Here is a 49748-nt window from a genome sequence, read left to right on the forward strand (position 1 = left end):
GGCGCTCCGAGGAGGCCAGGGAGGTGCTGGACCTGTGCCTGTCGTGCAAGGCCTGCGCCACCGACTGCCCGGCCGGGGTGGACATGGCCACCTACAAGTCGGAGTTCTACGACCACTACTACCGGCGACGCCTGCGTCCGCTCTCGCACTACTCGCTGGGCTGGCTGCCGCGCTGGCTCAAGGTGACCGGCCGCGTGCCGGGCGCGGTCAACGCGGTCCTGTCGAGCCGGCTGGGCAAGGCCGTCGCGGCGGCGGGCGGACTGACCACGAAACGCGAACTGCCCCGATTCGCGGGCGCGGGGGAGTGGCGCCGCGAGATCTCCAACCGGCCTGGCGGTTCGGTGGTGCTGTTCGTGGACACCTTCACCCGCGGTTTCCGGCCGGAGGTCGCCGGTGCGGCGGCGCGCGTCCTGTCCGACGCCGGTGACACCGTCGCGTGCGCCGCCGACGCCTGCTGCGGCCTGACCTGGATCTCCACCGGCCAGCTGCGCGCCGCCAAGCGGACGCTGGCCAAGGCGGCCAGAGCGCTCGACGACGGAACCGACCGGCCGATCGTGGTCGTCGAGCCCAGCTGCGCGGCGGCGTTGCGCAAGGACCTGCCCGAACTCGTCCACACCGAGCAGGCCGAGCGGGTCGCGGCGCGCGTGCGCAGCTTCGCCACCCACGTCGCCGACCGCATCTCCGCGGGCTGGCGGCCCAGCGCCGGCCAGGTGCCGCAGCGGGCAGTGCTGCAGACCCACTGCCACGAGCACTCGGTCTTCGGCCCCAAAGCCCAGCGCGCGGTCCTGGAAGCCGCAGGGGTCGGCGAGGTCGTCGACGCCACCGGATGCTGCGGCGTGGCAGGCAACTTCGGTTTCGAAGCCGACCACTACGAGGTCAGCATGCAGGTCGCCGAGAACGCCCTCGCCCCAGCCCTTCGCGCCACGGACCGCGACACCGCCGTGCTCACCGACGGCTTCTCCTGCGCCAGGCAGACCGCCCAGCTCGATCCCACCCGCCCCGGCCTCCACCTCGCCCAGGTCCTCGACCCGGGACAGGCATAGCCCGGCGGTCGAATCTTGATCGGGACGGGGGTGTACCGGTGTGGGGGACGGGGTAGCCCGGTAGGGAGCGAGGACCCGCGGGTGGGTCCTGTTGTCGTTCGTCCTGCTGTCGAAGGGAGTGCGCGGTGGGCATCCTCAGTTGGATCTTGTTCGGTCTGGTGGCCGGCGCGATCGCGAAGTTCATCATGCCTGGTAAAGATCCCGGCGGCATCATCCTGACGATCGTCATCGGCGTCGTCGGCGGGTTGCTCGGCGGATGGCTCGGGTCGACCTTCGCCGGGTCGGGCGGGGTCACCGGGTTCAACCTCATGAGCTTCGTGTGGGCGGTGATCGGCTCGCTGATCCTGCTCGTCCTCTACCGGCTGATCTTCAACCGGGCGCGGGTGTGAGGAGACCGGCGGCCGCGACGAGCCCGGGGCGGGAACGTCTGCCTCGGGCTCGACGCCTGTGGGCCAGTCGGGTGCGATGACCTTGAAGAACGTGCGGTCGGCGCCGTGGTCCGGATCGGACTGGTAGAGCAGTCGCAGGCCCTCGGCGTCGAACGTCGCGAACCACTCGTCCCAGCTGATGCGTTCCAGCGCCTCCTGTCCACTTCGGCCGGGGAAGTCGAAGCGGAGCAGGTCAGCGGCGTCGTGACCGTTGGGGGAACCGCTGAGCGTGGCGGGATGGCCGCCGCACTGCTCCACCCAGGTGCGAATCTCCTCGTGATTGCTGGTGGTTCGCGTCACGCGGTTCATGAGATCCCTCCGCTCGCGGTCCATCGCTTCCGCTGCATCACTACCCGCGCCGAACGCGGCGAAAACGACCAGGCGCACGCGAGAGCCACTGCTCGCGACGCCGTTGACGGGAGATCTTCGTGGCACAGGGTGCGAACGGCAGGTCGAACCCGTGGTTCCTCGGTCCCGCCGAACGCGGGAACGGGCACACGTCCGTGCCTGCCTGGAACGGCGGCAATCTCGTCCAACCGCTGATCGACGGACGCGAGTACTTCCACCGGGTGGCCTCCTCGCTGGAGGAGCTGCGGGCGGGAGACCAGGTCTACTTCGCGGCGTGGGCGTGCGACCCGCACGAGGGGCTGACCGCCGGAGGCTCGTGGATCGGGGCACTGATGTGCCGGGCCCTCGACGCGGGAGCGTCGGTGCACGGCCTGTTCTGGGGGCCGATGCCGCGCGGAAAACCCGACTACGTCAGGGAGAACGAGCGGTTCGCCGAACTGCTGCGCGAGCGCGGCGGTTCGGCCCTGTTCGACCGCCGCGTGCGGTTGCTCGGCTCGCACCACCAGAAGTTCCTGGTGATCCGCCGCCCGCGCTCGCCCGCCGACGACATCGCGTTCCTCGGCGGGATCGATCCCTGCCCGAGCCGGAGGGACGACGGCAGCCACCGCGGCGATTCCCAGGTGCAGGACACGATCGCCGAGACCTACGGCGACCGGCCGCCGTGGCACGACGTCCAGCTGGCGCTGCGCGGCCCGGCGGTGGCCGACGTCGAGACCTGCTTCCGGGAGCGCTGGAACGACGTGCGGCAGGCGCAGCCCACGGCCTGGCTCCGAGACCCCGGCGCACTGCCCGAGCAGGCGCCGCAACCACCGCAGGCTGGAACGCACTCGGTCCAGCTGCTGCGCACCTACCCGCAGAAGTTCCCGACCTACCGCTTCGCCCCAGACGGGGAGCGCAGCATCGCGCTCGGGTACGCCAAAGCGCTCGCCCGCGCGCGGGAGTTCGTCTACGTCGAGGACCAGTTCCTCTGGTCACCGATGGTCGCCGACACCTTCGCCGACGCGTTGCGACGCGTTCCCGAGCTGCGGTTGGTGGCCGTGCTCCCGCGCCGGCCCGACCAGGACGGTCGGTTGCTGACGGCGGTCAACGACCGCGCTCAGCGACGGGCGATGGAGCTGCTGCGCGCGGCCGGGGGCTCGCGGGTGGACTTCTTCGAGCTGGTCAACGGCGGCGACGTGCCGATCTTCGTGCACTCCAAGCTGTGCGTCGTCGACGACGTGTGGGCCACAGCCGGTTCGGCGAACCTCAACCGGCGAGGCACCGCATCAGCTGAGGTTGTGCATGACGTGCTTGATGCGGGTGTAGTCCTCCAGGCCGTACTTCGACAGGTCCTTGCCGTAGCCGGAGTGCTTGAAGCCGCCGTGCGGCATCTCGGCGACCAGGACCATGTGGGTGTTGACCCAGACGCAGCCGAAGTCCAGCTCCGCCGACAGGCGCTGTGCGCGTCCGTGGTCGGTGGTCCACGCGCTGGAGGCCAGGGCGTAGTCCACGCCGTTGGCCAGGCTCAGCGCTTCCTGCTCGTCGCGGAAGGTCTGCACCGTCAGCACCGGGCCGAAGACCTCCTCCTGCACGACCTCGTCGTCCTGGCGGACCTCGCCGATCACGGTGGGGGCGAAGAAGTACCCCGCCTCGCCGACCTGGTGCCCGCCGGTGAGCACCCGGGCGTGCGGCGGGAGCGCGTTCACGATGCCCTCGACCCGCTGCAGCTGAGCGGCGTTGTTCAGCGGCCCGAACGCGGCGTCCACATCGGACGGCGGTCCGCAGCGGTGGGCCGCGGCCTGCTCGACGAGCTTGGCGGTGAACTCCTCGGCCACCGATTCCTCGACGAGGACCCGGGTGGCCGCCGTGCAGTCCTGACCGGCGTTGAAGAACCCGGCCGCGGCGATGCCCTCGGCCGCCGCGTCGAGCGAGGCGTCGGCGAAGACCAGCGCCGGGGCCTTGCCGCCGAGCTCCAGGTGCACGCGCTTGACGTCCTCGGCGGCGGCCACCGCGACCTGCTGCCCGGCCCTGGTGGAGCCGGTGATCGACACCATCGCCGAGTCCGGGTGCGCCACCACCGCCCGACCGGTGTCGCGGTCACCGCACACCACGTTGAGCACACCCGGCGGCAGCACCTCCGCGGCCAGCTCGCCGAGCATGCAGGCCGTGACCGGCGTCGTGTCGGCGGGTTTGAGGACCACCGCGTTGCCCGCGGCGATGGCGGGCGCGATCTTCCACACGGCCATCATCAGCGGGTAGTTCCACGGCGCCACCTGGCCGATCACCCCGACCGGTTCGCGCCGCACGTAGGAGGTGTGCCCGGCCGCGTACTCGGCCGCCGCGGACCCCTCCAGCAGCCGTGCCGCGCCGGCGAAGAAGCGCAGCTGGTCGACCGAGGCCTCGACCTCCTCGCTGCGGGTGGCCGCCAGCGGTTTTCCGGTGTTGGCGGCCTCGGCGGTCACGAACTCGTCGGCCCGCCGCTCCAGCTCGTCGGCCAGCCGCAGCAGCAGCCGCTGCCGCTCGGCCGGAGTGCTCCGCCGCCACGTCCGGAACGCCTGCTGCGCCGACCGGTACGCGGCGTCCACATCAGACTGCGAGGACAGCGGCGCGGTGCCGAAGACCTCGCCGGTGGACGGGTCGACCAGGTCGGTGGTCCGCCCGTCATCGGCGTCGACGGGCTTGCCGTCGATGACGTTGCGCACGCGCATCAGGCACCTCCGGGCAGGACGCTCAGCAGCTCGTAGGCGACGTGGGCGGCCGCGATCCCGGTGATCTCGGCGTGGTCGTAGGCCGGCGAGACCTCCACCAGGTCGGCGCCGACGAGGTTGAGCCCGTCGAGCCCGCGCAAGATCTCCAGCAGTTCGCGGCTCGACAACCCACCGGCTTCGGGAGTGCCGGTGCCCGGCGCGAAACCGGGGTCGAGCACGTCGATGTCGACCGAGACGTAGACCGGCCGGTCACCCAGCCGGGTCCGGATCCGATCGATGATCGTGTCGATCGGCGTGCGGACGAACTCGCGGCAGTGCACCGCCGCGAACCCCATGCGCTCGCTCTCGTCGAGGTCCAGCCGCGAGTACAGCGGACCCCTGATCCCCACGTGCATCGAGTGGTCGAAGTCGATGAGCCCCTCCTCGGAAGCCCGCCGGAACGGGGTGCCGTGGGTGTAGGGGGCGCCGAAGTAGGTGTCCCAGGTGTCCAGGTGCGCGTCGAAGTGCAGCACCGCGATCGGGCCGTGCCGCTCGTGCTGCACGCGCAGCAGCGGCAGCGCGATCGTGTGGTCGCCGCCGACGGTGACCAGCGTCCGGCGGGTGCCCGACAGGTCGCGCGCGGCGGTCTCGATGGTGCTGATCGCCTCGTCGATGCTGAACGGGTTCACCCCGAGATCACCGGCGTCGGCGACCTGGCGCACCGCGAAGGGCTGTGCGTCCAGGGCGGGGTTGTAGGGCCGCAGCAGCCGGGAGCTCTGCCGCACGTGGTTGGGCCCGAACCGGGCGCCCGGCCGGTAGCTCACCCCGGTGTCGAACGGAACGCCCCACACCAGGGCGTCGGCGTCAGCGACATCGCTGAGCCGGGGCAGCCGGGCGAAGGTCGTGTCGCCGCCGTAGCGGGGGACGCGGGTGGCGTCCACTGGGCCGATCGGGTCGTTCACCGCTGTTCCTCCTCGGACTGCGCGGCCAGGATCTCGGCCGCGGCACGCTTGCCTGATTCGATCGCTCCGTCGATGAACGCGCGCCACCGGCGCGCGGTGTGCGAACCGCCGAAGTGCACCCGGCCCTCCGGCTCTCCGACGGCGACCTCGTACTCCGCGAACTGACCGGCCCGGAACGTCGCCCAGGTCCCCCGGTTGAACTCGTCGTGGACCCAGTCGTGCGACTCCGCTGCGATCACCTCCGCGTCGGGTGCGAACTCGCGCACCGCGCGCTGGACGTCGGCGAGGTCGCCGGCGTCCACCCGGTCGTGCTCGGGGGCGAAGCAGACCAGCACCACGCCGTCGTCGGTGCTGTGCATCGCGCCCACGTAGTCGAAGCTGGTGCCCCAGCCGAAACCGCTGATGTCGTCGTCGACGTTGCGCGCCAGCGCCCACACCTTCTGGCCCTGCCCGGCGTGGTTCTCCTCGCTGATCGCCCGCTTGGAGGAGGACAGCGGCGGGGAGAACTCGATGTCGCCCCACACCCCGACCGGCGTGGTCATCAGGACCCGATCGGCGCGCGCGGTGCCGCCGTCGAAATCGACCACCACGCCGTCGCTTTCGCCGGTGACCTTGCGGACCGGGCTGGAGAACCGGATCTCGGGGCCGCCGTCGGCGCGGATCGCCTCGGCCAGCGACACCGTGCCCCCGGCGAAGGTGTAGCCCAGGACGCTGGCCTGCACCATGCCCCACAGCGAGTTGTCCATCGAGGACAGCCAGCGGATGATGTCCAGCGCGGAACCGGTTTCCTCGCTGGCGTTGGCGCAGCCGCAGAACCACGAGATGAGCAGTTCCTTGGCGTTGCCGGTCAGCCCCGCGTCCTCGGCCCACTGCCGGATCGGCACGTCGAGGTCGTCGAGCCCCTGCTCGGACAGCGGGCGCAGCGGGTCGAGCCGGGTACCGGCTTCGACGAGCGCGCGCATCGCGTGCTCCAGCGCCCCGTACTGCTCGGGCGGCACCGGTAGCAGGGTGTCGAGCACCTTGCCGTGATCGGACCAGGTCATGCGGTCCGGCAGCTCGCTGTCGACGACCGGGACGCCGTAGCGCTGCACCTCGCCCCAGACGTGGGTCTGCTGCGGGACGATCCAGGTCCCGCCCATCTCCAGCCCGACACCGCCGAAGGCGTCCTGCCGGTACCAGGTCGACCCGCCGATGCGGTCCCTGGCCTCCAGGATCAGCACGCGCTTGCCGGCTTCCCGCAGGTCGCGGGCCGCCGTCAGCCCGGAGAACCCGGCGCCGATCACGATGACGTCGTAGTCGTCCATTCCTTGCTTCCTCATTCTTCGGGTGCCTCAGGCGGATGCGGCCTGGACCGGGATTCGGGGTTCGGCGTCTTCCGGCATCGGCGGCCGGGAACCGATGGACAGCAGCAGGTAGGCGATGGCGGTGGAGGTCGCGGCGAGCACGAAGCTCAGGTCGAGGCCGAAGGTCCAGTCGACCAGCGGGCCCCGGAACAGCGCGGTGTCCACCGACAGCAGGCCCACGGCCGAGCCGATCGCCCACGCGGCGACGGCGCGCAGGTTCCAGCCTGCGGTGAACCAGTAGATGCCGCCACGGGAACGGCGGTTGTAGACCTGCAGCGCGTCCGGGTCGTAGCGGCCCCGGCAGCGGCGGAAGCCGATGAGCGTGATCACCGCCCACGGCGCGCCGATCGCGGTCAGCAGCAGCACGAACGCGGTGACCGCGTCCTCGGCGTCCCACACGAAGTAGCCCAGGAACACCAGCGCCGTCGAGATCAGCGAGGTCATGATCGTGGCCTGCACCCGCGACAGCGGCGGCAGGATCGCATCGAGGTCCAAGCCCATGCTGTAGACCAGCGCGCCCGCGTTGCCGATCGTGCCGAACACGCCGTTGAGCAGCAACGGGACCAGGAACCACGCCGGTGCCGCCGCCACCAGCGGCCCGACGTAGTCGTCGGCCGCGCGCGAGGCGAACGCGGTGAACGTGCCGAACAGCTGCGGCACGAGCAGCCCCAGCACCATCCCGGCGGCCGAGGCGGCGAACACCGTCGGGCCGGAGTAGCGCCGCGGCGAGACGTAGCGGCTGTAGTCGCCGAGCAGCGTGATGAAGGCCATCGGCCCGCTGAGCCCGGCCGCGACGGCCGAAAGCGCCCAGGTGGTCCAGAAATCACCCATCGCGTACCCGGCGTCGGTGACCGGTGCGGTGCTGAACTGGCCGGCGTAGGCGACGATCCCCAGCGCCATGAGCACCATCGTGCCCGCAGCCACCCACTTGCTCATCCGGGTCAGCAGCCGGTAGCCGAAGATCGCGATCAGCACCGACAGCACGGCCAGCACCGCGTAGGCCGCGGAGAAGCTGGCGTCGCCGTCGGGCAGCCCGAACAGCCGGTTCAGCGGGCCGACGATCGCCGCACCGCCGGTCCACACCGTCAGCGCCGCGTAGCCCAGCGACAGCAGCAGGCCGATCACCGAACCGATGAGCCTGCCGCGCACGCCGAACGTCCCGCCGCTGCTGGTGGACAGGTTCGTGCCGGTGCGGAACGACACCAGGGCCAGCGGCGCGACCAGCAGCGTGCCCAGCAGGGTTCCGGCGACCATCGAGCCGACAGCGGGCCAGAACTCCAGCCCGAACGAGGCGGGCAACCAGCCGAAGATGACCACGCCCAGGCACATGTTCGACCCCAGCAGGATGCCCACGACGTCGCGCGGCCGACCGGTCCGCTCCTCGTCCGGGATGGTGTCGACCCCGTGCTTCTCGATTCCCACGTCGCGTGAAGGCCTCGACTCCGGGTGCATCAGCGCATGACCTCCTGTGCGGGGCTTCGACGGGCTGCGATCGGCCGCAGCTCCCGCACAGAGTGGTCCGCCTCACGGCGTCACGGGTAGAGGTGGATCCTCCGAAGTCGAACGCGCCCGTTGGTCGATCGCACAACGCGCCTGTGGTCGCGCGCTAGTGGTCTTGGCCGGGGGAGAGCTCCCGGTCGATGCCGTCGAGGAGCATGGCGAGGCCGTGCTCGAAGTCGTCGGTGCCCAGCCGCAGGCGGGGGTGGGTACCGGCCAGCGCCATCGCCAGTGCCGGGTGCGCGTCACCGGGCTCGTCGGCGAAGCCCTCGCTGACCGAGGTCAGGGCGGCGCCGAACGCGTAGGACTCCACCAGCAGCAGGGCGCGGGTCGCCTCGGGCGGGTTCCACCCGTGGTCGAGCAGCACCTGCAGCACCGCGTTGAGCCCGGCCATCGAGGACTCGTTGCGCAACGGGCGGCGCATCAGCAGCGCCGCGGCGTGCGGGTGGCGGCCGAAGGTCTCCCGGTACCGCCTGGCCAGCTCCGCGAGCTCGTGCCGCCAGGAGCCGGTCTCCTCCGGGCGCCGCGAGGTGATCTCCTCGACGATCGCGTCGGCGACGGCGTCGAGCACGTCGTCGAGGTCGCGGAAGTGCTTGTACAACGACGGGCTGGTGACGCCCAGCCGTTCCGCGATGCGGCGCATCGACAGCGCGCCGATGCCTTCCTCGTCGAGCACGCGCACCGCCTCGGAGACCGCCGCGGTGCGCGAGATCAGGGGCGGGCGGGGCATCGTGGGGCGCTCCAAGGGGAAGATCGCGGCCGGTGGGGCAGCGGTGATGATACTGCTTCCCGCGCGACCGGCCGGTTTTCACCGATTTCGCGTTTCCCTCTTCCCTCCGGTGGCCGCGAATAGTAGCTTACGCGAAAGCTAATCGGATTAACCAACGGTGAACGCCGCCTCTCCCCGGCGTGCCGCACCGAAATCCGCCGCGACATCTCCCCGCATGACTTCCCAGTGCGTGCGCGCTCAGCGCGCGATCCACCTGGAGGCCCCATGGTCACCGAGAACACCGACCCCGCAAGAGGCGCTCCGAACGCGCCCGACGACGGACTGCGCGCCGCGAACGTGGGACTTCCCGCCGCGCTCGGCGTCACCTTGTCCAACATGGCGCCGGTCAACGGCGTCTTCCTGACCGCGCCGGCCGTCGTGGCCGCGATGGGGACCCGAGCGCCGTGGGCGTTCGTGCTGGCCACTTCGGGCCTGCTCGCAGCGGCTTTCACGGTCGCCGCCTTCGCGCGCCGGATCATCTCGCCCGGATCGTTCGTCGCCTACGCCTACCACGCCTTCCAGACGCTGGGATGCGGTGTGGCGGTCGCCAGCGCCGTGTTCTACGCGAGCTTGATCTCCGGGCCGCTGACCATCGGAGCCGTCGCCGTGTTCGCGGGCAACTGGATCGCGGCCTCGCTCGGGCTCGGCGGCGTCTGGTGGCTGGTGATCGCGCTCGGCGTGCTGGCCCTGGCCACAGCGGTCGTGCTGCGCGGCATCGTCACCTCCAGCCTGGTCTCGCTGCTGCTGGCAGGCGCGCAGGTCGTGCTGCTGCTCGGGTTCGCCGTCCTGCTGCTGGTGGCCTCCGGCGGGAGCGCCGACGTGCCGCTGCGCGAAACCGGGGACCTGAGCGGACTGGCCGGACTGACCTTCCCGCTGGCGGTCGCCGGCATGATCGGCTGGGACAACTCCGCGACCATGTCGGCCGAACTGCGCCGGCCGCGCCGCACGGTTCCCATCGCCGTGATCGCCTCGGTGCTGATCGTCGGGGGTCTCTACAGCCTGTGCACCTGGGCGGGCCTGGCCGCCTACACCGACTGGATGGGCGCCGAGGCCGGCGCCGCCCGCTTCGGCGACCCGGAGAACTCGGCACCGTTCCTGGAACTCGCCCAGCACTACGCCCCGCAGGCCTACGCGGTGCTCGCCGTCGTCGGCGGCGTGAGCTCGCTGGCCTGCCTGATCGCCGCGCTGATCGGCATGTCCCGCGTCACCTACGCCGCGGCCAGGGCGGGCATGCTGCCCGCAGCGCTGGGACGTGCCTCGAAGCGCACCGGAGTCCCGGTCGGAGCGACCCTGCTGTGGAGCGGGCTCGTGCTGGCCACCGTCGTGCTGCCGCCGCTGCTGACCGGAGCCGACCCGACCACGATCTCCGCGTGGGAAGCCGGCATGGGAACCGTCCCGCTGCTGCTGACCGTGCTGGTCACGCTCATCTCGCTGCCGCTGTACACCTGGCGCGCGGCGGGGGAGCGGGTGCGGCCGCTGCCGCACCTGGTGATCCCGCTGGTCGGCGTGTGCGTGATCGGCTGGGGCGTCTACGGCAACGTCCGGCCCGACCAGCCCCACCCGGGCAGCCTGTACTGGATCTTCACCGCGGCGACCACCGTGCTCGCCGTGCTCGGCGCCGCGTGGTTCACCCGGCGTCCCCGGCGCGACCTCTCCGCCCTGGGAATCTCCCGCCCGTGACCGCTCGAACCCGCACAACACCTAGGAGCACCATGTCCCGCACCAGTGCTGATCTCGCCGTCGTCGGCGCGACCGTGCACACCCTCGACCCCGCGCGACCGGCCGCGACCGCCATCGCGGTCCGCGGAGGCACGGTCCTGGCCGTCGGCGACGACGCGGAGATCGGGAGTCTGTGCGACGCCCGCACCGAGATCGTCGACGGCACCGGGGTCACGGTCACCCCCGGCCTCACCGACGGGCACCTGCACCCGGTGCACGGTTCGCTGATGACCGCAGGCCTCGACCTGTCGCAGTGCCGCGACGTCGACGAGCTGCGCGGAACCCTCGCCGAGTCCCGCCGCGACCTCGCAGCCGGCGACTGGATCCGCGGTTTCGGCCTGGACCCGAACATCCTCGGCGGGCAGCGACCGCACCGCCGACTCGTCGACGACGTGCTCGGCGAGGTCCCCGCCCTGCTCGTGCTCGCCGACGCGCACGCCGCGCTGGCCTCCGGGGCCGCGCTGCGGCTGGCCGGGGTCACCGGACCCGTGGAACTGCCGGGCAACTCCGAGGTCGTCTGCGACGCGGACGGCAACCCCACCGGCGAGATCCTGGAGGACGCGGCGAAGCGGATCATCGAACGCGCCGCACCCGAGACCGATCCCGCCGACACCGCCGACCTGCTCGCCGACCTGTTCCAGCGCATGCACGCCACCGGGCTCACCGGCGGGCACGTGATGGACCTCGACGACGGGAGCCTGGCCGCGCTGCGACTGCTCGACGAGCGCGGGCTGGCCACCCCCAGGCTGCGGCTGGCCCCGTGGTGCCAGCCGGGCATCGACGGGAGCGGGTTGCGCGAGCTGATCGACCTGCAGGGCACCAGCGGTCGACTGTGGACGGTCGCCGGGGTCAAGCTGTTCATGGACGGAACCATCGACAACGGCACCGCCTGGCTGGAACACCCGGACTGCCACGGCGAATCCACCAAGCCCTACTGGCTGCCGCCCTCGGAGTACGCCGAGGCGGTCGGCACGCTCGCGCGCGCCGGAGTCGCCACCGCCACCCACGCCATCGGCGACGCCGCGGTGACCTTCGCGCTCGACTGCCTCGCCCGGTACGAGCGCCCGTGCGTCGGCGGAGCCCGGCACCGCATCGAGCACCTCGAAACCCTGCCCGACGAACTGGTCCAGCGGATGTCCGCCTCCGGCGTCGCCGCGTCGATGCAACCCAGCCACCTGCAGTACACCAAGGCCGACCACACCGACAACTGGTCGACCAGGCTCGGCGGTGAACGCGCCAACCGCGCGTGGCGGTGCGCCGACCTGGTGCGGGCGGGCGCCACCCTGGTGCTCGGTTCGGACTGGCCCATCGCCCACTTCGACCCGCGCGAAGTGCTCGGCGCCGCCAGGCTCCGGCGGCTGCCCGGCCGGCCCGACAGCGACCCCGTGCAGTCCTCGCAGGCTCTGACCGCGCGCGAAGCGCTGGAAGCGATGACGGTCGCCCCCGCCGAGGTGGCGGGCGAGCAGCACGTCGCCGGGCGCATCAGCCCCGGATTCCGCGCCGACCTCACCGGTTTCGGCGTCGACCTGCTCACCGCCGGCCCGGACGAGCTCGCCGAGGCGCCCGTGCGGCTGACCGTCGTGGACGGCGCGGTGGTCCACCGGGCGTGAGCCCGGCCGGATCAGCCCTGCTGGAGGCCGCGCAGCGCGAGGTAGAGGTCGACGCGGTCGGAGGTGCGGGACAGGCTGCGCCCGGTGAGCTCCTCGACCCGGCTCATGCGGTGGCGGAGCGTGTTGATGTGCACGTGCAGCCGTTGCGCGGCCTCCTGCCAGCGTCCCCCGGCGTCGAGGAACACCGACAGGGAGGGCAGCAGGTCGCCACCGCGCCGCTCGTCCTGGTCGAGCACCGGGCCCAGCAGGGCCTTCGACGTCGCTGCCAGCAGTTCCGGGTCCTGCACCGACAGCAGCAGGGCCGGACTGCTCAGCTGGTCGTGGGTCATCCAGCCGCCGCCGGCGCGCGAGGACGTCGCCTCCGCGGCGTGCGAGGCCTGCAGGAGGCTGACCCGCAGGTCGGCGGCGGCCCCGGGCCGCCCGACGCCGACGTGCACGACGTCGTCGAACGCGCCGTGGACGCGCCGGGCCAGGTCGGCTTCGGTGCCGCGCAGGTGGGCGAAGGCGACGACCTCGCCGCCGCGCTGCACGGCGATCCCGTCGGTGGCCAGCAGCTCGTTGAGCCGCCACGAGTGGATCTCCGGGCGCTGGCCGCGCAGCACGACCGCCGCCAGCGGGCCCTCCGGTGGCAGGCCCAGCGAGTGCAGCCGGGTGCGCAGCGCGGCGGTGTCGACGGTGCCGCTGTGCACCCACTCGAACAGCTCCCACGAGTAGCGGGCTTCGGTGGCCCGGACCGCGCGGGTGCGCTCGATCTCCAACGCGATGAACGGCATCGCCTGGACCACGGCCGCGTGCTGCTCCACGTCGAGCTCGGCCATGGGCCGCGGCAGCAGCAGCTCGGCGTCGGCCAACCCCTCGCCGACCAGCGGGAGCGGGTGGCTCGGCTCGGGTTCCTCGCCCTCGATCAGCCCGCCGGCCGCGCGCACCGCCACCGGTTTCCCGAGCTGGCCGGCCAGGGTGCGCAGGACCGTCGCCACCCCGCGCTGCCCGCGCAGCGCGGCGACGATCGTGTCGTGCTGGCCGAGGTGGCGCCGCAGCGGACGTTCCCACTCGGCGCGCTTGGCGTTGACGAACACCTCGACGATCTGCAGGAACGCCACGTCGACCGGCACGACAAAGCAGGTCAGACCGCGCCGCAGGGCGGCGTCGATGAAGTCCTCGGGCACCGCGGTCTCCGGCGGCACGATCCCGAACCCCACGGCCGCCACGTCGGCGGCGACCAGGTCGTCGACGAACGACTCGGCGCTGATCCCGGCCGAGCGCCACACGCCCGCGGTGAGCACCACCTCACCACCGCGCAGGAACCGGCCCGGATCGCGGACCTCGATCGTGTGCACCCACCGAATGGTCCGCTCCACCGCGCCCCGAACCCGCACGTCCAGCGCGAGCTCCGGGTCGTCCAACAGGTCCTCAACCCGCACCCGGCGCACCTCCGTCACTCACCGGACCCGACGGCCTCGGTCCGCCGGTTATACCCGAACCGGCCACTCCCCACCGGTGCGGGGAGTGGCCGGCGCCCTCACCAGTCGAGGCTGAGGTACTGGGTTTCGGTGAACTCGTGCAGGCCCTCGTGGCTGCCTTCGCGGCCCAGACCGCTCTGCTTGGTGCCGCCGAAGGGCGCTGCCGGGTCGGAGACGATGCCCCGGTTGATGCCGACCATGCCGGCGTCGACGTGCTCGGCGAGGTCGACGGCGCGCTGGAGCTCACCAGCGAAGACGTAAGCCGCCAAGCCCATCTCGGTGTCGTTGACCATCCGGCGCAGTTCGTCCTCGTCGCGCCAGGTCACCACGGGGGCGACCGGGCCGAAGATCTCCTCGCGCACCACCCGGGCGTCGGCGGGCACATCGCTGAGCACGGTGGGCGGCAGGAAGAACCCGGGCCCGTCCGGGACCTCGGCGCGCGCCGCGACGCGGGCACCGCGCCCCAGCGCGTCCTCGACCAGCTCGGTGATGTCGGCGACCGCCTTGGCGCTGATCAGCGGACCGATCTGGTTGTCCGCGTCGGCGGCCGGGCCGACGCGCAGCGCCTCGACCTCCTTGCCCAGCCGCGCGGTGAACTCCTCGGCGACGTCGGCGTGCGCGTAGAAGCGGTTGGCCGACACGCACGCCTGACCACCGCCGCGGAACTTCGCGATCATCGCCCCGGCCACCGCCGCGTCGAGGTCGGCATCGGCGGTGACGACGAACGGCGCGTTGCCGCCCAGCTCCATCGAGGTGTTGACGACCCGGTCCGCGGCCTGGTGCAGCAGCAACCGCCCCACCCGGGTCGATCCGGTGAAGGAGAGCTTGCGGACTCGCGGGTCGGCGAGCCACGCGCCGACCACCCCGGCCGCGTCGGTGGTCGGCACCAGGTTGACGACCCCGTCCGGCGCACCGGCTTCGGCGAGCAACCGAACGATCGCCAGTGCGGTCAGCGGGGTTTCGGCCGCGGGCTTGAGCACCACGGTGCAGCCCGCCGCCAACGCGGGACCGATCTTGCGGGTGGCCATCGCGGCCGGGAAGTTCCACGGCGTCACCAGCGCCGCCACGCCCACCGGCCGGTAGGTCACCAGCGTGCGGGCGCCCCCGGCGGGCGCGTGCGAGTAGCGCCCCTCGGCGCGCACCGCTTCCTCGGCGTACCACCGGAAGAACTCGGCGGCGTAGCCGACTTCGGCGCGCGCGTCGGCAAGCGACTTGCCGTTCTCGGCCGCGATCAGCCGGGACAGCGCGTCGTGGTCGCGGTGCATGAGCTCGTAGGTCCGGCGCAGCACGTCCGAGCGCTGCCGGGGCGGTGTCGCCGCCCAGGACGCGGCGGCCGAGACGGCCGCGTCGACGGCGGCCGTGGCGTCGTCGACCGAGCCGTTGGCGACGCTGGCCAGCACCTCGGTGGTGGCGGGGTCGACGACGTCGAACCGGCCGGCCCCGCCGGAGCGCCACCGGCCCGCGATGTGGATTCCGCGATCTGCTTCGAGGGAGAGCACGTGTTCGTCCTTTCAGGACAGTTCGGTGAAAGTGGCTGCCAGCACGTCGAACGCGTCCTCGAGCTGCGCGTCGCTGATCGCCAGCGGAGGCAGGAAGCGCAGCACGTTGCCGTAGGTGCCGCACACCAGCACGATCACGCCCTGGGCGTGCGCGGCGGCGGCCACCGAGCGGGCGAGTTCGGCGTCGGGGGCACCGGTCGCCGGGTCGACGAGCTCGACGGCCAGCATCGCGCCCCGGCCCCGCACGTCCCCGATGCGCGGGTCGGCGTCGCGCAGCCGCTCCAGCCGCGCCAGGGCGAGCGCTTCGATCTCGCGGGCCCGCTCGATCATCCCGTCGGCGGTGATCGTCTCGATGGTGGCCAGCGCGGCGGCGCAGGCCAGCGGGTTCCCGCCGTAGGTCCCGCCGAGCCCGCCCGCGTGCGCGGCGTCCATGATCTCGGCGCGTCCGGTGACGGCGGCCAGCGGCAGACCGTCGGCGATGCCCTTGGCGCTGACCAGCAGATCCGGCACCAGGCCTTCGTGCTCGCTGGCGAACATCGCACCGGTGCGGGCGAAACCGGTCTGCACCTCGTCGGCGATGAACACGACCCCGTTGTCGCGGCACCACTCCTGCAGCGCGGGAAGGAATCCGGCGGCCGGCACGATGAACCCGCCTTCGCCCTGGATCGGTTCGATGACCAGCGCCGCCAGGTTCTCGGGCCCGACCTGCTTCTCGATGACCTCGATCGCGCGGCGCGCGGCGGCCCCGCCGTCGACGTCCGGGCCGTCGCGGAACGGGTAGGACAGCGGCGCGCGGTAGACCTCGGGGGCGAACGGCCCGAACCCGTGCTTGTAGGGCTTGGCCTTGGCGGTCAGCGCCATCGTCAGGTTGGTGCGGCCGTGGTAGGCGTGGTCGAAGGCCACGACCGCGGACCTGCCGGTGGCGGCCCGGGCGATCTTCACGGCGTTCTCGACGGCCTCCGCGCCCGAGTTGAACAGCACCGATCGCTTCTCGTGCGTGCCCGGGGTGAGGCGGTTGAGCTGCTCGGCGACGGCGACGTAGCCCTCGTAGGGGGTCACCATGAAGCAGGTGTGGGTGAACTCCCGCACCTGCTGCTCGACGGCCTCGACCACGCGGGGCGCGCTCGCGCCGACGGTCGTGACGGCGATGCCGGAACCGAGGTCGATGAGGACGTTGCCGTCGACGTCCTCGACGACGCCGCCCGCGGCGCGAGCGGCGAACACCGGCATGGTCGTGCCCACGCCGCGCGCGACGGCGGTGTCCTTGCGGGCCATGAGCGCCTGCGAGAGGGGGCCGGGGATCTCCGTCGCGAGATGACGGTCCTGGCGAAGTCCTGCGTCGGGAGTGGTGGTCATGCGCCCCATCCTCGGCATGCGAGCCCATGCCGTCGAATGCCCATTTCGCACAGCAGCCAGTACCACGAGGCATACTCGCAGGTGTGGAGCTGCGCATCATGAGGTACTTCGTGGCCGTCGCCGAAGCCGGAACCGTCAGCGAGGCCGCCAGACGCGTGCACGTGACCCAGCCGGCGCTGTCGCGGCAGATCCGCATGCTCGAACGCGAGCTGCGGGTCACGCTCTTCGACCGCCGCGACGGCCGCCTGGAGCTCAGCGCCGCCGGCCGCGAATTCCTCCCGGTCGTGCGCGACGTGCTGCAGCGCGCCACCGCCGCCACCGCCGCGGCCGAGTCGCTGGCGGCCGGACGGCTGGTGCACCTGGCGATCGCCGCCAGCCCCACCACGCTGACCGACGTCGTCGCCCCCTTCCTGGCCACCTTCGGCCCCGAGGACCCGCTGCCGACCGTGCAGGAAGCCGGCGGATCCGAAGCCCTCGACCGGTTGCGGCGCGGCGCGGACCTGGCGGTGGTCACCCAGCGGCCGCCGAACCCGTGGAGCACGCGCACGCTGGCGGTGCTGCCCCTGTGGGCCTACGTGCCACCCGAACACCCCTGGGTCGACCGCGATTCGGTCGGCCTCGACGAACTGGCGGCCCAACCGCTGGTCGTCCTCGACCCGACGTTCCGGCCGCGCCAACTCCTCGACCAAGCCCTCGCCGATCAGCAGCTGGCGCTGGCCGACCACGTCGAATGCGGGAACGCGCAGGTCGCCCAAGCGCTCGCCGCCGCAGGCCGCGGGGTCGCCGTGGTCTCCGACGACCCGCGCTTCGACCTCCACGCCCTGCGCATCAGCAGGCGTGCGAGGCCCGACCTGTCCATCACCCTGCACGCGGCGTGGGACTCCGACCACCACGCGGCCGACGCGCTGAGCGAGATGGCCGACCGCATCGCGGTCTTCTGCCGCACCCGCTACGGCGCTGTCGAGACGCCGTGATCAGGACTGGTAGTGGGCAGCGGTGGTGCCTCCGAGGGGAGTGGGGCCGAGGCCGAGCTTGCGGTGGTCCCAGGAGCGGGTCCGCTCGACGTCGAGGCGGACCGCGACTCGCTTGTGCAGCATGTGCTCGACGAGCGGCTCGACCTCGTCGGTGTAGGGACCGTGGTAGCGCTCCCAGATGTTGACGCCGACCGCCCACAGGGCATCGGGGTCGTCGACGACCTCCGCGCGTCCCTCCAGCGAAACCCCGCGCAGCGTCTCGTAGGTCAGCCCGTCCTCAACGAGGACGGTGACGCGCGGGTCGCGGCGGATGTTGACGGCCTTCTGCGCCTTGGCCTTGGTCTCGAACCAGACCACGCCGTCGATGAGCGCGAACCACATCGCCACCGCGTGCGGGTGCCCGGACGGTCCCAACGAGGACAGCGCCGCGGTGCGGCGCGTGGCCAGGAACGCCTCGACCTCCTCGGGTGTCATCTGGACCTGCGCCCGTTGATTCGCCATCGAATCCCCTCACTCGTCGTGCGACGATCTCGACCGTAGACGCCGGGCGGACGAACCGTCAGCCTTGATCCGCCGGACTGGAAAACCCGCTCGGACGGTCGCCTACCAAGCTAGCGACCGTTAAGGTGAGTCGTCGAGGCAGCTGGGGCGACCGAGCCGATCACGGGAGATCAGCACATGGGTGACAGTGTTCTGACGGAGTTCGCGGATGGGATCGCCCAGATCACCATCAACCGCCCGGAGGCCCGCAACGCGGTCGACCGCTCGGTCGCCGAGGGGATCGCGGCCGCCATCGACGAGTTCGAGGCGCGTGCCGACCTGACGGCGGCCATCATCACCGGTGCCGGGGGCACCTTCTGCGCGGGCATGGACCTCAAGGCCTTCACCCGGGGCGAGCGGCCTTCCCTCCCGGGGCGCGGTTTCGGCGGCCTCACCGAGAAGCCCCCGACGAAACCGCTGATCGCCGCGGTCGAAGGCTGGGCGCTCGCGGGCGGCTGCGAACTGGCCCTAGCCAGCGACCTCATCGTCGCCGCTCAGGACGCCAAGTTCGGGCTCCCCGAGGTCAAGCGCAGCCTCGTCGCCGCGGCCGGCGGCCTGCTCCGCCTGCCCAAGACGCTGCCCTACCAGCTGGCGATGGAGATCGCGCTGACCGGCGACCCGATCACCGCCGAGACCGCCCACCAGCACGGAATGGTCAACAAGCTCACCGAACCCGGCCGGGCCCTCGACGAGGCTCGCGCGCTCGCGGCACGCATCGCCGCCAACGGGCCGCTCGCGGTCCGCGCCACCAAGCAGATCGTCGCCGGCGCGGTGGACTGGACCGACGCCGAGGCCTTCGCCCGGCAGTCCGACATCGCCGCACCGGTGTTCACCTCCGCCGACGCCCAGGAAGGCGCGACCGCCTTCGCCGAGAAGCGCAACCCCGTCTGGCGGGGCGCGTAGGGAGGAGCCGGTCATGAAGGATGCCGTCATCGTCGACGCCGTCCGCACGCCCATCGGCAAGCGCAACGGGTCGCTGTCGGAGATCCACCCGCAGGACCTGTCGGCGAGGGTGCTGACCGCGCTGGTGGACCGCACCGGCATCGATCCCTCCACTGTGGACGACGTGGTGTGGGGGTGCGTGTCGCAGGTGGGGGACCAGTCCAGCAACATCGGCCGTTTCGCCGCCCTGGCGGCCGGGTGGCCCGAGCACGTTCCCGGCCAGACGATCAACCGCGCCTGCGGATCCAGCCAGCAGGCGCTGGACTCCGCCGCGCACGCGGTCATGGCGGGGCAGTGCGACGTCGTCGTGGCCGGCGGTGTCGAATCGATGAGCCGGGTTCCGCTCGGCTCGGCCCGGGCCACCGGTCAGCCCTACGGACCTGCGGTGCAGGAGCGCTACGACGGGTTCGCCTTCAACCAGGGCATCGGGGCCGAGCTCATCGCCGAGCGGTGGGGGTTCTCGCGCCAGCGGCTCGACGAGTACGCGGCGTCCTCGCACGCCAGGGCCGCGGCGGCCATCGACCGCGGGCTCTTCGACGACCACGTCGTCCCGATCGACGTCGGAGGCGCCGAGTTCCGCACCGACGAGGGCCTGCGCCGGGGCACGTCACCGGAGAAGCTGGCCGGGCTGAAACCGGCGTTCACCGACGACGGCGTCATCCACGCGGGCAACTCCTCGCAGATCTCCGACGGAGCGGCGGCGCTGCTGATCACCACCTCCGAGCGGGCCCGGGAGCTGGGCCTGACCCCGATCGCGCGGTACCACAGCGGCGCGGTCAGCGGCGCCGACCCGATCACGATGCTCACCGGCCCTATCCCGGCCACCGAGAAGGTCCTGCGCCGGTCCGGCCTGTCGATCGACGACATCGGCGCCTTCGAGGTCAACGAGGCGTTCGCCCCGGTCCCGCTGGCCTGGCTCGCCGACACCGGAGCCGACCCCGAACGCCTCAACCCCCTCGGCGGCGCCATCGCCGTCGGCCACCCGCTCGGCGGCTCCGGCGCCATCCTCATGACCCGCCTGCTGGCCCGCATGCGCGAGCAGGACCTGCGCTACGGCCTGCAAACCATGTGCGAAGGCGGCGGCACGGCCAACGCCACCATCATCGAACGCCTCTGAGGGGGACCGGATCGTGGGCGGGCCGGGGGGGGGGGGGGCGGGGACCACCCCGGCCGCGGGGGGGGGGGGCGCTGGTGCTGCGGGCGGCGGTGATCCGGTGGCGGAGTTGCTCTTCGTGTTCGATGACCTGCTCGACGCGGTCAGCGGCCCACTCGGCGCGATCAGCCGGGACGATGGCCACGCCGTCGGCGTCGGCGACGACGATGTCGCCAGCGGAGACGACCACACCACCGATGGCGACCGGTGAGCCGATGGTTCCGGGACCGTTCTTGAACGGCCCTGCGGGGGTGACGGCACGTGCGAAGACGACGAGGCCTTGCGCGGAGAGGGCTTCCACGTCGCGGACGGCGCCGTCGATGATGGCGCCGAGCACGCCCTGGTTGACCATGATCTCGCCGATGAGGTCGCCGATGACGGCGCGGGAGAGGTCTGCTTGGCCGTTGATGACGAGGACGTCACCGGGCTGGGCTTCGTCGAGGGCGCGGTGGATGGCGAGGTTGTCGCCGGCGCGCACGGGCAGGGCCGTGCCGACGAGCGAGGTCTTCTCGGAGTGGGCGCGGATGCCGCCGTCGAGGACCAGCATCCGCTGGAAGACGTCGCCGACGTTGGTGGCCGGGGCCTTGCCGAGCCGGTCGAGCAACTCGGGATCGGGGCGGGCGTGCGGTTCTTCGACGGTGATGGTGTCGGTGCGGGCGTTGATGAACACGGATGCTCCTCGAACTAGGCCGCGGTGCGGGCGGGCACCACGACGGCGTGATCAGGGGTGTCACCGGCGAGGGCCTGGCGGATGCAGCTGACGGCGGCGTGCCCGACCTTGCTGAGGGCTTCGTCGGTCTGGCCGCCGATGTGCGGGGTCACGATGAGGTTGTCCAGCTCGTCGAGCGGGAGTTCGTTGTGCGGCAGGGGATCGCGCATGTCGGTGCTTTCGGCGTCGAGGACGTCTAGGCCTGCTCCGCCGAGTCGGCCGGAGCGCAGGGCCGCCAGCAGCGCGGTTTCGTCGACCAGACCGCCCCGGGAGGTGTTGATCAGCAGCGTGCCGGTCTTGGCCGCCGTGGCGCCAGGCCAGAATCCCGTCCACTACGGACTTGCCGCCGGCTCGCCAATCCCGCTGCACGCCGGTGCCGCGGGCAAGGCCATCCTCGCGCACTGCGATGGGGACGTGATCGGGAAGCTCTCGCTCGACGCGCTCACCCCGGAAACCACGACGCAGCGGGACGACCTCGAACACGACCTGGCACTCGTCCGCGAGCGAGGCTGGGCCGAAGGCGAGGGAGAACGCATTTTCGACGCTTTCGGCATCGCAGCCCCGTTCTTCGAGGGTCCGCACATCGCCGGTTCGGTCACCCTGACGATCCCGCGTGACCGCAAGGGTGAGATCGACCCCGCCCGCCTCGGCGACGCGCTCACGCGGTCCGCCGCGCAGATCACTCGACTGCTGACCCTCTGACCTGTCGACCTACTTGATCAGCGGGTCTCGGGGGAGGCCGAGGATGCGTTCGCCGATCTGGTTGCGCTTGATCTCGCTGGTGCCGCCCGCGATGGACAGACCGCGGTGCAGCAGCGCGAGGGCTCCGCTGAACGCGCCCGGACCCTCGAGGTAGACCGAGTCCGGGCCGCTGAGGGCGTTCATGATGGCCGCGGCCTCGTGACCGAGCTCGGACAGGACTAGCTTGGTGATGGCTCCTTCGGGTCCCGGCTCGCCGCCCGCGACGGCGCGGTGGGCCGAGCGCATGTTGAGCATCTCCATCGCGTGGTGCTCGGCCGCGTACCGGCCGACGCGCACCGCACCACCGGGCAGCCGGTCGGGGTGGGCGTCGAGCTGCGGGACCATCGCCGAGGCCGGCGTGGACATCGTGCTGCCCTGACCGCCGCCGATGCTGACGCTCTCGTTGCCGAGCGTGGCGCGCGCGACGGTCCACCCGCCGTTGATCGGGCCCACGACGTCCTCGTCGGGCACGAAGACGTCCTGGAAGAAGACCTCGTTGAACTCCGAGGCGCCCGACGGCATCTTGATGGGCCGCACCTCGACGCCCTCGGCGTGCATGTCGATGACCATCATCGTGATGCCCTGGTGCTTGGGCACGTCCGGGTCGGTGCGCACGGTCGCGAACCCCATCCCGGCCTTGTGGGCGCCGCTCGTCCAGACCTTCTGGCCGTTGACCAGCCAGCCGCCGTCGACCCGCGTGGCGCGGGTCCTGATGCCGGCGGCGTCCGAACCCGCTGCGGGTTCGCTGAACAGCTGGCACCAGATCACCTCCTGGCGCAGCGCGGGCCCGACCCAGCGCGAGACCTGCTGCTCGGTGCCGTGCTGGATCAGGGTGAGGATGACCCAGCCGGTGATCCCGTACGCGGGCCGCTCCACCCCGGCCTCGGCGAACTCCTGCTCCACGACCAGCTGCTCGACGGCCCCGGCCGCCCGGCCGTGGGGCTCGGGCCAGTGCGGCACCGCGTAGCCGGTCTCGATGAGGCGCTCCTTCTGCCGCTGCTCGGGCAGCGCGGCGATCTCGGCGGCGATGGCGCGCACGTCGCGGCGCAGGTCCTCGGCCTCGGGCGGCAGCTCGACGGTGCGGGCGCGGGTGACGCCGCGGCGGGTGAGGTCGGTGAGGTCGGTCGCGGCGTCGTCGGCGGACAGCAGCGCGAGCAGCGCCGTCGCCCGCCGCACGAGCAGGTGCGCGTCGTGCTCCCAGGTGATGGCGATCCCGCCGTGCACCTGGGTGTTGAGGTTGGCGCACAGGTCCGCCGCCGGTGCCGCGAGCGCGGCGGCCGCAGCGGCGGCGAAGGTCAGCTGGTCGCCACCGGTCCGCGCGGCGCGGGCGGCGTCCCAGGCGGCGCTGGTGGCCAGCTCGGTGGCCACGGCCATGTTGGCGCAGTGGTGCTTGACGGCCTGGAAGGTGCCGATCACCCGCCCGAACTGCTCGCGTTCCCCGGCGTAGGCGGCGGCGAGCTCGGTGCACTCCCGCGCGACACCGGCGGCCTCCGCGGACAGCACGACACGAGCCAGGTCGACCAGCGCACGGCGTCCGCCGGTCAGCACGGTGGCCGGTGCGGCCTGCAGCGCGACCCGCGCGGACCGCCGGGACGGATCCAGGTTCGCGGGCACCTCGACGGTGACACCGTCACCGACCTCGACGACCACGACGTCCGCGCCGGCGGGCAGCACCAGCAGCTGCGCGAGACCGCCGCCCAGCACAGCGGCGGCCGAACCCGACGCGGTGCCGCCGGAAACCTCCACCTCGGCGTCGAAGGCCACCCCGGCGGGCACCGAACCGTCGGCCAGACCGGGCAGCAGGCGCTTCTTCGCCGCGTCATCACCGAGCGAGTCGATCACCGCCGAAGCGATCACGGTCGGCGCGAACGGCCCGGGCGCCAGGGCTCGCCCCATCTGCTCGGCGACGACAGCGGTCTCCTCCAGCCCGAACCCCGCTCCGCCGAACTCCTCGGGCAGGTGCAACCCCAACCAGCCCAGCTCGGCGGCCTCCCGCCAGAACGCGGGCAGCGATTCGGACTGGGACTCCAGCAGCGCCCGGCTCGCTCCACGAGCCTCACGCCGCCCCAGCAGATCGGAAGCGGTCTCAGCCAGCAGCCGGTGATCTTCGTTGATCGCGATCGACATGACCCAAGAGTAAGTTCGCGAACCCACCGACAACACCCGATCATCTCCGGAAGGTTCGCGGGTGCGCCTGCCGTCGACAGCGCTCGGGCCGCCGTCCGTGCTGTGATCGGGGCTGAATAGTCGAGATCGAAAGGCTTGGCACGTGCGCATCGGGATCACCGGGCATTGCAACCTCACCGCCGCATCAATGCACCTCGTTCAGCGGGCGCTCGCCGACGAGCTCGAAGCGCTCCGGGGTGCTGAGGTCACCGGGGTGAGCTGCCTGGCCAAGGGCGCCGACCAGATCTTCGCCTCGGCGGTGCTGGAGATCGGTGGCGCGCTCGAAGTCGTGCTCCCCGCTGCCGACTACCGCGAACGCAAGGTCGAGCCGGACAACGCGGCCGGGTTCGACGAGCTGATCGGCAAGGCCGCGACGGTGCGCACCATGCCCTTCGCGGCGTCCAGCAGGACGGCGTACATGGCCGCGAGCGAATTCCTGCTCGACTCGGTAGAAGCCGTGATCGCGGTGTGGGACGGACGGCCATCGGGTGGCCACGGCGGAACCGGAGCCGTCGTCGAGGCCGCCCACCGGCGCGGTGTCCCGGTCACGGTCCTCTGGCCGGAGGGCGCCGAGCGCGCTTAGCGCTGCCGAGTCGTCGAGCAGGTGTGCGCCGCACCACTTGGTTACCTAGCGGTCGCTCAGTACGCTGCCGTGAGTTGGTCGAGACGTGAGGAGTCGAAGTGGACATCAAGGGTGCTGTCGCGCTCGTGACCGGTGGTGCGTCCGGGCTCGGTCTGGCGTCGGTGAAGGAACTCCGCGACCAGGGCGCGAAGGTCGTCATCGTGGACCTGCCGTCCTCGAAGGGCGAAGCCGTGGCCGAGGAGCTCGGTGACGACGTCGTGTTCGCCGCCGCCGACGTGACCAACGAGGAGCAGATCAGCGCGGCGCTCGACGAGGCGGAGAAGCTGGGGCAGCTGCGGATCGCGGTGAACTGCGCGGGAATCGGCAACGCCGCCAAGACCGTCGGCAAGCAGGGCGCCTTCCCGCTGGCCGACTTCACCAAGGTCATCAACGTCAACCTCATCGGCACCTTCAACGTGCTGCGGCTGGCCGCCGAGCGGATCTCCCGGACCGAGCCGGTCGGCGAGGAGCGCGGCGTCATCGTCAACACCGCCTCGGTGGCCGCGTTCGACGGGCAGGTCGGGCAGGCCGCCTACTCGGCCTCCAAGGGCGGCATCGTCGGCATGACGCTGCCCATCGCGCGCGACCTGGCGAACCTGAAGATCCGGGTCACCACCATCGCCCCGGGCCTGTTCCACACGCCGCTGTTCGCCTCGCTGCCCGAGGACGCCGTCGCCTCGCTCGGCGCGCAGGTGCCGCACCCCTCGCGGCTCGGCGACCCCACCGAGTACGGCTCGCTGGTGCGCCACATCGTCGAGAACCCGATGCTCAACGGCGAGACCATCCGGCTCGACGGCGCCATCCGCATGGCGCCCCGCTGAGCGAGGCCCGAACCGGCCGGCGTCCGGCGCCGGCCGGTAGGGTCCCGCGCAGGCGGGAGAGGGAGACGTGATGGCTCAGTCGGGCACCGAGTCCGGGTGGCGGGAGTTCGGGCCGCTGGCGCTCACGCCGATCCTCGACGCCGCGCTCGACGAGTTCCGCGAGAGCGGTTTCCACGGTGCGACCGTGCGCCAGATCGCCCGCCGGGTCGGCATGACGGTGCCCGCGCTGTACTACCACCACGAGAACAAGGAAGGGCTGCTCGTCGCCCTCCTCGAACTGGGCACCGGCGAGGTCGCCTGGCGCGTGCGCGCCGCCGCCGACGAATCGCCGGGACGGCCCCGCGAGCAGTTCGTCAGCGTCGTCGAAGCCGTCGTGCTGCACATGGCCTACCGGTTCCGGCTGGCCGCGATCGACAGCGAACTGCGCTACCTCTCACCGGGCAACCGCCGCCGGTACGGCGCCCGCCGCAAGACCGTCGAGAACGTCCTCACCGAGGTCATCGAAACGGGCTGCGAGGACGGCACCTTCACCGTCACCGACCCGGCCGAGACCTCCCGCGCGCTGCTGGGCATGTGCCAGTCGGTCGCCCGCTGGTACCACCCCGACGGGCCGCTGAGCCCCGAAGAGCTTGCGGCCCGCTACGTCGACATCGCCCTGATGACCGTCGGCGCGCACCCGCGCCTGCAGCGCTAGTCCACGATCGGCGTCCGGAGGGTGCCGAGCCGGTCGACCTCGACGGTGACCTCGTCGCCGGGACGCAGCACGCGGGGAGGGGTGCGCACGCAGCCGACCCCTTGCGGGGTCCCGGTGCAGACGACGTCCCCGGGGGTGCAGCGTGAACGTGCGGCTGACCAGGGAGATCACCGCCTCCGGCGAGAAGATCATGTCCGCGGTGTTGCCGTGCTGGACGACCTCGCCGTTGACCCGGGTGCGAAGGTCCAGCCCCTCGGAGAGGTGCCCGGCCTCGTCGGCGGTGACGATCGGCCCCATCGGGCCGCTGCCGTCGGCGTTCTTGCCCAGCGTCCACTGCGAGGTCAGCTTCTGGGCACGACGAGCCGTGAGGTCGTTGAACGTCGAGTAGCCCAGGATCGCCTGCCGCGCTTCGGTTTCGGACGCGTCGCGGACCACCCGGCCGAGGTAGGCCGCGACCTCGCCTTCCCAGTCCAGACCCGCCTCCCCGGCGGGAACCGGCGCCGGCGCGCCGTCGACCGACAGTGACGCCGTCCAGCGACCGAACAGCGTCGGGTGCTCCGGAACCGCGAAAGACCCCTCCGCCGCGTGGGCCCGAGACTCCGACGGCTCGTGGGCGGCCAGCGCCTACTACCGGATGGGCCGGTTCCGGGTCTACTTCGGTTCCCGCTACCTGACGACGGCCTTCGCGATGCGCGCGTTGTGGCAGGTGGAGCGGTGAACGACTTCGGCATTCCCGCGCTCGGCCGCATCCACCCGGAGGCGGCCGACGTCGGCGCGCGGCTGTGCCAGTGGGCGGCCCGCGTCGGCCTGATCACCACCGCCGCCGACGAGCAGCGGCTGCGCGGAGCGGGGTTCCACGAGGTCACCGCACTGGTGATGCCGGACGACCCCACCGAGGCCGTGGAGCTCTACGCCCAGTGGATCACGCTGCTGTTCCACATCGACGACGAGCAGGACGACGACGCCGACCGCACAGCGGAGTCGGTCCGCTCGCTCTACGCGGCGATCACCGCGCTCATGCGGGGACGGCCGGTGCTGGTGGACACCCCGCTGATGTCGGCGCTGACGGACCTGTGGCCGCGCACGTCGGCCGGCATGTCCTCGCGGTGGCGCGACCGCGTGATCGCCCACCTGCACCGGCACCGCGACGCCTTGCCTTCCTCACCCAGATCGCCCACCGCGCGGCCCGGACGCTGCCCAGCCCGGAGGAGTACCCGGTGCTGCGCCGGGAGTCCAACGGCATGTTCATGTTCGACGTCATCGAATCCGCTTGCGGCACCGAGGTTCCCGAGCCCCTGGCCAGCGGTGCGGCGTGGACGGAGCTCTGCGCCGCCTCCAACGACCTCACCGCCTGGCGCAACGACATCCGCTCCCTGGCCAAGGAATCCGCCAACGACGAACCCACCAACTACGTCACGGTCCTGCGCCACGCCCACGGCTGGTCCGACGCCGAAGCCGTGGCCGAGGTCGAGAAACGGATCCTGCAACGCCACGAGGAGCTGGAGGGGGCCGCCGCGGACGTCCGGGCCCAGCTCGCGGACTGCCCCGAGGAGCTGCGGGCAGGACTCGAGCACCTCACCGACGTCATCGCTCACATCCCGGGAGGCCACGCCGCCTGGCTCAACACCTCGGCCCGCTACCAACCTGCCTGATCAGCACCCCTCAAACCCTATTTCACTACTTACCTGGTGTTCGGGCCCGCCAAGGAAGGTCGCTACGTCGCGCTGCGCTTCGACAACAGCGGTGTTCTCCCGGTCGTCCACGTGGTCTTCGCCCACCTGCTGGGTGCGGGGGCCGAGGTGATCACCCGGTGCACGGTCGGCAATGCTGATCACCGCGGTGGGCTACGTCGTGGTGAACGTGGTGGTGTTGCTCATGACCACGGCAAGTGACCAGCGCGCTGCGGTTGCCCGAACGTGTGACGTGCTAGGGGGTAGTCGTGGTCCCTGCCTGAGGCGTTGCGGGCGGCTTAGGGTTGAGGTCATGGCAGAGGTTGACCTGCGGGGTGAGGTGCGCGAATTCCTGAGCACGCGGCGGGCCAGGATCACCCCCGAGCAGGCCGGGCTGGCCGCCTACGGCGGCAACCGGCGGGTCAAGGGGCTGCGCCGCGAGGAGGTCGCGATGCTCGCGGGCGTCTCGGTCGACTACTACGTGCGGCTGGAGCGCGGGAACCTCGCCGGGGCCTCCGAGGGGGTGCTCGACTCGCTGGCGCAGGCGCTGCAGCTCGACGAGGCCGAGCGCGAGCACCTGTTCGCCCTGGCCAGGGCGGCCGGGCCGGGTCGCCGCAAGCGCACCTCCGCGCCCAAGACGGTGCGGCCCACGGTGCTGCAGGTGCTCGAAGCGATCAGCGACGCGCCCGCGTGGGTGCGCAACGAACGGCACGACATCCTGGCCGCCAACCGCCTCGGCCGCGCCCTGTACTCGCCGGTCTTCGAGGACCCGCGCCGCCCGGCCAACACCACCCGCTTCGTCTACCTGGACCCGGCCGCGCGGGACTTCTTCGTCGATTGGGACAAGGTCGCCAACGACGGGGCCGCGATGCTGCGCTCGGAGGCCGGGCGCAACCCGCACGACCAGGCGCTCATCGAGCTGGTAGGGGAGTTGTCCACGCGCAGCGAGACCTTCCGGGAGCGGTGGGCCTCGCACGACGTGAAGCTGCACCGCAGCGGTCAGAAGCGGCTGTGCCACCCGGTGGTCGGCAGGCTCGAGCTGGACTTCGAGTCGATGAAGCTGCCGTCCGAGCCGGGGCTGACGCTCAACGTCTACACCGCACCCGCAGGCACACCGACGGCCGATGGGCTGAAGCTGCTGGCCAGCTGGGCCGCCACCCAGAACCTCGCCGACGTCGAGCAGATCTGAGACGCGCCCGGGTTGGCGCTGCGAAGCACCGCGAAGATAAGTTAGCCTGACCTAAGTCTTTGCGAGTGTGTTTCTTGAGGAGATCGATGACCACCTACCTGACCGTCACCGACGCGGAGATGGTGACTCCGCGGGTGCGGCGACTGTGGTTCCGCAGCGATGACCTGTCGGCCTTCGCCGAGAGCGTGCACACCGACCGCTACGTCAAGCTGGTGTTCCCGAAGGAAGGCGTGACCTACCCGGAGCCGCTGGACATCAAGGCGATGCGCGGCACGTTCCCGGCCGAGGACATGCCCACCGTGCGCACGTTCACGGCGCTGTTCCCCGACGTCGAGCGCGGTGTCATGGCCATCGACTTCGTCATGCACGGCGACCAGGGCGTGGCCGGGCCGTGGGCGGCCAAGGCGCAGCCGGGCGACAAGCTGATCATCAACGGCCCCGGTGGCGCCTACCGGCCCGACCCGGAGGCCGACTGGCACCTGCTGGCCGGCGACGAGTCCGCCCTGCCCGCGATCTCGGCCGCGCTGCGCGCGATGCCCGCCGACGCCGTCGTGCGTGTCGTGATGCTCATCGACTCCCCGGCCGAGGCGCCCGAGCTGCCGCTGCCCGCCGACGGCGAGGCCACCTTCATCTACCGCGCGGACGTCGGCGAGGAGGGCACGCTGGAGAAGGCGGTGCGCGAGCTGGAGTGGCTGCCGGGCCGCGTGCACGCCTTCGTGCACGGCGAAGCCCAGGAGGTCATGCGCCGCGTCCGCCCGTACCTGTTCCGCGAGCGCGGCGTCGCCCGCGATCAGGCGTCGATCTCGGGTTACTGGCGGCACGGCCGCACCGAGGAGGCCTTCCGGGAGTGGAAGGCCGAGTTCAACAAGACCGAGGGCGCCGCTCGCTGAGCGGCCACGACGCCGCCGCGCGAGCGGCGGCGTTTCAGGCCGCGTTGGCGGTGCGCAGGGTGCGCATCGCCTCGGCGAGGCTCTGCGACTGCTGCGCGCCGAGCGGTCCGAGGATGCGGCTGCGCAGGATCTCGGCGCAGACCTTGCGCGCCTCCCCGGCGACCGCCAGGCCGTGCTCGGTGAGCACCGCGTAGACGACGCGGCGGTCCTCGGCGGAGTGCTCGCGGCGGATCAGATCGGCCTTGGCCAGCCGGTCAGCCACCTTGGTGAACCCGCCGCTGCTCAGCGCCGCTTCCGTGGCCAGCCGGGTCATCGGCAGCCGGTGACCGGGGGAGCGCAGCAGCCGGATCAGGATGTCGAACGAGCCGGGTGCGAGGTCCACGCGCTCGCTGATCTCGTTCATCAGCCGGGCGTGGGTGGCGTGGTATCCCTCGATGACCAGACCCCACCAGGTGACCGTCTCGTCATCGCTGGGCAGGTCGACCTCGTGGGTCACGGCTGGGGTTCCCCTCTTCGCGCTCATCGGATATCTCCCGTTCTCGCCGTCGCCGTGACGGCTCCGACAACAATCTTACACGCAATCATCTTGAGCGAAAGATATCGCGCTGTTAGTGTCTTCTACGAATGTGGTTGAAATGGGTAGGAGGCTGTCATGGCGATCAGGACCAGCGGGTTGCACCACGTCACGGCGATCGGTGAGAACCCGCAGCGCAACGCGGACTTCTACCTGCGCACGCTGGGTCTGAGGCTGGTCAAGACGACGGTCAACTTCGACGTGCCGAGCGTCTACCACCTCTACTACGGCGACACCGCGGGCAAGCCCGGTTCGCTGATGACCTTCTTCCCGTGGGAGACGGTCGAGGCCGGCCGCATCGGCTCGGGACAGGCGACCACGACCGCCTTCTCGGTGCCCACCCACTCCATCGGCTGGTGGAAGCAGCACCTCGAATCCGCCGGTGTCGAGACCACGCGCGTCACCAACCGCGACGAGGAGGACGTCCTCGGCTTCCGCGACCCCGACGGCCTGGAGCTCGCGCTGGTCGCGCACCCGCAGGGCGACCCCCGCGACCCGTGGGACACCCCGTCGGTTCCCGCCGAGCACGCCGTGCGCGGCCTGCACTCGGTGACCATGACCGTCGCGCGCGAAGCCGACACCGCCGACCTGCTCGTCGACGGCCTCGGCCTGCGGTTCCACCACCAGGACGGCGACCGGATCCGCTTCGCCGCCGGTGACGGCGGACCGGGTGCGCTGGTGGACGTCCGCGTCGACCCGAGCGCCCCGGAGGGCTTCGTCGCCGGCGGCACCGTGCACCACGTCGCCTGGCGCACGCCCGACGACGCCACGCAGAAGCAGTGGCGCGAGGAGCTCATCGACCGCGGCCTGGAGGTCACCGAGATCCGCGACCGCCAGTACTTCAAGTCCCTTTACTTCCGCGAACCCGGCGGCGTGCTGCTCGAGATCGCCACCGACGAACCCGGTTTCGACATCGACGAACCGCTGCTGGAGCTCGGCCGCGAGCTCAAGCTGCCGCCCTGGCTGGAACCCACCCGCGAGGACATCCAGAACTCGCTGCCCGCGCTCGACCTCCCAGAATGAGTGCACTGTGGAGTGATCACGCGTCCCTGACCAGCCGTTAGCGGAGTCACAAACTCGCCACCCGAGTGCGTGCTACCGGTCACGCGTGCGAGCATCCCTCGAACCCAACATCGCGTCGCGGCAGCGGCGGTTCGAGGAAAGGCTGATTCCAGGTGCAGGTCTTGTGGGGTATCGGCGGCATGGTCGTCGTGCTGCTGCTGGCGTTCGCGATGTCGACCAACCGGCGCGCCATCAACGTGCGCACGGTGTGCGGGGCGCTGGCGATCCAGATCGTCTTCGCGCTGGTGGTGCTGCGCTGGCCGCTGGGTGAGAAGGCGCTGACGGCGGTGGCCTCGGGCGTCACCAAGGTCATCGAGTCCTCCAAGGAGGGCATCGACTTCCTGGTCGGGCCGATCATGCCCGCCGAGGGCACCGTCGTGGCCTTCCAGGTGCTGCCGATCATCATCTTCGTGTCCTCGCTGACCGCGGTGCTCTACCACCTGCACATCCTGCAGTGGGTCGTGCGCATCATCGGCGGCGCGCTGCAGTGGGCGCTGGGCACCACGCGCGCGGAATCGCTCAACGCCACCGGCAACATCTTCCTCGGCCAGACCGAGGCGCCGCTGCTGGTGCGCCCCTACCTCTCGAGCATGAGCCGCTCGGAGTTCTTCGCCGTCATGGTCGGCGGACTGGCCACGGTGGCCGGCACCGTCATGGTCGGCTACGCGATGCTCGGGGCGAAGCTGGAGAACCTCATCGCCGCCAGCTTCATGGCCGCCCCGGCCGGTCTGCTCATGGCCAAGCTGATCATGCCGGAGAGCGAGGACGAACCGACCTCCGACGATGCCCCGGCGTCGAAGGACGACGAAGCGGCCGAAGGCGAGGAGTCCAAGCAGGTCGCCTTCGGCACCGCGGCGCCCGCGCTGGAGGAGAAGCCGCGCAACGTCATCGACGCCGCCGCCACCGGCGCCTCCGACGGCCTCAAGCTCGCGCTCAACGTGGGTGCGATGCTGTTCGCGTTCGTCTCGCTGATCGCGCTGCTCAACCTCCTCGTCGGCGGCGTCGGCGGGCTGTTCGGGCTGCCGGACCTGACGATGCAGCAGATCCTCGGCTACGTGTTCTCGCCGCTGATGTGGGTGATCGGCGTGCCGTGGCACGAGGCGGTCGCCGCCGGCGGGTTCGTCGGCGAGAAGCTGGTGATCAACGAGTTCGTGGCCTTCTCCGACTTCGGCCCGCAGGCCGCGCAGTTCAGCGAGAAGACCGCCACCATCGTCACCTTCGCGCTGACCGGGTTCGCCAACCTGGGCTCGCTGGCGATCCTGCTCGGCGGCCTCGGCGGTCTGGTCCCGGGCAAGCGCAGCTGGATCGCCAAGGACGGCATCCGCGCGGTGCTGGCCGCGACCCTGGCCAACCTGCTCAGCGCCACGATCGCGGGCATCCTCGTCTGACCCCCGCTCCGCGAACGGCCCGCTGCGGTTCCCGCCGCAGCGGGCCGTTTTCGCTTCTCAGCGGAGGTGCGAGTCCAAAGTGGTCGTCAGCGAGCGCAGCGCGGGAAGCGCGGCGTCGAGACGCGCGCGCTCGCCGGGAGGCAGCTGGGCGAGGCTGCGCCGCAGGGCGGTCGCGCTCGCGCGGTCGTAGCGGTCGAGCAGGTCCAGCGCGGTCGCGGTGGCGCTGAGCCGGGCGGTGCGCGCGTCCTCGGGGTCGGTGTCGCGGGCGACGAGCCCGGCCGCGCGCATCGTCTTGACCAGGTTGCTGATCGTCGACGGCGCGACCTGCAGCGCGGTGGCGGCCTCGCGCGGGCTGAGCGGGCCGTCGGCGACCAGCAGCCGGAGCAGCTCGATCTGCGCCTCGGGCAGGTCCGGCAGTTCCGCGCCCTGCCGGGAGGCGCGCAGCACGGCTCGCCGCAGCGGCCCGAGCAGGCGGCTGAACTCGATGGCGGAGGCGTCGAGATCGCTCGTCACCCGCTCATTGTGCCCGACCGCACATTCGTTTTGCAGCAAAACAATTTTGTAGCAAAATTAAATGTGTCAACGTCAACGACGGGGGAGGAGAAGGCGATGAGCGAGAACCCGACCACGGTGGAGCAGCCGGTCCCGGAGCAGGACCTGTCCGGCATCGTCGGCCACCGGTTCATCTACACCTACGCCAACGGCTGGCAGTACGAGATGTACGTGAAGAACCCGACGACCATCGACTACCGGATCCACACCGGGCACGTCGGCGGCCGCTGGGTCAAGGATCAGGAGGTCGACCTGGTCGTGCTCACCCGGGGCGTCTACAAGGTGTCCTGGACCGAGCCGACCGGGACCTCGGTGTCGGTCAACGTCATCCCCGGCGAGCGCGTGCTGCACGGCGTGATCTTCTTCCCGGACTGGATCCGGGAGCACGGCGAGCGCACCGTGCTGTACCAGAACGACCACCTCGACGAGATGCGCGAGTACCGCGACGAAGGGCCGACGTACCCGATCTACGTGGTCCCGGAGTTCGCCCGCATCACCCTCTTCGAGCACGTCGGCACCGATGACGAGAGCGTCATCGCGACCGCTCCCGGCGACCTCCCCGAGGGCTGGTCCGACCGGACGAACTGAACGTTGACCAAGCGATTGTTTGGTACGGTTCCTCCGGTGTCCGACGCGGGGCGCGGGAGGCGAGATGCTGATCAGCGACGTGGTGGGGTTCGCGGCCAGGCGCGCGCCCGAGGTCCCCGCGCTGGAGTTCGAGGGCGCCACCTGGACCTTCGGTGAGCTCCACGCCGGAGCGCGCGGGCTGGCGCACGGCCTCGCCGAGATCGCCCGGCCCGGCGACCGCGTCGCCGTGCTCACCGAGAACAACCCCGAGTACGTCCTGGCCTACTACGGGGTTCCGCTGGCCGGCATGGTGCTGCTGCCGGTGAACTACCGGCTCGCGCGCCGCGAGGTCGCAGACCTGCTCGCCGACGCCACGCCGACCGTGCTCATCACCGAGGCCAAGTACCTCGACCTCGCACGGCACGCGGCCGCCGAGGTGCCCTCGATCCGCACGATCGTCACGGTCGACGACGTCGCGGGCACGACACCGCTCAGCGCGCTGCTCGACAGCCGCCCGGACGTCGAACCCGAGCGGCCCGACGAGGACGCACCGGCCTGGCTGCTCTACACCTCCGGCACCACCGGTCGCGCGAAAGGTGCCGTGCTGACCCACCGCAACGTCGTCGCGGGCGCGGTCAACGCCGTGCTCAGCTGGCCGCGGGCCCTCGAGCGGCGGCCGGTGTCGCTGGTGCCCTGGCCGCTGTGCCACATCGCCGGTTACAACGTCCTCGTCGCGCACCTGGCCGCCGAAACCGTCGTGCTGCTGCGCCGCTACAGCACCGAGGGCTTCCTCGACGCGGTGCCGCGGCACCGCGTCACCGCCACCACGGTGGCGCCGACGATGCTGGCGATGCTGCTGCGCCATCCCGCGCTCGAGGACTGCGACACGACCTCGATCACCCGCATCGGCTACGGCTCGGCGCCGATGCCGGGGGCCACGCTGCGCGAGGCGATGACCCGCTTCCCCAACGCCGGGTTCCGCGCGGGCTTCGGCATGACCGAACTCGCGGGCAACGCCCTGGCGCACGGCCCGGAAGGCCACCGGGCGGCGGCCGACGGGCACCCGGAGCTGCTGGCTTCGGCGGGTACGCCGATGCTGCTCTCGGCGGCGCGCGTCGTCGACGACCACGGCGCCGAGTGCGGGCCGGACGAGGTGGGGGAGTTGGAGATCCGGGGCGACCAGGTCTTCTCCGGTTACTGGAACCGCCCCGAGGCGACCGCGGAGGCCTTCCGCGACGGCTGGTTCCGCACCGGCGACCTGGCCCGGTGCGACCGCGAGGGGCGCTTCGCCATCGTCGACCGGCGCAAGGACATGATCCTCACCGGTGGTGAGAACGTCTACTCCCGCGAGGTCGAGGACGTCCTGCACCAGCACGCCGCGGTGTCGGCGGCGGCGGTGGTCGGCGCACCGGACGAGCTGTGGGGCGAGCGCGTCGTCGCCGTCATCGAACCCGCCGGCCCGGAACACCCCGCGCTGGAGGAGATCCGGGAGTTCTGCGCAACGCGCCTGGCCGGGTACAAGTGCCCGCGGCAGGTGCTGGTCGTCGCCGAGCTGCCGCGCAGCGCTTCGGGCAAGGTCCTCAAGCGCGAGCTGCGGGAACGGTTCGCTGGCCCGCTCGCGCCGAGGTGAGATCTTGGCAGCCGGTGTTGATCGGCGTAGCCTGCCCGCATCCAATGAACGTGAACAGGATTCACATTCACTGAGGAACAGGCTGATGCCCGTTGCCAGGAGGCAGGTGCTGGCCACCGCCGCCATCGCGCCGTTGGCCGCCACGATGTTCGGCACCACCACCGCGTCCGCTCGGGAAGCGACCGGCTACCGCGTCGGACGCGGGGTCGCCGACGTGACCGGCCCGGCCGCCGAGAACGGCATGATGGGCTACTCCATGCCGCAGCAGCAGACCGCCGGCATCCACCTGCGCACGCTCGCCCGCGCCTTCGTCGTCGACGACGGCGCGAACCGGGTGGTGTTCGTGACCGTCGAGCTGGGCGCGCTGTTCCAGTCGGTGCACCAGGAAGTGCTGCGACGGCTGGCCGAGAACTACGGCGGCCTCTACACCGAGCAGAACGTGCTGCTCAACGCCACGCACACGCACGCCGCCTGCGGCGGCGACTCGCACTACGCCGCCTACGACCTGGCCACGCTGGGCTTCCAGCAGCAGGTCTTCGACGCCGTGGTCGCCGGCATCACCGAGGCCATCGGCGCGGCGCACGACGACCTCGCGCCCGGCACCGTCTCGCTCGGGCGAGCCGAGCTCACCGACGCCAGCGTCAACCGCTCCCGCAGCGCCTTCGACCTCAACCCGGCGGCCGACACCGCGCACTTCCCGCAGGCCATCGACCCGGCCGTGACGGTGCTGCGCTTCACCCGGGGCGGACGCGACTTCGGCGCGATCGCCTGGTTCGCCACCCACGGCACGTCGATGACCAACGGCAACCACCTGATCAGCTCGGACAACAAGGGCTACGCCGCCTTCGCCTGGGAGCGCGGCGACCCGGAGTTCGTGGCCTGCTTCGCCCAGACCAACGCCGCCGACATGTCACCGAACCTGAACCTGGAACCCGGGTCCGGTCCGACCGAGGACGAGTTCGACAACACCCGGATCATCGGCCAACGACAATTCGCCGCGGCCAAGCGGGCTTTCGACTCGGCAGGCACTCCCATGCGCGGCCCGGTCGAGTCGCTGCTGTGCTACGTGGACCTCTCCGAGGTCACTGTGGACGGACGATTCACCCCGGACGGCAGGACTCATCGCACCTGCACCGCGGCCATCGGCTTGTCGATGCTGGCCGGCAGCACCGAGGACGGCCCGGGAATCCCGATCGGCGAAGGGATCCGCAACCCGCTGCTGGACTGGCTCGGCGGGGCGGACGTGCCGATCCCGCCGGAGCTCGCCGACGAGCAAGCGCCCAAACCCGTCGCGGTGCCCTTCGGCGCGATGGAACCACACCCGTGGTGCCCGGAGGTGCTGCCGTTGCAGCTGATGCGCATCGGCGAGCTCTACCTGGTCGCCGGCCCCGCCGAGTACACGATCGTGGCCGGGCTGCGGATCCGGCGCAGCGTCGCCGCGGAACTGGGCGTCCCGCTGGAGAACGTGCTGATGCAGGGCTACGCCAACGCCTACAGCCAGTACGTCACCACGCCGGAGGAGTACGACTCCCAGCAGTACGAGGGCGCCTCGACGCTCTTCGGCCGCTACACGCTTCCCGCCCACCAACAGGAATTCACCAGGCTGGCGGCGGCGATGCGCACCGGAACGCGAGTTCCGCTCGGTCCGGTACCGCCCGACATGACCGGAACGCTGCCGAACTTCCAGCCCGGCGTGGTCTTCGACGCAGCGCCGCCCGGCCGCGACTTCGGGGACGTGCTCGCCGAACCCGCCCGCGGGTACCACCGGGGAGAGCAGGTCGTGGCCGAATTCGTCACCGGGCACCCCAAGAACGACCTGCGGCGCGGCGGCACCTTCGCCGAGGTGCAACACCTGGTGAACGGCCGGTGGCGGACGGTGGCCGACGACCGCCACTGGTCGACCAAGTACCATTGGAAGCGCAGCGGCGTCGCCTCCTCCACCGCGACCATCACGTGGGACATCCCGGCGGCCGCCCCGGCGGGTCGTTACCGAATCGTCCACAGCGGAGACTGGAAAGCCGCGGGCTCGGGGGAGATCGCGCCGTTCACCGGAACGAGCCGTAACTTCTTGGTGGCGTGACAAGGGAAGCTCCACAGAGGCGTGGTCGAATCGTAATGTTCCAGCGCGGGAAAAGCGCTGTTCAAAGTTCGACACGGGTGGAACTCGCAGCCCTCGTCGCGTACACCTGGGGACAGCACTTGACAAGCCCGAACCAGGAAGGTGTTCATGACCTCTTCGCCGAACGAGCCCGGCCAGAGCGGCTCCGAGGAGCAGCCCGCTGAGGAGACCGAGACCTCGGCCGCGGAGCAGACCTCGGAGAGCTCGACCGCAGCCGGCCACGGCGACGCCGAGTCCGGTGCCGAGCAGTCGGGCACCGAGCAGCCTGGTGCCGAGCAGAGCGAGACGGAGAGCGCGGACGAGGACGGCGAGGCCAAGAAGGCCGAGCAGACCGACGCGCCCGCCGACGCCGAGCCCGCTGCGGCGGCTGGGACCGCTGAGACCTCTGAGGCCGGTGAGCAGCCGAAGAAGAACAAGGTCGGTGTGATCGTCGCGGTCGCGGCCTCCGTGCTCGTGATCGCCGTGGTGGCCGTCGGTGCCTTCTGGTTGTTCAGCGGCGGATCGGCGCAGTCGACCGCCGAGGACTACGCGGCGCTGTCGACCAAGGAGACCCAGGACCCGCGCAGCGTGAAGGCCGACGACTACCGCGCGGTGGTCTGCAACGCCGCGATGCCGCAGATCGAGGAACTGCAGAAGCAGAAGGAAGAATTCCTCAAGGTCGCCAAGCCGCAGGACCTCGAGATGCTCAAGCAGGTCAAGACCACGGTCAAGGGCGTTCAGGAGAACGGCGACAACGGCACCGCGACGATGGAGTCCACCGTCCCGGGCCAGCAGCCGCAGACCGCCGAGCTCAAGCTCGTCAAGGAAGACGGCGACTGGAAGCTCTGCGCCTGATCCCCTCCTCTTCCCGGTGGCCGGTCGTCGTGGCGACCGGCCACCGATGAGTTTCCGGGGTGGATGCGGTCCAACTCTGTGACCGCACTGGAAACTCACTCCTGGGGAGAGGCCGACATGACCACCACGAACGCCCTGCCGCCCGTCGTCGACGCCGGTACCTGGCAGCGCGAGCTCGACGCGTTGCGCGCCCGCGAGAAGGCCGCGACCAGGGAGCTCGACGCGATCGCCGCGCAACGCCGCCGCCTGCCGATGGTGCAGATGCCCGACTACGTCCTCGAAGGTGAGCACGGGCCGGTTTCGCTGGCCGAGATCTTCGACGGCACCTCGCAGCTGATCGTCTACAACCACATGTGGTTCCCGGGCGAGAAGTGGCAGTGCCCCGGCTGCACCGGGTTCACCTCGCAGTTCACCCGCCCGGAATTCCTCCGCGACTACGACGCGCGGTTCGTCATCGTCACCCAGGGGCCGATCGACGAGGCCCTGGCCTACAAGCGCCGCGTCGGAAACCGGTTGCCCTGGTACTCCACCGCGAACAGCTCGTTCGGGACCGACGTCGGCGCGCCTCCGGGCGGCGGCTTCGGGCTGAACGTCTTCCTCCGCGACGGCAACACCGTCTACCGAACCTGGCACACCGACGGCCGGGGAATCGAGCAGCTCGCCCACACCTTCGCGCTGGTCGACGCCCTGCCCTACGGCCGCCGGGAGGCCTGGCAGGACTCCCCCGCGGGCTGGCCCAACGACGAGGACCCCGGCACCCGCTGGCCGGCCTCGGCCACGATCGCCGAGCGCTACGGCGACCCGGAGGGCTGAGTCACGCGGCGACCGGCTGCGTCCGGCGTCGCCGCGTCCGGCTCAGCGCCAGCGCGCCCGGCCCGGTGAAGGCCAGCAGCAGGAACGACCAAGCGAACAGCGCGGCCTGCTCGCCCTGGTTCTGCAGGGGCAGCAGGCCGTCGGGCTGGTGCACGACGAAGTAGGCGTAGGCCATCGACCCGGATGCGATCACGGCGGCGGGGCGCTGGAACGCGCCGAACGCGACCAGCAGTCCGCACACCAGCTGGATCACCGCGGCCCACCACGACGGCCACGTCCCGAACGCCACCGCGCCGCCGGGTCCCGGCGCCCCGCCGAAGACGCCGAACAGCGACGCCGCGCCGTGGCTGGCGAACAGGGCCCCGACGACGATCCGGAACGCGCCGAGCGCGTACGGCGCGAGGCTGTCGACTTTCCCGTCAAGACTGGACATCCGTGACTCCCTGGGTGTTGGGGACACCCTCGAGCCTTAAGTTAGGCTACCCTAATGTCAAGGGTGATCATGGTTACTGTCCAGAACCCGAAACGCCGCTGACTGCGAACGGGCGACCGGGTACGAGCCGCTGGCGGCGGAGTGAATCGCCTGGTCAGCGGGACACTCCGGCAAACGCGAATCCCTACCCGGTGTACTCGCGGCCGATGTAGGACTCACCGGCCAGCGTCGGCAGGCGCGTCCAGCCCGCGCGTTCCTGGTGCCGGTGCTCGACGTCGAGCAGGCCGGGCCGGTGCGCGTGCAGCAGCCGGTCGACGGTGCCCCACGGTGGCGCTTCCGGGCCGCCCGGCAGCGCCGAGGTCATCCGGACGAAGGTGGCGGTGTGGGTGCTGGTGGCGAAGTTGCCGCCCCAGTCGGTGAACGTGGAGTTCGACAGCACGCCCGGATCGATGTGCTCGGCCGCGCTGACCCGGACCTCCGGCGGCGTGGTCATGCCGCGCGCGACCTCGGCGTGGTCGATGTCGGGCCACAGCATCGCCGAGAGCTGGTCGGCGAAGACGATCCGGCCGTCGGTGGCGGCCGTGACCGGCCGGACCTTCGTCAACCGAGGTTGACCGACCGCCAGCCACGCCCCGTGCTGCTCGGCGACGACCCGCACCGCGCGCACCGGTCGCGGCAGCGCCACCGCGAGCTCCTGCCAGTGCCGGGCGCCCAGCGCCGCGTCGGGGCTCAGCGGGAGATCGACCACGCCGGTGGGCGTGTCGGCCTGCACCACCAGCCGGTGCGAGGTGAGGCCTTCGCCGAGCGCGGGAACGGTGACGTGGGTGCCGTCGCCGGTGGCCGGCACCGGGTACCAGCCGGAGACCAGCCAGCCCCGCCCGGTCGCCCGAGCGGAGTGGCTGTGCCACACCGGACCCGGTGCCGAAGCGGGCACCGGCAGCGGCTGCGCGGTGGTGAAATCACCTCGCACCGCAGCGGGTTCGGCCGGCGCGAGCGATGGAGTGTCGGCATCGGCGAGGACCTGGACGTGGTCGGCGAGCCCGCCGGTGCGCCCCGTGGTGGCGTACTCGAACCCGCCGCTGGCGACCGTCCAGCCCGGCGCCTGCCGCAACGGTGCGTGGGCGAACACCGCGAACATGCCGGTGACCAGCAGCAGCGCGGTGGCGATCAGCACGCCGCGCTCGGGCCGCAACAGCACGCCGGAGTGGCGGCGGCGCTGCCACAGGCCGAACGCGGCGATCCCGCGGCCAGCGCCACCCACAGCTTCGCGTCGCGCAGGAAGAGGTCGCCGACGTGCGGGGCGGTCATGCTCAGCTCGACCTTCGACAGCGACGGGGACATGTGGTCGCCGAACGACTGACCCCGGTCGCTGAACGGCTTCCAGATGTTCGGGCCGGAGAACCCGGCGGCGGCCACCGCAGCAAGGCGGTGGTCAGCAGCACGATCGCCGGAGCCGCGAGCGCGCCGAAGTGCAGCACCCACTTCGTGGGGCTGAACGCCAGGAACACCAGGGCGAGCGCGGTGATCGCGGCGCTGGTGAGCATCAGGCTGCGCACCGTGCCGGGCGCGGTGCGGCGACCGCGGCCCAGCGCCACCAGCAGGCCCACGCCGAGTGTCATCAGCACCGGCAGGCGCAGCGCCCACGGCCCGGCCATCAGGGTGTCGATGTGGCGCCACTCCTCGTACCAGGCGAACGAGCCGTAGTACCAGCGGTGCACCTTCGTCGCCTCGACGACGTCGCCGGACGTGGCGTCGGCGAAAGCCACCGGCACGATGGCGGTTCCGGCCGCTACCAGCGTCAAACCCGCTGCGGAGCGGGATTTCCACGTGCGGTCGCGCAGCCACCGCCACAACCACGGCAGCGCGGGAACGAGCGGCGCCCACGCCACCAGTCCCGACGGCGAGCAGCTCAGGGCCAGCGCCGCGACGAACGTCGTCGCAGCGGCCGCCGGGACGCTCTCGCGGCGGCGGCGACCTCGGCCAGCAGCATCGTCACGGCCGTCAGGCACAGGATCAGTGGTTCCGGGCGCAGCGTCATGCCGTAGGGCAGCCACCAGGCCAGGAACGCCACGGCCAGCGCCCACGGGACCCACCGGTGGCTCGCCGACCGGCCGAGCGTCGTGGCCAGCAGCAACCGCAGCGCCACCCACGTGACGAGACCGTAGGCGAGCGGGAGCAACCGCAGCCACCACAGGTTGAACTCGCCGACGCCGCCCCAGAACTGCATCAGGTACTGGCTGAGCACGAACCGGTTCTCGGTCACGTTGAACATGTAGACGTAGTTGCCGAGGTACCCGGAATCCCAGGCGTTGCGCGACATCAGCACGTCCCAGGCGTCGTCGTACTGCACCGGCCCGAGCAGCACCCACGACGCGGCCACGCTCGCGACCACCGCGTCGGCCCAGCGCGGCCGCGTCCTCAGCAACCGAACACGGCCCCAGATCCGCCACGCCAGCACCGCCGTGCCCGACAGCGCGAGCAGATGTGCCAGCAGCAGCGCGGTTTTCACCCCGGTGGGCTGGGAGTCGTAGCGGTCGTCGGTGTGCAGGCCGACGGCGAGCCCGCCCGCCTGCGGCAGGCCTTCGGCGGCGGTGGTCAGCACCGAGACCTCGGGAACCGGCATGCCCGGGAACACCGCCACCCGGCCGGAATCCCTGCTGATCTCCAGCCCGGCGGCGGTCGCGGCGACGCCGTAGGTGCACGCGCCCGCCGGGACCGGTTCGATGAACACGGCAGCGCCCGCGGCGATCACCGAAACCCGGCCGCCACCTGCGGCGACGGTCAGCCCGCCGCCGGGTGCGCACCGGCCGGGACGGTGCGCAGGACATCACCGGTGCCGACCGCGCGCAGCGCCGCGCACGGGATCGTCGCGGCAGCGACAACGGCCGGGGCGGGCTCAGCGGCAGCACGGTCGAGGTCGGCAACCGGCCCGCCTGCGGCCAGGGCACGACCGGATCCGAGGCCGTGACCGGAGCGAAGGGGATCGCGACGCCCAGCAGTGCGGTGACGGCGGCCAGCACGCAGCACCACCATGCGCGGCGGTGCTGCGCCGACCGGAGCAGCGGGCGGTGCGAAGAAGGGGATTCGCTCAGGTCCACTCGTCGCTGCGCGCGCAATCCGCCGACGAGTCGTGAAACCGAGGACCGATCGATCCCGTCGCCTCCCCCTTCAAGATCGGCGAGCAGCGGGCGGTTCCGCACACTCGAAGGTGTAGTGCAGGTGACGCGGAAGGGTGTCGATGTGTACTCGTGGTCGTTTCGCAGTCACCCCAACCGAAGTTCTCGCCGGACGGAAGGACTCTGGCGTTCACCTCCGACCGCGCCGGCGGCTACCAGGTCTTCGTGATGGACCTGGCCTCCGGGGTCATCAGGCAGATCAGCCGCGACCGGCCGGACGTGGCGATGCCGAGCTGTCGCCGGATGGCAGGGCACTGGTCTACGTCGCCGGCGAAACCGCCATCGAGCGCGTCGAGATCGCATCCGGACAGGTCAGCACGCTGGTCGACGGCGGAGACGAGGTGACGTTGCACGGGCCGAGCCTCGCGGCGGACGGGCGACTGGCCCACGTCCGGCACGTCGGGGCGCGGCGGGACCTCGTCGTCGGCGAGCAGACCCTGACCGAGGGCGAGGACGTGTTCGGGTTCGCTCCTCGCTGGGTCGGGCCCGACGAACTGCTCTACACCGCCGACGGATCGGTGGGCAGGCGCGAGCTGTCCGGGACGCGCCGCGACGTGCCGTTCACCGCCACCGTTCCGGTGGTGGCCCACCGCGACTACCGGCAGCGACGGCCGGGCGCGCGCGGACCGGAGGTCACCGGCATCGCGAGCCCGGTGTGCTCCCGCGACGGCTCGCACGTCGCGTTCCGGGCGTTGAACGCGCTGTGGGTGATGCCGATCGGCGAACCGCCTCGAAAGGTCGTCGCAGAAGGGTACTTCGCCTCCGATCCCGACTTCTCGCCCGACGGCCGCCACCTGATCTACAGCAGCGACCGCGCGGGCACGGCCGACCTCTGGTCGCTCGAGCTGGCCACCGGAGCGCAGCGGCGCATCACCGACGTGCGCGGCGCGGCGATCACCCCGAGGTTCTCCCGCGACGGAAAGCAGGTCGCCTACCAGGACCAGGACGGTGCCACCTGGGTCGCCGCGCTCGCGGGCGGCCCACCGCGCCAGGTGACGCCGCCGATGTTCCAGCCCGGCCGCCCCGACTGGTCCCCGGACGGCAGAACGTTGGTGCTGGCGGCCGTGAAACCCCGCGCGACGCGGTTCCGCGAGGTAACCAGCCAGGTCCTGCGGGTCGACGTGGAAACCGGGGCGCTGCACTACGCGGAGGCGCTGCCGTTGCGGTCGCTGGCCACCCGCGGCGACGACGGCCCGGTGCGGTCCCCCGACGGCGGGCACCTCGCCTTCGTCGTGGAATCCACCGCCTGGATCGTCCCCGTTGACGCCGCAGGGGCGTTCACCGACGCGCCCCGCCAGGTCACCACCGAGCTGACCGACTCGCTGAGCTGGCGCGACGCCGAACACCTGCTGTTCCTCAACGGTGGCGAGCTGCGGTCGGTGCACATCGGCACCGGCGAGGTCACCCCGATCCCGCTGGAGCTGCGGTGGAGTCCGGCCCGGACCAGCCAGAACCAGGTCGTGCGCGCGGGTGCGCTGTGGGACGGGACGTCGCGGGAACTGCGCCGCGACGTCGACATCGTGCTGGCGGGCGAGCGGATCGCCGCGGTGCTCCCGGCCCAGGACGAGCGAGCCCAGCTCGACGCGCGGGAGCTGACCGCGATGCCGGGGCTGATCGACGCCCACGTGCACTGGCACCTGCGCGGCAGGCAGTGGGGTGATCGGCAGGGGCGCGCGTGGCTGGCCTACGGCGTGACCACGACGCGCTCGCCGGGCGATCCTGCGTACCAGATGCAGGAGACGCGGGAGGCGTTGAGCTCAGAAGATCCCGCGTCGGCCCGAGGTACTTCGCCACCGGCGAGGCCATCGACGGCGACCGCATCTACTACAACTTCATGCGCCGCACGCTCAGCGAGCAGCAGCTGCGGCTGGAGATGCAGCGGGCGTCCGCACTGGACTACGACATGGCCAAGACCTACGTGCGCCTTCCCGTGCGGTTGCAGCAGGCCGCCATCGCCCAGGCGCACGCGCAGGGCAGGCCGCTGAGCTCGCACTACGCCTACCCGGCCGCCAACCTAGGCATGGACGGCATGGAGCACACCGGCGCCACCAACCGGCTCGGCTACTCCCGCACCTGCGACGAGCTCGGGCGCTCCTACGACGACGCGGTGGCGTTGTTCACCGCCAGCAGCATGTCCCTCACCCCCACGCTGTTCAGCTCGTCGGGGTTGTACGCCGGTGACCGCTCACTGATCGAGGACCGGCGGACGAAGGTGCTGTTCCCGCCGTGGGAGTATGAGCGGCTGCTCGCCGAGGCCGAGACCGCCGCCGGGCCCGACGGCGAGGTCACCCGCGCGCAGCTGGCCAACCAGGTCGACATGCTGCTGCGCCTCCACCGCGGCGGCGGACTCGTCATCGCCGGAACCGACTCACCGCTGGACAACCTCGCGGTGCCGCTGCACATGAACCTGCGCGCGATGGTCGTAAACGGCTTCACCCCGCACGAGGCGCTCACCACCGCCACCCGCAACCCCGCGCGCTGGCTGGGACTTCCCGGTGAACTCGGCGAGATCCGGCCCGGCGCCTACGCCGACCTCGCCCTGGTCGCCGTGATCCGCTCACCGACATCGCCGCGGCGGCAGCGGTCCGCGTGGTGATCCGGGGCGGAGTCGTGCACACCACCGACTCCCTCCTGGCGCCCTTCGAAAACCCTGCGACGGCAGGCTCGGCGCCCGTCAACCACGCCCACCGGGCCGTTGCCGAGACCGACCCCGCCACTGGTGGCACGAGCCCGAATGGGCCCACCGGGTCTGCTGCGAGCACCCCCGGGTGCGCGCTGAAGCCGCCGGAAACCAGGTGCGGACCGGTGGTGGAACCGGTGGTTCGCGTGGTTAGGCTGTGAAGGTCGAGGTCGACGACGTCGGGAGAGGCGCGTTGGTGTTCCCGGAGCCGGAGCGGACGGGCAGCGAGGTTGATGTGGACCGCCCGAACTCGGCGCGGATGTACGACTACTACCTGGGCGGATCGACGAACTTCGCGGTCGATCGGGAGGCCGCCGAGGCCGGTTTGACGGCGATGCCCTACGCCCGCGACTACGCGGTCGCCAACCGGGCCTTCCTGCGCCGCGCGGTCAGCTACCTGGTGCGGCAGGGCATCGACCAGTTCGTGGACCTGGGTTCGGGCATCCCGACCAAGGGCAACGTGCACGAGATCGCCCACCAGCACAACCCGCAGGCCCGCATCGCCTACGTCGACCACGAGCCGGTCGCCGTCGCCCACGCGCGTGCGCTGCTGGGGGAGAACCCGATGGTCTCCATCGACGAGGCCGACATCCGCGACCCGGAGGCGGTGCTCAGCGCGAACGGCGTCGCCAAGCTCGACTTCGGCCGTCCGGTGGCGGTGCTGGCGGTCGCGATCCTGCCGTTCGTGCCCGACCAGGCCGAGGCCACCGCGCTCACCGCCACCTACCGCGACGCCTGCGCCCCGGGCAGCTACCTGGCCGTCACGCACATCTCCCAGTTCGCCGCCACCGACGAGCAGGTGGCGGCTGCCGAGGAAGTCATGGCCCGCACGCCGACGCCGGTGCGCTGGCGCCCGCCGGAGGAGATCGCCGAGCTGCTCGACGGCTACGAGCTCGTCCCGCCGGGCTTGGTCCCCACGCCCTCCTGGCACCCGGACCAGCAGCCGAGCGCCGACGACATCGCCCGCGCCAACGCCTACGCCGCGGTGGGACACCGGGTTTAACCTGCCACCTCACCTGGGAATCTCCGGGGCAACGGCCTCCGCGCGCGGAGGCGAACCGTGGAGCAGAACAGGGTGATGTAGCCGTGGAGATGGGTTCACTGCAACACGTCTACGAACGGCCCGGCCCCTTCGTCACCGCCTACCTGGACACCTCGGCCGACGCCGAGGACGCCGCCAAGGCGATCGAGCTGCGCTGGCGGGCGGTGCGCGAGCGGTTGCGCGAGCAGGGCGTCGTCGACGCCACGCTCGACGCGATGGAGGCGCACGTGCGCGAGCACCGCGCCCAGGCCGGGCAGCGGGGGCAGGTGCTGGTCGCGCAGGACACCGAGATTGTGCTGCAGGACGAGCTGCCCGAACCGCCCACCGACCTGCCCGCCGAGGACCAGGCCAGCGTGGGCCCGGTCCCGCACCTGATGCCCTACCTGCGCCGATGCATGTCCAAGGTGCCGTTCTTGATTGCCGACGTCGAGCACACCGGCGCGGACCTGACCCTGGTGCGCAGCCCGGGCGAGATCGACGAGATCCGCATCGACGGCGAGCAGCACCCGGTGCACAAGACGCACGCGGGCAACGAGGAGAACCACCAGCGCTTCCACATGGCCGTCGAGGAGCGCTGGAAGCGCAACGCCGAGGCGACCGCCGGTGAGATCACCGAGCGCGCCCGCAAGATCGGCGCCCAGGCGATCGTGCTGACCGGCGAGGACCAGCAGCGCGCGCTGGTGCACGAACTGCTGGGCGACGCCCAGGACCTGGTGATCGAACCGGACTCCCGCCGGCTCCCAGTGGAGCAGCTGCGGCAGGAGGTCACGCGCAGGGTGCACGACGCGCAGATCTCCGACGTGGTGGAGGAGTTCCGGCGCGAGGCCGGCCGCGGCGAACGCGCGGTGGAGGGCTGGCAGGACACCGTTGAGGCCCTGCGCCGAGGCCAGGTCCGCACCCTGCTGTGGACGGCCGACGACCACGCGGGCGACCTGCACGTCGGGTCCGGTCCCACGGAACTCGCCGCCGACGAGCGCAGCCTGAAGGACTCCGGCGGCGAGATCGTGGGCGACGCACCCGCCAGCGCCGCCGTCGTGCGCGCCCTGGCCGGTACCGATGCGGGCCTGGTGATCACCGAGCCTGACACCATCGACCTCACCGGCGGCATCGGCGCGGTCCTGCGGTACCGGGCCGCGTGATGCGCGCCGACCGCGCGGTGGCCTCGTTCGACTCGGCCACCGGCATGTTGCGCGCCCTGTCGAGCTGCCTGGCCGGGCGCGACGCGCCCGCGCTGGGCGCGGCTCCGCGCGCCGCGGTGCCGGTGCTCTCGGCGCTGCTCGGCGGGGTGAACCGGCTGCCCGCACCGCTGGCCGACCGCGTGTACGCGGCCAGCGGTGTCGGCGAGGCCGTGCCACCGGATCGCCTCGCCGACATCGACGCCGACGACCTCGCCGAATGGATCGTCGAGCACTACCCGCGCCGCCGATACCCGGTGGTGTTCGTGGGTTCCTCCAACGGGGCGCTCATCCACCTGGCTGCTGCGCTGGACGCGCCGTGGCTGCCGCAAACGCTGCTCATCCCGGTCCGCCGCAGCGGCGTGGACCGCGACGACCCGGCCTCCGAGCTGGAGGCCGGGCGGGCACCGGGCCGCGAACTGCTGCGCACCAATCCCGAACTCGTGCTGCACCACATGCACGACCCGAACCAAGACCGGCTGATGATCGCCGGGATGTCGTACTTCCGCGTGAAGTGGCGGCGGCTTCCGATGGCCTACCGCCGGTTCATCCGCGAGCACCTCGCCCCGGACGGCGTGGTGGTCACCGCCGAGTGCGGGCTGGACTGGCCGGTCACCAGGGTCGACGACCGGCACGTGTTCCAGTTCGGCGCGCTCGGCGGCGCCGACGAGCAGGAGTACTTCACCGGCGGCCCGCGCGTGCGGGAGTTCCTGCGCCGCTACGGTTCCGAGCACGGCTGCTGGAACCCGCCGCGACCGGACGAGCGCAGACCCGAGGCGGAGTGGGGTTTCGAACCGCAGCTCCTCGACGACCTGGACGCCTTGGGCTTTCCGCTGCGCAGGCTGCAGTTCAGCCATCCCGAGGACTTGAGCCCGGCGGTCGCGGGCCTGCACCGCAGCTGGTACGCGGCGCACGAGCTGCCCACCGACCGGCTGCTGGTGGAGACGTTCCTGCTGCTGGAACCGCACTGGGCGTTGCGCACCGGGTCCGTCCCGTTCTGGTTGACCTTCAACGCGGGCCGTTCCCCCGAGACCCTGCGGGAACACCTGGACGCGGTCGGCTACGAGGAGATCCGGATGTTGCTGTTCTCGCACGGCACCGAGTCGATCGGTCTCGCCCCGATCGAGACCTGGCAGCACCTCGTCGGCCGCGCCCGGCGCTCCGGAACCCTGCTGGGCGCTGACCCGAAGGCCTACCCGAGGGACTTCGCGGGCCTGGTCCGCGCGCACCGCGAACTCACCCGAGTGCCCACGCGCAGCGCACCGCCGACGATGTCGTTCCGCGAAGCGGAATCAGTGCTCCGGGGTCCGAACGTGCGCCTGTGAGCATGCATGGCGCGCGTGGCGAGCGGGTAGGCGGAGGGGAGCCCCGATTCGGGATTGGAGGACACCTGGTGGCGAACGCGAACCTCAAGGCGCTGAGCGACCTCGGTGTGTCGATCTGGCTGGACGACCTGTCCCGCAGCCGGATCAAGTCCGGACGCTTCGACGAGCTGATCAGGGACTACGAGCTCGTCGGCGCGACCAGCAACCCGACGATCTTCGCCAACGCGCTGGCGAAGGAACCCGAGTACGACCAGCAGGTCGACGAACTCGCCAAGGCGGGCACGAGCACCGATCACGCGGTGCGCACCATCACCAACGACGACGTCCGCGACGCCGCGGACCTCTTCCGCGAGGTCCACCAGCGGACCGGCGGGAAGGACGGCCGGGTGTCGCTGGAGGTCGACCCGCGGCTCGCCTACGACACGGACAAGACGGTGGCTGAGGCGATCGATCTGTGGAAGGCCGTGGACCGGCCGAACCTGATGGTCAAGATCCCGGCCACGCTGGCGGGCCTGCCGGCGATCACGAAGGTGATCGGCGAGGGCATCAGCGTCAACGTGACCCTGA

Annotated in this window: 47 protein-coding genes and 4 pseudogenes; 29 read left to right on the plus strand and 22 right to left on the minus strand. The window is 71.6% G+C overall.

All coding sequences use genetic code 11. The features are described from left to right. A partial coding sequence (locus R4I43_RS32485; protein ID WP_324269552.1) for a (Fe-S)-binding protein occupies positions 1-1043 on the plus strand: 1043 nt, incomplete at its 5' end. Between the two features lie 125 nt (positions 1044-1168). Beyond that, complete coding sequence (locus R4I43_RS32490; protein WP_324269553.1) at positions 1169-1432, plus strand: GlsB/YeaQ/YmgE family stress response membrane protein; 264 nt, start codon at positions 1169-1171, stop codon at positions 1430-1432. Positions 1433-3084: 1652 nt separating this feature from the next. Here R4I43_RS32490 and R4I43_RS32495 read toward each other — a convergent pair. The 5 genes from R4I43_RS32495 to R4I43_RS32515 form a co-directional block, all read right to left on the minus strand. After that, a complete protein-coding gene (locus R4I43_RS32495; RefSeq protein WP_324269598.1) occupies positions 3085-4509 on the minus strand; it encodes an aminobutyraldehyde dehydrogenase in 1425 nt (474 codons plus the stop codon). Next, a complete protein-coding gene (gene speB / locus R4I43_RS32500) occupies positions 4506-5447 on the minus strand; it encodes an agmatinase (protein ID WP_324269554.1) in 942 nt (313 codons plus the stop codon). Before speB ends, R4I43_RS32495 begins: the two co-directional genes overlap by 4 nt. After that, positions 5444-6751: a flavin monoamine oxidase family protein gene (locus R4I43_RS32505; RefSeq protein ID WP_324269555.1), complete on the minus strand. Its 1308-nt coding sequence runs from the start codon at positions 6749-6751 to the stop codon at positions 5444-5446. The genes speB and R4I43_RS32505 overlap by 4 nt, the downstream gene beginning before the upstream one ends. A 27-nt stretch (positions 6752-6778) precedes the next feature. Further along, positions 6779-8212, minus strand: a complete 1434-nt coding sequence (locus R4I43_RS32510; RefSeq protein WP_324269556.1) for a purine-cytosine permease family protein — start codon at positions 8210-8212, stop codon at positions 6779-6781. 184 nt (positions 8213-8396) lie between these two features. Beyond that, positions 8397-9017 carry a TetR/AcrR family transcriptional regulator gene (locus R4I43_RS32515; protein WP_324269557.1) on the minus strand — a complete coding sequence of 207 codons (621 nt, stop codon included), beginning with the start codon at positions 9015-9017 and terminating at the stop codon, positions 8397-8399. Positions 9018-9281: 264 nt separating this feature from the next. Between R4I43_RS32515 and R4I43_RS32520 the strand changes: the two genes are divergently transcribed. Both R4I43_RS32520 and R4I43_RS32525 read left to right on the plus strand, forming a co-directional pair. Continuing rightward, positions 9282-10736 carry an APC family permease gene (locus R4I43_RS32520; protein WP_324269558.1) on the plus strand — a complete coding sequence of 485 codons (1455 nt, stop codon included), beginning with the start codon at positions 9282-9284 and terminating at the stop codon, positions 10734-10736. 32 nt (positions 10737-10768) lie between these two features. Further along, positions 10769-12385 carry an amidohydrolase gene (locus R4I43_RS32525; RefSeq protein WP_324269559.1) on the plus strand — a complete coding sequence of 539 codons (1617 nt, stop codon included), beginning with the start codon at positions 10769-10771 and terminating at the stop codon, positions 12383-12385. Positions 12386-12396: 11 nt separating this feature from the next. On the opposite strand, the gene R4I43_RS32530 is transcribed toward R4I43_RS32525, so the two are convergent. The 3 genes from R4I43_RS32530 to gabT all read right to left on the minus strand — a co-directional run bounded on the left by R4I43_RS32530 (position 12397) and on the right by gabT (position 16700). Continuing rightward, the gene (locus R4I43_RS32530; protein ID WP_324269560.1) at positions 12397-13806 is read right to left on the minus strand and encodes a PucR family transcriptional regulator; all 1410 of its coding nucleotides are present in this window, start codon (positions 13804-13806) and stop codon (positions 12397-12399) included. 98 nt (positions 13807-13904) lie between these two features. Next, on the minus strand, positions 13905-15344 hold the full coding sequence (locus tag R4I43_RS32535; protein ID WP_324269561.1) for an NAD-dependent succinate-semialdehyde dehydrogenase: 1440 nt from the start codon (positions 15342-15344) through the stop codon (positions 13905-13907). A 12-nt stretch (positions 15345-15356) separates the two neighbouring features. After that, entirely contained in the window at positions 15357-16700 is a 1344-nt protein-coding gene (gene gabT / locus R4I43_RS32540; RefSeq protein WP_324269562.1) for a 4-aminobutyrate--2-oxoglutarate transaminase, read from the minus strand. 83 nt (positions 16701-16783) lie between these two features. Here gabT and R4I43_RS32545 point away from each other — a divergent pair, with 83 nt between their 5' ends. After that, positions 16784-17674, plus strand: a complete 891-nt coding sequence (locus tag R4I43_RS32545) for a LysR family transcriptional regulator (RefSeq protein WP_324269563.1) — start codon at positions 16784-16786, stop codon at positions 17672-17674. Here the strand turns inward: R4I43_RS32545 and R4I43_RS32550 are convergent, their stop codons facing one another. Further along, complete coding sequence (locus R4I43_RS32550) at positions 17675-18175, minus strand: pyridoxamine 5'-phosphate oxidase family protein (RefSeq protein WP_324269564.1); 501 nt, start codon at positions 18173-18175, stop codon at positions 17675-17677. It lies immediately after the preceding gene. 177 nt (positions 18176-18352) lie between these two features. On the opposite strand from R4I43_RS32550, the gene R4I43_RS32555 reads away from it, so the two are divergent. Together R4I43_RS32555 and R4I43_RS32560 are read left to right on the plus strand one after the other, a co-directional pair. Further along, positions 18353-19117, plus strand: coding sequence for a crotonase/enoyl-CoA hydratase family protein (locus tag R4I43_RS32555; protein ID WP_324269565.1), 765 nt, complete (start codon positions 18353-18355; stop codon positions 19115-19117). Positions 19118-19130: 13 nt separating this feature from the next. Beyond that, positions 19131-20273 carry a thiolase family protein gene (locus tag R4I43_RS32560; protein ID WP_324269566.1) on the plus strand — a complete coding sequence of 381 codons (1143 nt, stop codon included), beginning with the start codon at positions 19131-19133 and terminating at the stop codon, positions 20271-20273. On the opposite strand, the gene R4I43_RS32565 is transcribed toward R4I43_RS32560, so the two are convergent. Then, positions 20257-20979, minus strand: a complete 723-nt coding sequence (locus tag R4I43_RS32565) for an RraA family protein (RefSeq protein ID WP_324269567.1) — start codon at positions 20977-20979, stop codon at positions 20257-20259. The two genes, R4I43_RS32560 and R4I43_RS32565, sit on opposite strands and share 17 nt — an antisense overlap. A gap of 14 nt (positions 20980-20993) precedes the next feature. Continuing rightward, positions 20994-21305, minus strand: coding sequence for an NAD(P)-dependent oxidoreductase (locus R4I43_RS32570; RefSeq protein WP_324269599.1), 312 nt, complete (start codon positions 21303-21305; stop codon positions 20994-20996). A 1-nt stretch (position 21306) separates the two neighbouring features. On the opposite strand from R4I43_RS32570, the gene R4I43_RS32575 reads away from it, so the two are divergent. Beyond that, a complete protein-coding gene (locus R4I43_RS32575; RefSeq protein WP_324269568.1) occupies positions 21307-21720 on the plus strand; it encodes an IclR family transcriptional regulator domain-containing protein in 414 nt (137 codons plus the stop codon). Between the two features lie 9 nt (positions 21721-21729). Here the strand turns inward: R4I43_RS32575 and R4I43_RS32580 are convergent, their stop codons facing one another. Beyond that, entirely contained in the window at positions 21730-23886 is a 2157-nt protein-coding gene (locus tag R4I43_RS32580) for an acyl-CoA dehydrogenase (protein WP_324269569.1), read from the minus strand. Positions 23887-24028: 142 nt separating this feature from the next. Here R4I43_RS32580 and R4I43_RS32585 point away from each other — a divergent pair, with 142 nt between their 5' ends. The 3 genes from R4I43_RS32585 (at position 24029) to R4I43_RS32595 (ending at position 26062) form a co-directional block, all read left to right on the plus strand. Next, positions 24029-24508 carry a hypothetical protein gene (locus R4I43_RS32585; protein WP_324269570.1) on the plus strand — a complete coding sequence of 160 codons (480 nt, stop codon included), beginning with the start codon at positions 24029-24031 and terminating at the stop codon, positions 24506-24508. Positions 24509-24606: 98 nt separating this feature from the next. Continuing rightward, positions 24607-25368 carry a 3-hydroxyacyl-CoA dehydrogenase gene (locus R4I43_RS32590; RefSeq protein ID WP_324269571.1) on the plus strand — a complete coding sequence of 254 codons (762 nt, stop codon included), beginning with the start codon at positions 24607-24609 and terminating at the stop codon, positions 25366-25368. A gap of 70 nt (positions 25369-25438) precedes the next feature. Further along, positions 25439-26062 carry a TetR/AcrR family transcriptional regulator gene (locus R4I43_RS32595; RefSeq protein WP_324269572.1) on the plus strand — a complete coding sequence of 208 codons (624 nt, stop codon included), beginning with the start codon at positions 25439-25441 and terminating at the stop codon, positions 26060-26062. Here the strand turns inward: R4I43_RS32595 and R4I43_RS32600 are convergent. From R4I43_RS32600 to R4I43_RS32610, 3 genes and pseudogenes are all read right to left on the minus strand, one after another. Continuing rightward, a pseudogene (locus R4I43_RS32600) lies at positions 26059-26181 on the minus strand (fumarylacetoacetate hydrolase family protein); the annotation flags it as partial. The gene R4I43_RS32595 and the pseudogene R4I43_RS32600 sit on opposite strands and share 4 nt — an antisense overlap. 73 nt (positions 26182-26254) lie before the next feature. Next, positions 26255-26683 (minus strand): annotated as a pseudogene (locus R4I43_RS34505) (fumarylacetoacetate hydrolase family protein); the annotation flags it as partial. 45 nt (positions 26684-26728) lie between these two features. Then, a complete protein-coding gene (locus R4I43_RS32610; RefSeq protein ID WP_324269574.1) occupies positions 26729-26920 on the minus strand; it encodes a hypothetical protein in 192 nt (63 codons plus the stop codon). Between the two features lie 18 nt (positions 26921-26938). Here R4I43_RS32610 and R4I43_RS34510 point away from each other — a divergent pair. The 5 genes and pseudogenes from R4I43_RS34510 to R4I43_RS32630 form a co-directional block, all read left to right on the plus strand. After that, a pseudogene (locus tag R4I43_RS34510) lies at positions 26939-27151 on the plus strand (hypothetical protein); the annotation flags it as partial. Positions 27152-27168: 17 nt separating this feature from the next. Continuing rightward, positions 27169-27714 (plus strand): terpene synthase family protein, encoded by a 546-nt coding sequence (locus tag R4I43_RS32615; protein WP_324269575.1) that lies wholly within the window; start codon positions 27169-27171, stop codon positions 27712-27714. Positions 27715-27750: 36 nt separating this feature from the next. Then, positions 27751-27954 carry a hypothetical protein gene (locus R4I43_RS32620; RefSeq protein WP_324269576.1) on the plus strand — a complete coding sequence of 68 codons (204 nt, stop codon included), beginning with the start codon at positions 27751-27753 and terminating at the stop codon, positions 27952-27954. Between the two features lie 91 nt (positions 27955-28045). Further along, positions 28046-28921, plus strand: a complete 876-nt coding sequence (locus R4I43_RS32625; protein ID WP_324269577.1) for a helix-turn-helix transcriptional regulator — start codon at positions 28046-28048, stop codon at positions 28919-28921. Positions 28922-29007: 86 nt separating this feature from the next. Next, entirely contained in the window at positions 29008-29811 is an 804-nt protein-coding gene (locus R4I43_RS32630) for a siderophore-interacting protein (protein ID WP_324269578.1), read from the plus strand. Positions 29812-29845: 34 nt separating this feature from the next. Here R4I43_RS32630 and R4I43_RS32635 read toward each other — a convergent pair whose 3' ends face one another. Further along, positions 29846-30334, minus strand: a complete 489-nt coding sequence (locus R4I43_RS32635; protein WP_324269579.1) for a MarR family winged helix-turn-helix transcriptional regulator — start codon at positions 30332-30334, stop codon at positions 29846-29848. 129 nt (positions 30335-30463) lie between these two features. Here R4I43_RS32635 and R4I43_RS32640 point away from each other — a divergent pair, with 129 nt between their 5' ends. Together R4I43_RS32640 and R4I43_RS32645 are read left to right on the plus strand one after the other, a co-directional pair. Then, entirely contained in the window at positions 30464-31408 is a 945-nt protein-coding gene (locus R4I43_RS32640; protein ID WP_324269580.1) for a ring-cleaving dioxygenase, read from the plus strand. A gap of 152 nt (positions 31409-31560) precedes the next feature. After that, positions 31561-32835 carry a NupC/NupG family nucleoside CNT transporter gene (locus tag R4I43_RS32645; protein ID WP_324269581.1) on the plus strand — a complete coding sequence of 425 codons (1275 nt, stop codon included), beginning with the start codon at positions 31561-31563 and terminating at the stop codon, positions 32833-32835. 57 nt (positions 32836-32892) lie between these two features. Here R4I43_RS32645 and R4I43_RS32650 read toward each other — a convergent pair whose 3' ends face one another. Beyond that, on the minus strand, positions 32893-33348 hold the full coding sequence (locus tag R4I43_RS32650; RefSeq protein WP_324269582.1) for a MarR family winged helix-turn-helix transcriptional regulator: 456 nt from the start codon (positions 33346-33348) through the stop codon (positions 32893-32895). 96 nt (positions 33349-33444) lie between these two features. Between R4I43_RS32650 and R4I43_RS32655 the strand changes: the two genes are divergently transcribed. The 5 genes from R4I43_RS32655 to R4I43_RS32675 all read left to right on the plus strand — a co-directional run bounded on the left by R4I43_RS32655 (position 33445) and on the right by R4I43_RS32675 (position 39350). After that, positions 33445-33975, plus strand: a complete 531-nt coding sequence (locus tag R4I43_RS32655; protein ID WP_324269583.1) for a phenolic acid decarboxylase — start codon at positions 33445-33447, stop codon at positions 33973-33975. Between the two features lie 64 nt (positions 33976-34039). After that, positions 34040-35584, plus strand: a complete 1545-nt coding sequence (locus R4I43_RS32660; protein WP_324269584.1) for an AMP-binding protein — start codon at positions 34040-34042, stop codon at positions 35582-35584. An 85-nt stretch (positions 35585-35669) separates the two neighbouring features. Beyond that, complete coding sequence (locus tag R4I43_RS32665; protein ID WP_324269585.1) at positions 35670-37664, plus strand: neutral/alkaline ceramidase; 1995 nt, start codon at positions 35670-35672, stop codon at positions 37662-37664. Between the two features lie 147 nt (positions 37665-37811). Next, positions 37812-38537, plus strand: coding sequence for an Rv0361 family membrane protein (locus R4I43_RS32670; protein WP_324269586.1), 726 nt, complete (start codon positions 37812-37814; stop codon positions 38535-38537). Positions 38538-38654: 117 nt separating this feature from the next. Continuing rightward, complete coding sequence (locus tag R4I43_RS32675; protein ID WP_324269587.1) at positions 38655-39350, plus strand: DUF899 domain-containing protein; 696 nt, start codon at positions 38655-38657, stop codon at positions 39348-39350. Position 39351: 1 nt separating this feature from the next. On the opposite strand, the gene R4I43_RS32680 is transcribed toward R4I43_RS32675, so the two are convergent. The 5 genes and pseudogenes from R4I43_RS32680 to R4I43_RS32705 form a co-directional block, all read right to left on the minus strand. After that, positions 39352-39783: a DoxX family protein gene (locus tag R4I43_RS32680; protein WP_324269588.1), complete on the minus strand. Its 432-nt coding sequence runs from the start codon at positions 39781-39783 to the stop codon at positions 39352-39354. A 184-nt stretch (positions 39784-39967) separates the two neighbouring features. After that, positions 39968-41044 (minus strand): hypothetical protein, encoded by a 1077-nt coding sequence (locus R4I43_RS32685; RefSeq protein WP_324269589.1) that lies wholly within the window; start codon positions 41042-41044, stop codon positions 39968-39970. Between the two features lie 49 nt (positions 41045-41093). Beyond that, a pseudogene (locus tag R4I43_RS34515) lies at positions 41094-42406 on the minus strand (arabinosyltransferase domain-containing protein). A gap of 158 nt (positions 42407-42564) precedes the next feature. Continuing rightward, positions 42565-42816 (minus strand): hypothetical protein, encoded by a 252-nt coding sequence (locus R4I43_RS32700; RefSeq protein WP_324269592.1) that lies wholly within the window; start codon positions 42814-42816, stop codon positions 42565-42567. A gap of 295 nt (positions 42817-43111) precedes the next feature. After that, positions 43112-43312, minus strand: coding sequence for a hypothetical protein (locus R4I43_RS32705; protein WP_324269593.1), 201 nt, complete (start codon positions 43310-43312; stop codon positions 43112-43114). On the opposite strand from R4I43_RS32705, the gene R4I43_RS32710 reads away from it, so the two are divergent. The 6 genes from R4I43_RS32710 to R4I43_RS32735 form a co-directional block, all read left to right on the plus strand. Further along, positions 43301-44944, plus strand: a complete 1644-nt coding sequence (locus R4I43_RS32710; RefSeq protein ID WP_324269594.1) for a hypothetical protein — start codon at positions 43301-43303, stop codon at positions 44942-44944. The two genes, R4I43_RS32705 and R4I43_RS32710, sit on opposite strands and share 12 nt — an antisense overlap. A gap of 332 nt (positions 44945-45276) precedes the next feature. Continuing rightward, positions 45277-45555, plus strand: a complete 279-nt coding sequence (locus R4I43_RS34520; protein ID WP_407691353.1) for an amidohydrolase family protein — start codon at positions 45277-45279, stop codon at positions 45553-45555. A 241-nt stretch (positions 45556-45796) separates the two neighbouring features. Then, positions 45797-46642 (plus strand): SAM-dependent methyltransferase, encoded by an 846-nt coding sequence (locus tag R4I43_RS32720; RefSeq protein WP_324269595.1) that lies wholly within the window; start codon positions 45797-45799, stop codon positions 46640-46642. An 89-nt stretch (positions 46643-46731) separates the two neighbouring features. Further along, positions 46732-47820 carry a baeRF2 domain-containing protein gene (locus R4I43_RS32725; RefSeq protein ID WP_324269596.1) on the plus strand — a complete coding sequence of 363 codons (1089 nt, stop codon included), beginning with the start codon at positions 46732-46734 and terminating at the stop codon, positions 47818-47820. After that, positions 47820-49181 carry a hypothetical protein gene (locus tag R4I43_RS32730; protein WP_324269597.1) on the plus strand — a complete coding sequence of 454 codons (1362 nt, stop codon included), beginning with the start codon at positions 47820-47822 and terminating at the stop codon, positions 49179-49181. Before R4I43_RS32725 ends, R4I43_RS32730 begins: the two co-directional genes overlap by 1 nt. 65 nt (positions 49182-49246) lie before the next feature. Next, on the plus strand, positions 49247-49748 hold a 502-nt coding region (locus R4I43_RS32735; protein ID WP_324269601.1), incomplete at its 3' end, for a transaldolase family protein.

The sequence above is a fragment of the Saccharopolyspora mangrovi genome (assembly GCF_035320975.1).
GTDB classification, from domain to species: Bacteria; Actinomycetota; Actinomycetes; order Mycobacteriales; family Pseudonocardiaceae; genus Saccharopolyspora; species Saccharopolyspora mangrovi.

Bases quoted from the DNA above. Each gene is read 5' to 3' on its own strand.
- R4I43_RS32675 (WP_324269587.1), top strand. From the start codon at position 38,655: ATGACCACCACGAACGCCCTGCCGCCCGTCGTCGACGCCGGTACCTGG.
- R4I43_RS32580 (WP_324269569.1), bottom strand. From the start codon at position 23,886: ATGTCGATCGCGATCAACGAAGATCACCGGCTGCTGGCTGAGACCGCT.
- R4I43_RS32555 (WP_324269565.1), top strand. From the start codon at position 18,353: ATGGGTGACAGTGTTCTGACGGAGTTCGCGGATGGGATCGCCCAGATC.
- R4I43_RS32595 (WP_324269572.1), top strand. From the start codon at position 25,439: ATGGCTCAGTCGGGCACCGAGTCCGGGTGGCGGGAGTTCGGGCCGCTG.
- R4I43_RS32630 (WP_324269578.1), top strand. From the start codon at position 29,008: ATGACCACCTACCTGACCGTCACCGACGCGGAGATGGTGACTCCGCGG.
- R4I43_RS32665 (WP_324269585.1), top strand. From the start codon at position 35,670: ATGCCCGTTGCCAGGAGGCAGGTGCTGGCCACCGCCGCCATCGCGCCG.
- R4I43_RS32725 (WP_324269596.1), top strand. From the start codon at position 46,732: ATGGGTTCACTGCAACACGTCTACGAACGGCCCGGCCCCTTCGTCACC.
- R4I43_RS32635 (WP_324269579.1), bottom strand. From the start codon at position 30,334: ATGAGCGCGAAGAGGGGAACCCCAGCCGTGACCCACGAGGTCGACCTG.
- R4I43_RS32730 (WP_324269597.1), top strand. From the start codon at position 47,820: ATGCGCGCCGACCGCGCGGTGGCCTCGTTCGACTCGGCCACCGGCATG.
- R4I43_RS32680 (WP_324269588.1), bottom strand. From the start codon at position 39,783: ATGTCCAGTCTTGACGGGAAAGTCGACAGCCTCGCGCCGTACGCGCTC.
- R4I43_RS32660 (WP_324269584.1), top strand. From the start codon at position 34,040: ATGCTGATCAGCGACGTGGTGGGGTTCGCGGCCAGGCGCGCGCCCGAG.
- R4I43_RS32505 (WP_324269555.1), bottom strand. From the start codon at position 6,751: ATGGACGACTACGACGTCATCGTGATCGGCGCCGGGTTCTCCGGGCTG.
- gabT (WP_324269562.1), bottom strand. From the start codon at position 16,700: ATGACCACCACTCCCGACGCAGGACTTCGCCAGGACCGTCATCTCGCG.
- R4I43_RS32655 (WP_324269583.1), top strand. From the start codon at position 33,445: ATGAGCGAGAACCCGACCACGGTGGAGCAGCCGGTCCCGGAGCAGGAC.
- R4I43_RS32515 (WP_324269557.1), bottom strand. From the start codon at position 9,017: ATGCCCCGCCCGCCCCTGATCTCGCGCACCGCGGCGGTCTCCGAGGCG.
- R4I43_RS32560 (WP_324269566.1), top strand. From the start codon at position 19,131: ATGAAGGATGCCGTCATCGTCGACGCCGTCCGCACGCCCATCGGCAAG.
- R4I43_RS32670 (WP_324269586.1), top strand. From the start codon at position 37,812: ATGACCTCTTCGCCGAACGAGCCCGGCCAGAGCGGCTCCGAGGAGCAG.
- R4I43_RS32640 (WP_324269580.1), top strand. From the start codon at position 30,464: ATGGCGATCAGGACCAGCGGGTTGCACCACGTCACGGCGATCGGTGAG.
- R4I43_RS34520 (WP_407691353.1), top strand. From the start codon at position 45,277: ATGCTGCTGCGCCTCCACCGCGGCGGCGGACTCGTCATCGCCGGAACC.
- R4I43_RS32550 (WP_324269564.1), bottom strand. From the start codon at position 18,175: ATGGCGAATCAACGGGCGCAGGTCCAGATGACACCCGAGGAGGTCGAG.
- R4I43_RS32525 (WP_324269559.1), top strand. From the start codon at position 10,769: ATGTCCCGCACCAGTGCTGATCTCGCCGTCGTCGGCGCGACCGTGCAC.
- R4I43_RS32625 (WP_324269577.1), top strand. From the start codon at position 28,046: ATGGCAGAGGTTGACCTGCGGGGTGAGGTGCGCGAATTCCTGAGCACG.
- R4I43_RS32700 (WP_324269592.1), bottom strand. From the start codon at position 42,816: ATGGTGGTGCTGCGTGCTGGCCGCCGTCACCGCACTGCTGGGCGTCGC.
- R4I43_RS32520 (WP_324269558.1), top strand. From the start codon at position 9,282: ATGGTCACCGAGAACACCGACCCCGCAAGAGGCGCTCCGAACGCGCCC.